Annotated in this window: 44 protein-coding genes and 3 pseudogenes; 19 read left to right on the top strand and 28 right to left on the bottom strand. The window is 33.6% G+C overall.

Translation table 11 applies throughout. The annotated features are described in order from the left end of the window. Window positions 1–333: 333 nt before the first annotated feature. Window positions 334–978: an aureusimine biosynthesis 4'-phosphopantetheinyl transferase AusB gene (gene ausB / locus CD113_RS01630; protein WP_002462492.1), complete on the top strand. Its 645-nt coding sequence runs from the start codon at window positions 334–336 to the stop codon at window positions 976–978. Between the two features lie 93 nt (window positions 979–1071). Here ausB and CD113_RS01635 read toward each other — a convergent pair whose 3' ends face one another. From CD113_RS01635 to rocD, 5 genes are all read right to left on the bottom strand, one after another. Continuing rightward, window positions 1072–1551, bottom strand: coding sequence for a YagU family protein (locus tag CD113_RS01635; RefSeq protein WP_088177455.1), 480 nt, complete (start codon window positions 1549–1551; stop codon window positions 1072–1074). 346 nt (window positions 1552–1897) lie between these two features. Further along, window positions 1898–2659: an acetylglutamate kinase gene (gene argB, locus CD113_RS01640; RefSeq protein ID WP_002462494.1), complete on the bottom strand. Its 762-nt coding sequence runs from the start codon at window positions 2657–2659 to the stop codon at window positions 1898–1900. Between the two features lie 17 nt (window positions 2660–2676). Then, complete coding sequence (gene argJ / locus CD113_RS01645; protein ID WP_002462495.1) at window positions 2677–3909, bottom strand: bifunctional glutamate N-acetyltransferase/amino-acid acetyltransferase ArgJ; 1233 nt, start codon at window positions 3907–3909, stop codon at window positions 2677–2679. 11 nt (window positions 3910–3920) lie between these two features. After that, a complete protein-coding gene (gene argC, locus CD113_RS01650) occupies window positions 3921–5009 on the bottom strand; it encodes an N-acetyl-gamma-glutamyl-phosphate reductase (protein WP_002462496.1) in 1089 nt (362 codons plus the stop codon). 380 nt (window positions 5010–5389) lie between these two features. After that, window positions 5390–6592, bottom strand: coding sequence for an ornithine--oxo-acid transaminase (gene rocD / locus CD113_RS01655; RefSeq protein ID WP_002463761.1), 1203 nt, complete (start codon window positions 6590–6592; stop codon window positions 5390–5392). A 341-nt stretch (window positions 6593–6933) separates the two neighbouring features. Between rocD and CD113_RS01660 the strand changes: the two genes are divergently transcribed. The 4 genes from CD113_RS01660 to CD113_RS01675 are packed head-to-tail and all read left to right on the top strand — an operon-like array spanning window position 6934 to window position 10041. Next, the gene (locus CD113_RS01660) at window positions 6934–7125 is read left to right on the top strand and encodes a lactococcin 972 family bacteriocin (protein ID WP_231910054.1); all 192 of its coding nucleotides are present in this window, start codon (window positions 6934–6936) and stop codon (window positions 7123–7125) included. After that, window positions 7122–9086 carry a DUF1430 domain-containing protein gene (locus tag CD113_RS01665; protein ID WP_002463763.1) on the top strand — a complete coding sequence of 655 codons (1965 nt, stop codon included), beginning with the start codon at window positions 7122–7124 and terminating at the stop codon, window positions 9084–9086. The genes CD113_RS01660 and CD113_RS01665 overlap by 4 nt, the downstream gene beginning before the upstream one ends. A gap of 5 nt (window positions 9087–9091) precedes the next feature. Continuing rightward, window positions 9092–9403 (top strand): YxeA family protein, encoded by a 312-nt coding sequence (locus CD113_RS01670; protein ID WP_002463765.1) that lies wholly within the window; start codon window positions 9092–9094, stop codon window positions 9401–9403. A 5-nt stretch (window positions 9404–9408) separates the two neighbouring features. Next, entirely contained in the window at window positions 9409–10041 is a 633-nt protein-coding gene (locus CD113_RS01675; RefSeq protein ID WP_002463768.1) for an ATP-binding cassette domain-containing protein, read from the top strand. Window positions 10042–10313: 272 nt separating this feature from the next. On the opposite strand, the gene brnQ1 is transcribed toward CD113_RS01675, so the two are convergent. The 4 genes from brnQ1 to ptsG form a co-directional block, all read right to left on the bottom strand. Next, entirely contained in the window at window positions 10314–11669 is a 1356-nt protein-coding gene (gene brnQ1 / locus CD113_RS01680) for a branched-chain amino acid transport system II carrier protein BrnQ1 (protein ID WP_002463770.1), read from the bottom strand. Window positions 11670–12110: 441 nt separating this feature from the next. Beyond that, window positions 12111–12677, bottom strand: coding sequence for an isochorismatase family protein (locus CD113_RS01685; RefSeq protein WP_002463772.1), 567 nt, complete (start codon window positions 12675–12677; stop codon window positions 12111–12113). 293 nt (window positions 12678–12970) lie between these two features. Further along, window positions 12971–14614 (bottom strand): alpha-keto acid decarboxylase family protein, encoded by a 1644-nt coding sequence (locus CD113_RS01690; RefSeq protein ID WP_002463773.1) that lies wholly within the window; start codon window positions 14612–14614, stop codon window positions 12971–12973. Window positions 14615–14889: 275 nt separating this feature from the next. After that, window positions 14890–16935, bottom strand: coding sequence for a glucose-specific PTS transporter subunit IIBC (gene ptsG / locus CD113_RS01695; RefSeq protein WP_002463776.1), 2046 nt, complete (start codon window positions 16933–16935; stop codon window positions 14890–14892). Between the two features lie 1065 nt (window positions 16936–18000). On the opposite strand from ptsG, the gene CD113_RS01700 reads away from it, so the two are divergent. Continuing rightward, window positions 18001–18300 carry a cupin domain-containing protein gene (locus tag CD113_RS01700; RefSeq protein WP_142380893.1) on the top strand — a complete coding sequence of 100 codons (300 nt, stop codon included), beginning with the start codon at window positions 18001–18003 and terminating at the stop codon, window positions 18298–18300. A gap of 333 nt (window positions 18301–18633) precedes the next feature. Here CD113_RS01700 and CD113_RS01705 read toward each other — a convergent pair whose 3' ends face one another. The 4 genes from CD113_RS01705 to CD113_RS01720 all read right to left on the bottom strand — a co-directional run bounded on the left by CD113_RS01705 (window position 18634) and on the right by CD113_RS01720 (window position 22289). Next, window positions 18634–19191: an NAD(P)H-dependent oxidoreductase gene (locus CD113_RS01705; RefSeq protein WP_002463780.1), complete on the bottom strand. Its 558-nt coding sequence runs from the start codon at window positions 19189–19191 to the stop codon at window positions 18634–18636. Beyond that, on the bottom strand, window positions 19184–19597 hold the full coding sequence (locus CD113_RS01710) for a MerR family transcriptional regulator (protein ID WP_002463783.1): 414 nt from the start codon (window positions 19595–19597) through the stop codon (window positions 19184–19186). The genes CD113_RS01705 and CD113_RS01710 overlap by 8 nt, the downstream gene beginning before the upstream one ends. A gap of 160 nt (window positions 19598–19757) precedes the next feature. Next, window positions 19758–20471 carry an SDR family NAD(P)-dependent oxidoreductase gene (locus tag CD113_RS01715; RefSeq protein WP_002463785.1) on the bottom strand — a complete coding sequence of 238 codons (714 nt, stop codon included), beginning with the start codon at window positions 20469–20471 and terminating at the stop codon, window positions 19758–19760. A 225-nt stretch (window positions 20472–20696) separates the two neighbouring features. Beyond that, a complete protein-coding gene (locus CD113_RS01720; RefSeq protein WP_002463787.1) occupies window positions 20697–22289 on the bottom strand; it encodes an ABC transporter ATP-binding protein in 1593 nt (530 codons plus the stop codon). Between CD113_RS01720 and CD113_RS01725 the strand changes: the two are divergent. From CD113_RS01725 to ggt, 4 genes and pseudogenes are all read left to right on the top strand, one after another. Further along, window positions 22288–23723, top strand: a pseudogene (locus CD113_RS01725) (ABC transporter permease). The gene CD113_RS01720 and the pseudogene CD113_RS01725 overlap by 2 nt on opposite strands. Window positions 23724–23728: 5 nt before the next feature. Further along, complete coding sequence (locus tag CD113_RS01730) at window positions 23729–24892, top strand: ABC transporter permease (protein WP_002463791.1); 1164 nt, start codon at window positions 23729–23731, stop codon at window positions 24890–24892. A gap of 15 nt (window positions 24893–24907) precedes the next feature. After that, window positions 24908–26689 (top strand): ABC transporter substrate-binding protein, encoded by a 1782-nt coding sequence (locus CD113_RS01735; RefSeq protein ID WP_002463793.1) that lies wholly within the window; start codon window positions 24908–24910, stop codon window positions 26687–26689. Window positions 26690–26715: 26 nt separating this feature from the next. Further along, window positions 26716–28722, top strand: coding sequence for a gamma-glutamyltransferase (ggt, locus tag CD113_RS01740; protein WP_002463795.1), 2007 nt, complete (start codon window positions 26716–26718; stop codon window positions 28720–28722). 322 nt (window positions 28723–29044) lie between these two features. Here ggt and CD113_RS12630 read toward each other — a convergent pair whose 3' ends face one another. Beyond that, on the bottom strand, window positions 29045–29146 hold the full coding sequence (locus tag CD113_RS12630) for a type I toxin-antitoxin system Fst family toxin (RefSeq protein WP_136527612.1): 102 nt from the start codon (window positions 29144–29146) through the stop codon (window positions 29045–29047). A 285-nt stretch (window positions 29147–29431) separates the two neighbouring features. Between CD113_RS12630 and CD113_RS01745 the strand changes: the two genes are divergently transcribed. Beyond that, window positions 29432–30589: an FAD-dependent oxidoreductase gene (locus CD113_RS01745; protein ID WP_002463797.1), complete on the top strand. Its 1158-nt coding sequence runs from the start codon at window positions 29432–29434 to the stop codon at window positions 30587–30589. 217 nt (window positions 30590–30806) lie between these two features. On the opposite strand, the gene CD113_RS01750 is transcribed toward CD113_RS01745, so the two are convergent. After that, window positions 30807–31361, bottom strand: coding sequence for a helix-turn-helix domain-containing protein (locus CD113_RS01750; protein WP_002463799.1), 555 nt, complete (start codon window positions 31359–31361; stop codon window positions 30807–30809). A gap of 90 nt (window positions 31362–31451) precedes the next feature. Here CD113_RS01750 and CD113_RS01755 point away from each other — a divergent pair, with 90 nt between their 5' ends. Beyond that, window positions 31452–32642 (top strand): CynX/NimT family MFS transporter, encoded by a 1191-nt coding sequence (locus CD113_RS01755; protein ID WP_002463801.1) that lies wholly within the window; start codon window positions 31452–31454, stop codon window positions 32640–32642. 102 nt (window positions 32643–32744) lie between these two features. Then, a complete protein-coding gene (locus CD113_RS01760) occupies window positions 32745–33194 on the top strand; it encodes a hypothetical protein (RefSeq protein WP_002463803.1) in 450 nt (149 codons plus the stop codon). A gap of 82 nt (window positions 33195–33276) precedes the next feature. Here CD113_RS01760 and CD113_RS01765 read toward each other — a convergent pair whose 3' ends face one another. After that, window positions 33277–33903, bottom strand: coding sequence for an FMN-dependent NADH-azoreductase (locus CD113_RS01765; RefSeq protein WP_002463804.1), 627 nt, complete (start codon window positions 33901–33903; stop codon window positions 33277–33279). Window positions 33904–34096: 193 nt separating this feature from the next. Between CD113_RS01765 and CD113_RS01770 the strand changes: the two genes are divergently transcribed. Together CD113_RS01770 and CD113_RS01775 are read left to right on the top strand one after the other, a co-directional pair. Next, window positions 34097–34765 carry a M15 family metallopeptidase gene (locus tag CD113_RS01770; RefSeq protein ID WP_002463807.1) on the top strand — a complete coding sequence of 223 codons (669 nt, stop codon included), beginning with the start codon at window positions 34097–34099 and terminating at the stop codon, window positions 34763–34765. Between the two features lie 273 nt (window positions 34766–35038). Then, window positions 35039–35617 carry a M23 family metallopeptidase gene (locus CD113_RS01775; RefSeq protein WP_002463809.1) on the top strand — a complete coding sequence of 193 codons (579 nt, stop codon included), beginning with the start codon at window positions 35039–35041 and terminating at the stop codon, window positions 35615–35617. A 74-nt stretch (window positions 35618–35691) separates the two neighbouring features. On the opposite strand, the gene pbp4 is transcribed toward CD113_RS01775, so the two are convergent. The 5 genes from pbp4 to CD113_RS01800 all read right to left on the bottom strand — a co-directional run bounded on the left by pbp4 (window position 35692) and on the right by CD113_RS01800 (window position 41575). Beyond that, window positions 35692–36939, bottom strand: coding sequence for a penicillin-binding protein PBP4 (gene pbp4, locus CD113_RS01780; protein ID WP_002463811.1), 1248 nt, complete (start codon window positions 36937–36939; stop codon window positions 35692–35694). 332 nt (window positions 36940–37271) lie between these two features. Beyond that, complete coding sequence (locus CD113_RS01785) at window positions 37272–37769, bottom strand: isoprenylcysteine carboxyl methyltransferase family protein (protein WP_002463813.1); 498 nt, start codon at window positions 37767–37769, stop codon at window positions 37272–37274. A 247-nt stretch (window positions 37770–38016) separates the two neighbouring features. Next, window positions 38017–39336: an APC family permease gene (locus CD113_RS01790; RefSeq protein ID WP_002463814.1), complete on the bottom strand. Its 1320-nt coding sequence runs from the start codon at window positions 39334–39336 to the stop codon at window positions 38017–38019. Window positions 39337–39363: 27 nt separating this feature from the next. Further along, window positions 39364–40404: a bifunctional threonine ammonia-lyase/L-serine ammonia-lyase TdcB gene (gene tdcB / locus CD113_RS01795; protein ID WP_002463815.1), complete on the bottom strand. Its 1041-nt coding sequence runs from the start codon at window positions 40402–40404 to the stop codon at window positions 39364–39366. A 52-nt stretch (window positions 40405–40456) separates the two neighbouring features. Then, a complete protein-coding gene (locus tag CD113_RS01800; RefSeq protein WP_002463816.1) occupies window positions 40457–41575 on the bottom strand; it encodes an alanine dehydrogenase in 1119 nt (372 codons plus the stop codon). 680 nt (window positions 41576–42255) lie between these two features. On the opposite strand from CD113_RS01800, the gene pflB reads away from it, so the two are divergent. Next, the gene (gene pflB, locus CD113_RS01805; RefSeq protein ID WP_002463817.1) at window positions 42256–44505 is read left to right on the top strand and encodes a formate C-acetyltransferase; all 2250 of its coding nucleotides are present in this window, start codon (window positions 42256–42258) and stop codon (window positions 44503–44505) included. Between the two features lie 22 nt (window positions 44506–44527). Beyond that, window positions 44528–45283 carry a pyruvate formate-lyase-activating protein gene (gene pflA / locus CD113_RS01810; protein WP_002463818.1) on the top strand — a complete coding sequence of 252 codons (756 nt, stop codon included), beginning with the start codon at window positions 44528–44530 and terminating at the stop codon, window positions 45281–45283. A gap of 232 nt (window positions 45284–45515) precedes the next feature. Here the strand turns inward: pflA and CD113_RS01815 are convergent, their stop codons facing one another. Continuing rightward, window positions 45516–46118, bottom strand: a complete 603-nt coding sequence (locus CD113_RS01815; protein ID WP_002463819.1) for a TetR/AcrR family transcriptional regulator — start codon at window positions 46116–46118, stop codon at window positions 45516–45518. A gap of 219 nt (window positions 46119–46337) precedes the next feature. Between CD113_RS01815 and CD113_RS01820 the strand changes: the two genes are divergently transcribed. Continuing rightward, on the top strand, window positions 46338–47600 hold the full coding sequence (locus CD113_RS01820) for an ABC transporter permease (RefSeq protein WP_002463820.1): 1263 nt from the start codon (window positions 46338–46340) through the stop codon (window positions 47598–47600). Window positions 47601–47772: 172 nt separating this feature from the next. Here CD113_RS01820 and CD113_RS01825 read toward each other — a convergent pair. Then, window positions 47773–47973, bottom strand: a pseudogene (locus CD113_RS01825) (flavodoxin family protein); the annotation flags it as partial. Between the two features lie 2 nt (window positions 47974–47975). Between CD113_RS01825 and CD113_RS01830 the strand changes: the two are divergent. Further along, a pseudogene (locus tag CD113_RS01830) lies at window positions 47976–48337 on the top strand (glycerophosphodiester phosphodiesterase family protein); the annotation flags it as partial. A 272-nt stretch (window positions 48338–48609) separates the two neighbouring features. Here the strand turns inward: CD113_RS01830 and CD113_RS01835 are convergent. The 5 genes from CD113_RS01835 to CD113_RS01855 form a co-directional block, all read right to left on the bottom strand. Continuing rightward, window positions 48610–49794: a thiolase family protein gene (locus CD113_RS01835; RefSeq protein WP_002463823.1), complete on the bottom strand. Its 1185-nt coding sequence runs from the start codon at window positions 49792–49794 to the stop codon at window positions 48610–48612. Between the two features lie 28 nt (window positions 49795–49822). Continuing rightward, on the bottom strand, window positions 49823–52084 hold the full coding sequence (gene fadB, locus CD113_RS01840) for a 3-hydroxyacyl-CoA dehydrogenase/crotonase FadB (RefSeq protein WP_002463824.1): 2262 nt from the start codon (window positions 52082–52084) through the stop codon (window positions 49823–49825). A 381-nt stretch (window positions 52085–52465) separates the two neighbouring features. Then, complete coding sequence (fadE, locus tag CD113_RS01845) at window positions 52466–53677, bottom strand: acyl-CoA dehydrogenase FadE (protein ID WP_002463825.1); 1212 nt, start codon at window positions 53675–53677, stop codon at window positions 52466–52468. Between the two features lie 103 nt (window positions 53678–53780). After that, a complete protein-coding gene (fadD, locus tag CD113_RS01850; protein WP_002463826.1) occupies window positions 53781–55298 on the bottom strand; it encodes a long-chain-fatty-acid--CoA ligase FadD in 1518 nt (505 codons plus the stop codon). Between the two features lie 26 nt (window positions 55299–55324). Then, window positions 55325–56887, bottom strand: a complete 1563-nt coding sequence (locus tag CD113_RS01855; RefSeq protein WP_002463827.1) for an acyl CoA:acetate/3-ketoacid CoA transferase — start codon at window positions 56885–56887, stop codon at window positions 55325–55327. Between the last annotated feature and the right edge of the window lie 612 nt (window positions 56888–57499).

Here is a 57499-nt window from a genome sequence, read left to right on the forward strand (position 1 = left end):
AATAATGTGCAAGTTGGGCAAGGGACCCAACACAGAGAAATTCTTAGCAAAGAATTTTTACAATAATGTGCAAGTTGGGCAAGGGACCCAACACAGAGGAACTGTACTTACAGTTTCTACAAACAATGCAGGTTGGCGAGCTAGTAAAAATTGTAAATCTAACTTAAAGGATTACAATTGTTTGCTAGCGCAACAATTGCATAAGAGCTAGTAAAGATTATAAATCTAACTAGCTCTAAATATACAAGACGGGTACCTACGAAACAATTTTTTTGTGTTCCATCCTATGACTCTTGTAATAAATATAAATTAATAAAGTAAGTAGGAGACGTCATGACCGTATTTGTAATGAAACTACAACATAAGTTTAAAAATATAGAATCCATGTTAAGTCGAAGTGTTTGGTCATTTAAAAAACCAATAATGAATCATTACCAATGTGCACACGATCAGTGGCTGCATAAATTAGGCGATATCTTATTACAATATGGTATTGAATATGATACTGGATTATTACCACATGAGTGGGAGTATCAAATTTCCAAGCAAGGTAAAATTAGTATTATTCAAAAGCATGTGAATCAACCAATGATTCATGTCAATTTATCATATAGTTTTCCGTATATTGCATGTGTTGTTGATTCACAACCTGTAGGTATTGATATCGAGCGTATATCAAGTAAGCTAGACTGGAAGATCTTAGTAACTTGTTTATCTGATAATGAAGCTGAAATAATTCATAGTAATCAAGACTTTTACAATATTTGGACGATGAAAGAAAGTTTAAATAAATTATTTGGTAAAGCGAAGATGTACAGCTTAGATGAACATGATGTAACAAAACAGTGTTATTATCGTAAGCAAGAAGTAGCATTTCAGCACTTTATCATCAATGATTTTATCATCCAAATTGCATTTATCAACAAGAATACCTTTAATTTAAAAAGCGTATCAACGTTCGATTTGCTAAGTCTGTAATATCATAAAAATTTGTACAACATGACGATGATATAAAAAAGCACCTCTATAATTTGAGAAGATAAATTTTCTCAAGTATAGAGGTGTTTGACTTTATATTAATTTATAACGATAAACAAAATGTTGACGAACTAATTCTATAGTCATCATCCAAACAATGTGACCAAAGAGTTCAGATAGATGTTCTTGGAATGGTTGATCCCATATAGCAGGTACTGTATGGGCGATTGGCATAATAATGAGGTGGAATAGTACCCACATTGCAATACCAAATACCGCACCTTGACCCATCGCCATGTATGAATATTTTCGGATTAAAAAGCAATAAATAATCGCAATGACAATAGAAAAACTGAAATGTATGATAAAACTCACCCATGGTAGTTGCATATTAGAAAAAGTATAAGTTTGATGCGTGAAGTCACTACTGAATCCTAATTGCTGCAGTAACTCTTGAGGTGGGTTTGTAGCATTTCGTTCAGGTGTACGTGGTGGAAACATCACTTCCCATCCTAATTTGACAATGCCAGATAATAAACCACCTATAAGACCAGCATAGATTAATAATCCTATTTGTTTTCTTGACAATATAATGACCTCCCATTTCTTTATGTAGTGTCATTATAGAACAATGTGAATTTATTCACAATATTAAATTGAAAATAAAAAAATAAAAATATCGCTTAATATCATTAAATAAAGAGGTATTTAGTGTATGAGCAAAGACGATTTATTTTATTAAAGCTAAATGATGTTATAGCTACCTAAACCATTAATATAATCGTTAACCACTTTCAGCTTAAATTCCAAATTATATTTAGCCAAAATAAATCACCCCAAAAATTAGATTTTAGGTCTAACTTTTAGGGTGCGGTTCATCATTCTTTGATAGCAGGGGTATATTTTATTACTGTTCAAGTTAACTGATAACTGTACCAATAAAATCGTTATGATAAATGTTATTAATAATATGCTCTGTTGATCCACATGCAATGACAACACTACTACAACCAAGTGATATTGCTTTTTGAGCTTCGCGAACTTTAGGAATCATACCACCATAAATATCACCGCTAGCGATATAGTTGTCGATGTTTGACGTTTTTAACATAGATAAAACTTTATCATTGACGATTACACCGTAAGTATTACTTAACACGTATATGGGTGCTTTTAAAGAAGCTGCGATGTAATAAGCAAGTGTATCTGCATTGATATTATAAAATTGATTGGAATCATAGTTATATCCAATGGAACTAATGATAGGTATAAATGTTGAACATAGGTGTGTTAAGGTGTCAGTATTAAGATGACTAGGTTCAGCAACGTAACCATATTTAAAATTCAAGGGTGTGATATTAAATAATTGGCCATCTAAACCATTTAAACCAATAGCATGACAGTTGTATTGATTAAACCGTGCAACGATTGCTGTATTGACATCAGCTAGCAACGTTTGACGTGTGATGTCGAGGGTTTGTTCATCAGTAACACGTAAACCATCAATAAATTGAGGGGCTATACTTTGACTTTGCAACGCTTTATTAATGAACGGTCCACCACCATGTACAATAATTGGATAAATATTAAGTTCACGCAATGCTTTAATATCGGTAATAATTGTCTCATGCATATCTGTTAAAGTACTTCCACCAATTTTAATAATAATATATTGAGTCATGATTTCACCTCTAGTAGTTACGTACGATATGAAGCATTAATTCGTACATAATCGTAAGATAAATCGCAACCGTAAGCAGTTGCCTTATGATTGCCAACACCTAAATCAACATCAATCGTAATATCATTGTGCTTTAATGTTTGCGACATCTCATCTTCATTAAAAGACACCGCCATACCATGTTTGACTACAGCGATACCATTCAATTTAATCGATGTTTGATTAGGTTGAATGTCACAATTTGTGTAACCAATTGCTGTAATGATACGACCAAAATTAGCATCTTGACCAAAAATCGCAGCTTTCACTAGATTCGAACCGACGATACTTTTGGCAACGACTTTAGCGTCAGATGTTGAACTGGCCCCATTTACATTAGCGGTAACGAGCTTTGTAGCACCTTCACCATCACGAGCAATAGCTTGTGCTAAGTAGTTACAAACATAATTAAACGCTGTTACAAATGTCGTCCATTGTGGATGTTGTGGATTTAGTGGTGTTTGATGTGCACAACCATTAGCCATGACTAAGACCATATCATTCGTGCTAGTATCACCATCTACGGTAATCATATTGAAAGTGTGATCTGTAGAAGATTTTAAAAGTGTTGTTAAATCATCATTTGCAATATTAGCATCAGTAGTAATAAAAGCTAACATGGTTGCCATATTAGGATGAATCATACCAGAACCTTTAGCTGAGCCACCGATAGTAATCGTTTGATCATCAATTGTTAGTGTGACGGCAGTGTGCTTCGTACACGTATCAGTAGTTAAAATAGCTTCATTAAAAGCATTAGGTATTGCGTACTGAGTGTCTAAGATATGTTTCGTACCATATTCAATTTTATCCATTGGTAAGTATTCACCAATGACACCGGTTGATGTAACGGCAACGTGTTTAGCTTCAAGATGTAATTGTTGTGCTGCCCAAGCTTGGGTTTGTTTCGCATCATTAATGCCTTGCTGACCTGTGCAAGAATTAGCATTTGCTGAATTAACGACTAAGGCTTGTAATTTTCCAGATGATTGCTTCAAAGTATCTTCTGTGACAATTAATGGGGCGGCTTTAAATTGATTAAGTGTGTAGACTGCTGCTGCACTGGCTAATTTTGTTGAATATAACCAAGCGAAATCCTTTTTATTAGCGCGTAAGCCAATATGCATGCCACCAGCAATAAAGCCTTGAGGTGTACTAATATCACCTTGATTTATTATTGTAAATTGTTGTGTAGTTTCATGTTGTATCATAGGAACACCTCTTATGGATAGACTGGCGATTGCTCAAGTCCTGTTGTAATATCTAAATCGTATAGTAAGTTAAGGTTCTGTATAGCTTGACCACTAGCACCTTTGACAAGGTTGTCAATCACTGATACTAAAATAGCACTTTGCGATTGTTCATCAACGTAAATACCAATGTCACAATAATTACTACCTAAGACTTCTTTTGTAGTAGGAAATTGCCCTAATGCTCTAATTCTGACAAATGGATGTTGTGCATAATATGAAGTCATTAAGTGATGTAACGATGTTGCTGTGTGTGGTGTAGTTAATTTAACGTATATGGTTGATAAAATACCGCGTGTCATTGGGACGAGGTGCGGTGTGAAGATTACAGAGACTGTTTCGTTGGCTACTGCTGATAAATATTGTTCAATTTCAGGTTTGTGTTTATGTTGACCTATGGCATAAGCACTTAAATTCTCATTCATTTCTGAAAAGTGAACACGTTGTGACAATGAACGACCTGCACCAGATACACCTGTTTTCGCATCAATAATAATTGTTGATACATCGATAATACGTTCATTTATTAGAGGATGCAGTGCTAGTAATGTTGCAGTTGGAAAACATCCAGGATTAGCAATTAGTTGCCCCAGTGACAATGGTGCGTCACTATTAATCTCCGAATGATTATTACTATGACATACTGACGTATTACTTAGTACGTTAGGCCATTCAGCAATACGATATGATGCACGAGCTAAATCTTCAATAGCTGCTGCTTCCTCTTGATAAAACTGTTCATAAACATCTCGATTTGTTAGACGAAAAGCTCCAGATAAATCAATAATATGGACACCAGTATTAAGAAAAGGAGGAATGCAAGCTTTACTCACATGCGCAGGTGTCGCAAAAAAGATAACATCACAGTCGTTATCATCAACAGTTAACGCTTCAAATTGATGTATCAAATGTTGCAAATGTGGAAAAGTGTGATGCAATGGTTCATCTACTTTTGAATGTGAATAAATATGCGTAATCTTAACTAGGGGGTGTGTTTGTAATAAGCGAATTAATTCAATTGCACCGTAACCACTACCACCAACAATACCTACTTTAATCATGAGAAATCCCTCCTATTTATGAATGTATGGGGAGTGGGACAGAAATAATTATTTCAAAACAAATTATTTCTTAGATGCCCGTCTGGCACATTAATGTAAAATCCACACATGGATTTTTGATGACGGGTCCCTTGCCCAACTATGCCCGTCTTGCACATAAAAGAAAAAATTTTATTTTTAAAATTTTTCTATGACGGGTCCCTGCATTGTCTGAAAAAACTGACTAACCAGTTTTTTTGTGTTGGGTCCCTTCCACCCCGGCAAGACTGACTAGGTTTTCAAAATGTTGATAAATCACCATTTTGAAAACCAGACAGTTACTGCCAAATGCTTAATTTTAAGTGTAAAATGCTTTTTGTCTCAGCCCCGCATTATAATTGTTATATGCCTAATTCAATTGTGTTCGTAAAGACATCCTGGCATGCACTAACGATATGCTGAATATCAGCTTCGCTAATAACTAAGGGTGGAGATAAACGAATAATTGTGCCATGTGTATCTTTGCAAAGAATGCCATGTTGAATGAGTTGTTGAACGTAAGGTGCAGCATTACAATGTAATTCAATACCAATAAATAAACCACGGCCACGAATGTCCTTAATCACCTTGCTATCGAGCTGTTGTAATTGTTTGAGTAACTTCTTGCCTAATTGTTCAGAGCGTTGGATGAGTTGTTCTTCTATTAGTACATCAATTGCAGCAGTCGATGTACCAATTGCTAATGGGTTGCCACCAAATGTTGAACCATGCGTACCAGGTGTTAACACTTTCATCACGTCATTATTCGCTAATACAGCCGATACAGGATATAGACCACCACCGAGTGCTTTACCTAGAATATACATGTCAGGTACAACATTTTCCCAATCCATAGCGAATAATTTTCCAGTTCGTCCCAAGCCAACTTGAATTTCATCAGCAATCAATAAAATATTATGCTCATCACATAACTTACGAACGGCTTGTATATAACCATCAGGAGGAATAATAACACCGCCTTCACCTTGAATAGGCTCTAAAATAATGGCTGCAGTATGATCTGTGACTGCTTGTTGTAATTGTTTAATATTACCGAAATCAACAGTAGTCATTCCTTCAAGAAGCGGATGGAATCCTTGTTTATAAGCGCTATGATTAGATAATGATAGCGACCCTAATGTCCGTCCATGAAAATTATTATTCATCGCAATAATTTGAACATTTCCATCAGTAATACCTTTAATGTCAGCTCCCCATTTTCTAGCAATTTTTAAAGCAGCTTCAACAGCTTCAGTACCAGTATTTACGGCTAACACTTTGTCCTTTTGAGCAAGTTGACAAAGCTTTTGTTGCCATTGACCTAGATTATCACTATAAACAACACGAGAAATAATCGATAATTTAGACGCCTGAGCTGTCATTGCTTCGATAATCTTAGGATGACAATGACCTTGGTTGGCTACTGAAAAACCAGCAATACAATCAATATAAACATTGTCGTCATCGTCCCAAACTCTAGCACCTTGTCCTTTGGTAATAACAAGGTGTAATGGTGCATAATTATTAGAACTATGGCGCTCTGTCAATTCAATCATAGATGTCAATATAATCCCCACCCTTATATTTATACATTTTAAAGAAATAATATTAATATATTACAGTTGTTCACTATAAGTGTCAAATAAAAATTTAATATTAAAACGATAAGAATGAGAATTTAATTATGAATGAAATAATAAATGCTTTGAATATTTTCAGAAAATTCAGTATATTATAATTAAAGATAAAGAAAGATGAAAGATAAAAATTGAATGAAATAAGATGAAAAGAAAATTTATGTTATTTTTTAGCACCCAGTTTATTTATTAGATCGTTACCATTTGTTTATGGAGCTACTGATTTTGCAGAAGGTGGTAGTTAGAACCATGGTGTAGGTAGCCAATATATATGGTCTTATTATTATCATGGTTATAAAGAACATGGTTCCACAGCAATAGGGTGTTATAAATCATATAGCGGATATACAAAGCCAGGCAAACGGGCTAGAGCATCTGCTGAAAAAGATAGTGGTTTGCTAATAAGGCATTCTACAATATTTATTAATAAACGCATGAGGAACATTCGAGGTGTTGCATGAAAGTTTTTAAAATAGTATTGGATTTTATTGTGGTGTTATTAGTTGCACTTTTATTATTTATCTTTAGTTACAAAGAAAGTGAAAGTTATATTCCTAATGCTAAATATATAGTGAATATTAACAAATGGAACTATGAACACAGTAAAACAGATATATTTAAATCAATTGAACAATTTGCTAAGCAACAAGATATCTCTATTTATAAAGTGAGTCCGAGCATCAGTAAAGAGAATGTAGATAAGGATATTTATATATTTAATCCACTTAATAACATCAAAATACAGCCCTTCAATTCACAACTCGTCAATCATTATTTAACAGATAAAGCATTACAACAACGTGATGTGCTGGGCGATTATTATATAACGTCGAGCCATTTTAATGAACAAGCGCTCAAAGACATGTTTCAAGATAAAGGACTCAAAGCTCATATTACTAAAGTAAATACAGGGCAAATCGCTTTAGAAGTTCTATTTGATACACAGTTAATTATACCTATTATAGCGATTGCTATGATTTATGTCTTATATTATTTATATGATAAAAATAGAAACTTCAAACAGTATGCGATTCAGTCTTTACATGGTTATCAACTTCACCAGCTCATTGCTCAGGGCTTTATACGTAAAAGTGGCTATTGGTTAATCATGATTATGAGCCAATTATTAGTAACCATCGTGACATTAATACTAACGACATTTAATGGCAACCTTTTAGTGTTTCTTCAAAGATTGATTGTCTTAGATATGATATTGATACTATTTGTCATCGTCGCTTATATTTGGTCAGCAATATTATTACTTAATTTGAATATTGCTAGTATGATCAAAGGGAAACAACATTTTAAGACGATGCGCACGATTAATACTATAGCGAAATGTATATTATTAGTGTTATTGGCATTTGTTATTACTCAAAATATTCATATCATGTCAGATTTACAGAAAGTTAAAGCAACAGAGCAATATTGGCATGTGGTAGATGATTATTATGCTGTTGAGTTGGCGCCTATTTTAGAAGATGAAGCAGCAATGAAATCTTCAATGGCTAACATACATAAGTTGATTCAAGATAATGAACGATATGGAAATGCACTATTAATTAAAACAAAAAGTTTTTTAGCATCATCACCTCATAATTATTCACCCTTTGATGGTAATGTCACCTTTGTTAATCCTCAGTTTTGGAAATTATATAATCAAAAATATCCACTAAATATTCCTTTAAATGATCGACCACAGCGTGTTGAAGCAATGATTCCGGCTAACCACAAAGCTGATTGGCACACAATTAAAGCTGAGTATCAAGAGTGGTATCTAGATTTAAAAGCTAAAAATATTAACAAAGGTTCAATCCAAGTAACGAAAGTTAAACAACCAACCGATCTCTTTTCATTTGAGTATCGTACTGTAGATTATTTTAAAAAGGTCAAATCGTCAGCGATTATCAATGTCACTGCAGATGACTTATGGGATGATTTCTACTATGCCACACTGTCACAAGGTGGCTATCTTTTTAAAGATTATGATGCTGTTAATGACAGTATAAAAAAATATAACTTACAAAATAAGATCAGCGGTGTCACTAAAGTCCAAGATATTATTGAACGTGATTACAGACAAAATCAGCTTCAACTCGTTGTGTTATCGTCATCAATGGTTTTCTTAATAATTGTGATGATTGCTGTCGTACTATTTGATGTCAAAATATATTTTGAACAGCATAATAAAGTAATCGTCATGAAAAAACTTTTTGGTTATAAACTTGCGCATATACATTATCGCTATGTATTACTAAGTAACCTGTTATTAATAATCGTATGGGGCATTACCTACAATATTATTAATAGTCCATATTTAAGTTGGTTATTCCTTACAACATTAGTTATACAGCTATTCTTACAATGTATCTATATGCGTTATTTAGAAAAATATTTCAACAAAGTGATAAGGGAGTTGTAAAGTTAATGAAAAAAGTATTTGCTGGCATATTAGCCATTATCGTAGTTATTCTTATTATCATGTACATTAACGTACCGTATGTTGATCGCTTTAATCCATTTATAAAAATGGAAACACACTATGCAAAAGTACCAACCAAGACGCAAGATTATGAAGATATTACGATCTATGATAAAGATGGTGACAAGTTAGGATATACCTTAACATTTAATGGATTTGATCCAAGTCGTGCATACGTTAAAGTAACACATAAAGGGCGCTATGTTAAATCAATCACTTACGTAGATAAATCACAGTTTCCTGAACAAGCGAGGTGATATATATGATTGAATTACAAGATATTACACTTAATAAGGATGATAAGACCATTTTTAATCATTTAAATATAACGTTCGACAAGGGTAAATCATATGCACTTATTGGTAAGAGTGGTTCAGGTAAATCGACATTGCTTAATCTAATCGCAGGTCTTGAAAAGAATAAGAAGCATCAAATTATGATAGATGGCAAGCTTCAAAAGTTTAATCATCAATTTTATAAAAATGATTTAGGGTATCTGTTTCAAAATTATGGCTTGATTGATAATTTGTCAATTGATGCCAATTTGGATCTTGGTTTGGCTTTTAAAAAGATATCAAGACAACAGAAAAAAGCATTGAAATTAAAGTATCTAAAGGAATTTGGTCTAACTGCAGACAGTAAACGTAAAGTACATACATTAAGTGGTGGGGAACAACAACGCGTAGCGCTCATTCGTTTAATTCTAAAAGATCCTGCTATTATATTGGCAGACGAACCAACTGGCTCATTAGATCAGCAAACGGGTTTGCAAATTATGGATGCTTTATTCAGTATGCTAACTAAAGATAAAGTGTTAATTATGGCGACACATGATATGACTTTAGCTGAACGTTGTGATGAAATAATAGACATTGAAAAATATAAATCAATTTAACGCACATATCAGTTTTTAAATGTACTATCCCCCAATTGAACTGATACATAATTATAGTATTTACTAGTTTTAAAATTAGATAACTTTTTAAAATGAATGAAAATAAACCGAGATATTCGCAATCAAAGCGACTACCTCGGTTTTTACATGTGTCCTTGTATTAAAAGGGTTCTCTTCCATATTGGACTGATACATAATTATCCACTTTTTATTGATCAGCCCTGAAAAATAGATAACCATTAAAAATTTAGTGCATCGTTGTACTAAGTTAATTATGTTGTTGGTGTGTGACGATATTTTACTTTAAAGACAATAAAGCCGATAACAAAACCAATAATACTTGGAACTACCCAGCCCATGCCAATCGTTGATAATGGCAAATAATGTTGACCAAAGCCAATCATTGATTTAGCAAATGTTGTTTGTGAAATAAATGTCGGACTAGCTTTTAAGCCATCAATGAAAGCTGCGAGTAAAGTCATAAAAATCGTCCATTGGTAAACAATTTTAGCATGCTGAAATTTACTACTGAATAATGTTAGGACGATTAAGACGATAGCTAATGGATACAAGAACATTAGTACTGGAATGGAGTACATAATAATCTTAGTTAAACCAACATTAGCAAATAAAAATGACACGAAACTGACAACAGTAGCAATCGCTAAATAATTTAATTTAGGAAATAGATGTTCAAATGTTTCTGAAAATGCCGTAATCAAGCCAATAGCCGTTTTCAAACAAGCGACCATAACAATGAGTGACAGGAGTATGATGCCATAATTTCCTAGGTAATATTGTGTTATTTGAGCTAAGGCGATACCACCATTGTCACTTAATTTAAAGTGCCCCATACTCAATGTTCCCATCATAGCTAATAGTGTATAGATCACACCCATCATAATGATACTGATTGTACCAGATTTAATGGTTTCTTTAGCAATGTCGGTAGGATTTTCAATACCTAACTTTTTAATAGTTGCGACAATAATAATACCAAATGCAAGTGATGCAAGTGCGTCGAGCGTATTATAACCATCTAAGAAGCCATTGAACAAGGCGTTAGATTGATATTGCTTACTTACAGGTGCATCACTAATGTTGCCAAGTGGATGAATAAAGACAAATAATAATATGATGCCTAATAATATTAAGAAAATTGGGTTCAAAAATTTGCCAATATATTCTAAAATGCGTGATGGTTTACTTGCAAAGAACCATGCCACGATGAAAAATATTAAACTAAAAATAAATAGATATAATGTCATTTGTTTAGCATCTAAGAATGGTGAAAATGCAATCTCAAACGATGTTGTTGCTAGTCTAGGTAAGGCAAAAAATGGTCCGATGACAAGGTACAGTGCAATCGTAAAAATATATGCATAAGTCTTATTTACTCGTGAAGCAATTTCAAATAAACCAGATGTTTTTGAAATACCTATAGCAATGATACCTAAAAATGGTAATCCAATTGCAGTGATTAAAAAGCCTAAGTTGGCAATGAGTACGTTAGATCCAGCAGCTTGGCCCATATGTATTGGGAAAATAAGATTACCAGCTCCAAAAAATAGTCCGAATAGCATTGATCCAATAAAAATATTTTCTTGCAGTGTTAATTTCTTCTTCATGAATGTCGTTGTTCTCCTTTGTAGAACTTTTATAAGTATGCTTATAAAGATAATATCAAAGATTAAATAGCAATTGATATAATTTTTTTAAATTAGGCATAAAATATACAAATATATATAGATATATTAGTAACTAAAATAGAATAATATAAACAGTTTTAACATTTCAAGTGTTGTCAGTTAAAAGCGTACGCTAACAAACTGGTGATAACGTTTTAACTATTTGGGTGACTAAATTGTATAGGATTAGGAAAATTATGTTGTCACAATTTTTCAGAGCTGTGCCATAGATAGACAATTCTTGAAAAGAGGGAAATCCAGCGATACTGTTAAACATTAGTATTAAAAAAACTACACTTACCATCGTAATTATGGTAAATGTAGTTATTGAAATGACGAATGACGCTACTTAAATAGCTATTAAGTAAAACAAGCCACTATCTAAGATATCTCCAAACGAGCTATAAAGTCATCAGTTGTTAGCGTTTGACCCATAATAGGGAAAATATAATTAATAGGGAAGTTGTGTGTCGTGTCATTTTGCGCAGACATCATATCAGTGATGAAATATTGATTGTAATTTAATTGAAAAGCGTCACGTGCAGTTGTATCAACACCAGCATGTGTTGCTACGCCACCTAGAACGATTGTATCAATACCACGACGACGTAATTGCAAATCCAAATCAGTACCGAAAAAAGAACTGAAATTACGTTTAGTAACGACATAGTCTCCATCTCTTTTATCTAGTTGAGGGTGAAATTGTGCATAAGCTGTCCCTTGTTTTGGTGGAAGAGAAATCATGGCATTCGGTTTTAATTCATCTTGACCATCATAAAAGTCAACGTGTACAAAGGCAATGAAACCATGCTGTTGTCTAAATATATTAATTAAACGATTGGCATTATTAATAATAGTGTCAACTGAATGTGGTGCATAATCGAGTTTGGTAATACCTTGTTGTAAATCAACAAGCACTAACGCAGTTTTATTAAAATTGATCGTCACAGGCCAACATCCTTTCTTTGTATAACTATTTTTTAGTGTGAGAGTGGAACAGAACGAATGTTGTCATTCCAATATGCAAGGGTAACCGGGGTTGTAAGATGTTGATGTATTATCATTTTACAAGACAGTAGCTACTAAACAATGTATATAACGCTGTTATCCCAAAATCAACACTGTATATCCATGGTCCACACCGTCAATCATTATAAACGCATATCTCTGAGAAATTATTTGATTAGATTGCTATCATAATAGTTATTATCAGTTATTAATGTGAACCATACGTCTTAATATTATTTATTTTGTTCTGAAAATGCTTTGGCGATGTCGATGAGTTTTTGTGGGGCGTCTTCCACAGCCATTGTCACTTCCACAAAATGCATGACATCTGGGTGAGTATTAATACGATTAAATGTCTCTTGTAAGTCTTTGCTAGAAGCTACATCGTGAACTTGAACGTCTTTGCCTCCAAAGACAGCAGGCAAGGCCTTATAATCCCACATGTGAATATCGTTATAAGATGCATACATACCATGAATAAGACGTTCCACTGTGTAACCATCATTGTTAATGACAAAGATGATTGGGTTAATACGTTGCTTGATCATTGTTGAAAGGGATTGTACCGTTAATTGTAGTGAACCGTCACCGATTAACAATATATTACGACGCTGTTGGTCAGCAAGTTGACTACCTAACGTTGCAGGTAACGTATAGCCGATAGATCCCCATAAAGGCTGTCCAATGAACGTATTCTGTTGAGACAATGCTAAATCATACGCACCAAAGAATGACGTACCTTGTTCAGCGATGATAATATCATGTGGTTTCAAGAATGTTTGCATCATATCAAAATAACATTGTTGCGTTAATGGTTCTGAGTTAACAGTATGGTGGTGCTTCTCAGGACGTTGGTAACTAGGGAAAGATGCTTGGTTGTGATATGTCATGGCACTTAGTTGTCGAAGTAATGATGGCAATGGGACATCTTCTATTGTAACATCATTTATTTTAAGGTATTTGTGATTTAACATGATGACATCGTTAATATCAAATTGATATGAGAATCCAGCAGTTGCTGAATCGGTTAATTTGGCTCCAATATTTAAAATGAGGTCACTATTGTCGACATATTGGCGAACGTTATCGTCAGCGATTTTTCCATCGTAAATTCCAAGATAATGTGAATTTTCTTCATTAAATGCACCTTTACCTAATGACAATTGCGCAACTGGTATGTTGGTAGCATCAACAAAAGCTTCTAGTTCTTTATGTAAATGGAAGCTATTAATTTCATGTCCAGCGATAATGACAGGTTGTGAAGCGGATGCTAATTTAGCTGCTAATTGTTGAATGTAATGAGATGCATCCACATCTTTTTGAGGTTGAGGGTTGTATGGTTCAGCAATATCAATTTCAGTTAAAGCAACATCAATAGGTAAATGAATGTGTACAGGACGACGTTCATTGATTGCGGCATCAATTAATCTAGGTATTTCTGTTGTTGCATTATCAGGTGTAATATAGCCTTGTGCTGTTGTAATATGAGCAAACATTTGACGATAAGCATCAAATTTACCTTCACCTAAAGAATGGTGAACATATTTACCAGCTTGTTCTACTTGACGTGTAGTGGCACCAGTAATGGCAATCACCGGGACACGTTCAGCATAGGCACCGGCAATGCCATTGACAGCACTTAATTCTCCGACACCAAATGTAGTAACTAAGGCAGCAAGTCCGTTAATGCGAGCATAGCCATCTGCTGCATAGCTAGCATTTAACTCATTTGTATTACCCACCCAGTCCACGTGTGGGTTAGCGATAATATCATCTAGAAAAGCAAGATTGAAATCTCCAGGAACACCAAAAATTTTGTCGACACCAGCTCGATAAATAGTGTCTATTAAATAAGCTCCAATGCGTTGTTTGGTCATAACAAAACCACCTTTTCTTAATATTTACATTTATAATGATAGTCTCACTTATTATGTAAGGTCAAGTATATTGACTTTGTTGTGTAAACGCTAACAATAGCGTATAATTAATGTTTTATAGGGGAAATAGGTTCTCTATTTTTTATGTATCAGTCCAATTTGTTAGAGAACCGTAAAATATGGCGTACAAATGGTTTAGCATTGTATTGAATTTAAAGTGAAAAAGCGTTAACCTAAATCGCTTAGGTTAACGCCTATATTGTTATATATTAGATTTATTTTGCTTCGAACAATTGATCGCCAAATAAAATAGAACCACTTTCGCCTTGTGTGAAATCAAGGTCTGTAATATTGCCTTGTGTAACAATAATAGGGGTAATATCACTTGTAGCATTGTTACGAATATAGTCTAAATCGAAAGTCATTAATATATCGCCTTGTTTTACTTCTTGTCCTTCTTCAACTTTTAAAGCGAAGCCTTCACCATTTAATTTAACAGTATCTAGTCCCACATGAATTAATAATTCTAAACCGCTATCAGAAATTAAACCAATGGCATGTTTAGTTGGGAAAATCATTTGGATCTTACCATTAAATGGTGCGCGAACTTCACCAATTGTTGGTTTAATGGCAATACCATCCCCCATCATTTTTTCACTAAATACTTGATCAGGAACATCTGCTAAAGGAATGATGTCACCAGATAATGGTGAATCAACGATATGACGTAAGCTGCCAGTTGCATTAGCGTCTTCATCAACGACAATAGCATCATCGTTATCATCTTCTAAAGTAGTTGGATTTTCAACCACTTGACCATTAATAATTTGTTGCATTTCATGTTTAATTTGATCTGATTTTGGACCAAAGATAGCTTGCATATTATTACCGACTTCAAGGACACCAGAAGCACCTAAGTCTTTTAGACCTGGAACATCAACTTTAGCTTTATCATTGACTTCCACACGTAAACGAGTGATACAAGCATCTAAATGTTTAATATTAGCCTTACCACCCATAGCTTCAAGTACAGCATAAGGTAACTCTGTGGCAGAAGTTTGTGAACTTTGTGATTGTTTATCTTCACGACCAGGTGTCTTGTATTTTAATTTGATAATACAGAATTTGAACACGAAGTAATAAATCACTGCATAAACTAAACCTACAGGAAAGACTAGCCACCATGCGGTCTTATTAGGTAAGACGCCTAGTAAGACGTAATCGATGAATCCACCTGAGAAAGTATAGCCTAAATGAACATCTAATAAATATAATGTTAAGAATGATAAACCATCAAGTACAGCATGGATAAAGAATAATAGTGGTGCTACGAATAAGAATGAAAATTCTAATGGTTCAGTAATACCAGTTAAGAATGATGTTAAAGCAGCAGAACCCATTAAACCAGCCACGACTTTTTTATTTTCTGGTTTGGCAGTTTGATAAATTGCTAATGCTGCTGCAGGTAAACCGAACATCATGACAGGGAATTCACCTTGCATAAATTTACCAGCCGTTAAATGCGCACCTTCACGAATTTGTTCGATGAAAATACGTTGGTCACCATGAATAATTTCACCGGCCGCATTTTTCCAAGAACCAAATTCAAACCAGAATGGCGCATGGAAGATATGGTGTAGACCAAATGGAATTAATAAACGTTTAATGAAACCAAATAAGAATACAGCTAAACCAGTGTTAGAATCTAATAAACCAGTACTGAATTCGTTTAGACCTGTTTGGATATATGGCCAAATATATGCCATAGGGAATGCTAAGATAAATGATGTTGTTGCCATCATAATAGGTACAAAACGTTTACCGGCAAAGAAACCTAGATATGACGGTAAGTTAATGTTATAGAATTTGTTATAACACCAGGCGGCTAAAGCCCCGATGATAATACCACCGAAGACACCTGTTTGCAGCGTTGGGATACCTAAAATGCTAGCATATCCACTAGATGGATCTCCGATACTTTTAGGTGTAACGTGTAAAAAATCACCCATCGTTTTATTTAAAACAATATAACCTACAAATGCTGCAATGGCTGCCACCCCATCACCGCCAGCTAAACCAATAGCGACACCGAGAGCAAAGATCATAGGTAAGTTATTAAAGATAATGCCACCAGCCCCGGTCATTAATTTTGCGACCGTTTGAACGCCACCATGTTGAATGAAAGGTAAGTAATGTTGTAATGATTCACCTTGCATGGCAGTACCGATAGCTAATAGTAATCCGGCTGCAGGTAAAATAGCAACAGGTAACATTAATGCTTTACCAATACGTTGCAATTGACCAAACAATTTCTTTCTCACTTGTCTAACCTCCAAATAATATTGTCTTGGCATTCGAATAAATGAGACCGAACATCACATTGACAATACGATATGTATGAAAAATTAAATCAGATGTCTCAGTCAGCGTTATTTGAAGCCTAATTGATAAGATTCAATAAAAAAAGCATGAGTAAATAAGCCGTATCCATAACTAATATACGTACACAGTACTTATTAACTCATGCCTAATCTCACTTAGTAACACGTTAGTATATGAAATTAATATAAAACATTAAACAATGTTAAGTGTAATGACTAGAATCTTACTTCCTTATACTTTTATTTTATCATGGTTAAGTATGCGTTTTCAATATAGTTTGTTAATTTAATTCAAATGTTGTTAATTTGTCATAAATTTATATGTAAAATTAATAAGATGCAGTGGCGTGAAGAATATGTTGTGCCCTTTTGGTAGGTTAGAGAGGTGGCCTATAAAGAAATGAGACAATTGATTAGGCAGAAAAGAGATTAGAGAATGGAGAAAAGTAGTGCAGTAGTACAGAAATTTAAAAATTGAGAAAAGTAGAGATAAAAATAAAAATCATAAAAGTTAAGCTACTTAAATATTTAAAAATAATTTAATTAAACTTTTATATTATTTTTAAACGTGTATAATTATTTTATAAAACTTGGTGGCCGATTTACCAATGTGTATCACTAACCAGCCATATTTTAGTTATGAAGGCGAGGTGGTACTTATGGCTATCAATATTGAAATACATATAACGTTGTTTATACAAGTTATTGTGACAATATATCTAGTCGCATTGTTATGTAGAAAGAAATAACCTCCCATACTAAAGAGTATGAGAGGCATAAAAATGGTCTAGTTATGATACATATTGACATATAAAAAGTGTAATATGCGCCATGTTTTACTCCTAATCGCGCAGCTAAAAGTGGTTAGGAGTTTTTATATTTATATAATAACATTATTTAATAAAAAAATAAAGGGAATGAGGCGTTGAATAATTAGAGACCTCGTTCCTTTATTTACACTTATTGATATTGATGGATATACAACTTTATTTACTTAAGTTATTGTTGCAATATAACCAGAAAAATCCTAATGTCACACCTAAAGAATATAACTACCAAGGACAAAAATTTACTGAGTTTGTATCAAATGAATTTTTTACAGTATACAAGTTGAAAGTAGACGGGAAATTTGGTTATATAAAGCCTAATGTATATTGTTTAGTTTCTGTTATTGATGGTAATGGTTCAGTTACAATTGATAATGAAAAATATAATATAGAGAAGGGTCAGCATTTCATACTTACTAATGATGACAAAACAATTACATTTAAAGGTGATATTGAATTAATTGTCAGTTATGCATAAAGAAGAGCTTTATGGTGGAAAAAGATTAAAAAATAATACTTACTCTCGTTGATGAAAATATTATTAAAGTGATAAAGATAATCAAGATGAGGAAATAGAGAAACTACGTAAACTCCATCTAAATGAATAAATAAAGATTTAACGTCATAAATATCTTAAAGTTATTAGAAATAATTTTGTTGCAACTTCATCAATTCGCATATGAATGAACCTCCTTTTAATAATGCTATCATTAGACCTAACTTTAAGGTCAATGAGTTTTCTATAATAACTAACAAAGCCCCCTCACTTCATAAAAGAGTAAGGGGGCTATTTTTGATTCTAATATAGTATTTATAAATTTTTTATAGTTTTCATGGTTACCTGTTTAATTTTGGTTGCAATATTTTTTTCTGTATTGGAACTTCTATTTAAATTATCAATATGAAGAGTCGTGATTTTGTATATGCCTGATAAATTTAAAGGGTATTTAAGTACGTGATATCCCATACGCCGTTTGAATCTATGGAGAATTTCTGGACCGCCTTGTGTATATAAAATGATGGCTTTTTTATTTTTCCACATCCCTTTTTTAAAATAGAGTTTATGTTTGAAGCTAAATGAATGTTCCGGCCAAAATGCATGGTCGATAAAACTTTTTAATATAGGTGGAACATTAAACCAATAAAGTGGATAAATAAATAGCAATGTATCAGATTGATTTAAAATTGTTAGCATATTTTTATGTTGATTGGTTAATTCGGTGTGATAGCCATTTTGTAATATTAATGGTAAATGTGCTTGTTGCAAATTAAATACATGTATGTCGTCATTATCTATACTTGCTAAAATTGATTGATATAAATCAAAGCATACTCCAGTTTGATTACCACCATAAATAATACTAATCATCATTTAATCTCCTTTGGTTTAATTCATCTAAAATAACTTTTTTATTAAGTGAATATTGATTGTTCTCAGACAGACTATAAATGTTTTTAAGTTTATTAAGGATAAATAATTGATTATTTAATTCATCTTCTTTTTCTTTAATAATTTTAGCCATATAAGTTAATGAATCTGAATTACATTTTTCAGTAGTTGGCATGTGGAATAATTCAATAATGTATTTAATATCTTTTAATTCAATATCCAAAGTTTTTAAGTCTATTATCATTTTCAAATCAATGATAGTAGCATCATCGAAGTAACGATATTGATTATCATCCCTGGGTACTGTTAACAAACCGATTTTTTCATAATATCTAATTTGTGATTTAGCGATATTTAATTTTTGTGCAACGTCATCAATTCGCATGTGAACGAACCTCCTTTTAATAAAGGCTATCATTAAACCTAACTTTAAAGTCAATGAGTTTTCTATAATCACTAAAAACAGCCCCCTCACTACATAAAAGAGTAAGGGGGCTTTGCTAGTATTTTCATTAATAAAATGATTACCGCCATAAAGTGCTACATTATTTCTTGTTAAACAATGAGAATGGTGTGAATCTGAATATGACTTTACCATTATAATTACGTTTGTCTGTTAGGACGTTAACTACTGTTTGTGCACCTTGATCCACTGTACGCATGTAAAAACCTTTCATGTGATTGTTTAAATCAGTAGTGATACCACCAGGCATTAATCCGAAGATGTTAATAGGAATATGTTTTTTCTTATAGTACTGACCAAACATTCTAATCATAGCATTTAAAGATGATTTGCTAGCAGTGTAACTAAATGGATGGAAGAAACGACTAGACTTAGAAGGAATCGTTAAGTTAAGAATCGTTCCTTTATTAACAGCTAAAATAGGTGTGAATGTCTTAATCATCTCAAAATTGCCAATAATATTAACATCAATGACTGACTTTAATTCATCAGCTGTGACTTCTAAAGGTGTGGCATCCATCTTACCGGGAATACCTGCGTTATTAATTAATACATTTATATCTGAATGATGTTCTGTAATATGTTGCGCTGCAGTGTGAATCGTATCTAAATCATTTAAGTCAATGTGAATCCACTCAGCAGTAATATCTTCACGTTCAAGTTTTTCTACAGCTGCTTTACCACGTTGCTCGTTTCTAGCACCTAGTAAAATATGCCAACCTAAGTTGCCTAATTTTCGTGCGCTTTCAAATCCAATACCTTTATTGCCACCTGTAATTAATACTTTCTGTACCATAGGTTAAGCTCCTTTATGTATCTCGCTTTTTAAAATTAAACATACTATAGCATTTATAGTGTAAACTAACAAAGATATCGTGTGGTACGGTAAAACGCTTTTCATAACGTGTATGCATATATAACTAAGGTATGGCATTAAGAGCTGAGTATTGCTCATCATGACGGTCACTAACACAAATACATCAATATAACTCAATATTATTGTCATCATTGATAACAGCAATTACCTTGGAATAACAGGTATCTCTGAAATTAATTGTTGTGCATAAGCAGATTGAGGATGTTTAATGATGGCTTCAGTTGTATTAAGTTCAACAACTCGACCATCTTTCATCACAGCTACACGATCACAAATTTCATTAATAACACCCATATCATGAGTGATAAAAAGATATGTGATACCGAATTCTAGTTGTAGTTGTTTTAATAATTGAATAATATCTTGTTGAATAGAAACATCTAGTGCTGATACAGCTTCGTCACAGACAATGACTTTAGGTTCAATTGCAAGTGCTCTAGCGATGCTCACTCTTTGACGTTGTCCACCAGATAATTCATGAGGATAACGATATAAATAACTACGATCTAATCCTACTTTTTCTAATAAGGTAACAACTTTTTCTGTGATATCTTTTTTATTATTTACCCTATGATGGACGATTAAAGGTCTACTAATGACATCGATTATTTTGAATCGTGGATTGATTGATGAAAATGGGTCCTGGAATATCATTTGTATATCTTGTCTTAATGGTTTCATTTCTTTGTTACTAAATAAATTGAGCGGTACGTTATTGTACCAAACGATACCTTGTGACACGTCCTTTAGACCGACGACCGTCTTAGCAAGTGTTGATTTACCTGACCCTGACTCGCCAACAATGCCTAATGTTTCACCTTTTAATATGGATAAATTAATATCATTAACAGCTCTAAATGGTTTGCCATCATCGTCTATATAATCGGCACTGACGTGTTCAAATTTTATTAGTGGGTCATTTGCCAATGTACGTGGAGGGCGAGTTTGATTGATATCTGGAATGGCATCAATTAAACGTTGTGTATAGGGATTCTGAGGATTTGTGAATATGTCGTTGACAGTACCACGTTCAACGACGCTACCTTCTTTCATAACAATTACATCATCACAAAATTGATAAACCACACCTAAATCATGTGTAATAAAAATAATTGACGTTTCAGTATATTCGTATAATTCTTGCATCAATGTTAATAATTCATTTTGTGTACTGACATCAAGTGCAGTCGTTGGTTCGTCAGCAATTAAAATTTGTGGTTTAAGTATTAGGGCAATAGCGATCATGACACGCTGACGCATACCACCTGAAAATTCATGAGGATAAGCATTGAATTTTTTTGCAGCATCTTTAATACCAACTTTTTCTAAAATATCAATGGCTGCTGCTTTAGCATCATGTTTTGAAATTTGTTTATGTTGGAATAAAACTTCGGTAATTTGCTTGCCAATTGTTGTACGTGGATTAAGTGATGATAACGGATCTTGGAAAATCATCGCAATATCATTGCCACGAATTTGACGTAAAGATGACAGAGACAAATCTGTTAATTTTTGACCATCAAAAATTATATCTCCTGTTAATGTATGCTCGGGAAAATCTGGCAACAATCCTAAAATTGATTTCGCTGTAATACTTTTACCTGACCCTGATTCACCGACAATTGCTAAAATATGCTTTTTACGTAAGTCGAATGATACATCTTTAACGACATGCTTAGATGCGTCATCATAATTAAATGTGACATTTAAATCTTTAACTGATAATAAATTTGTCATGATATTGAACCTCCCTATTCACAAAAGTGAAAAATTATTCTATACTTTGTATAACATAGTAATCCACTCGACATTATTTTACAAGGAGTGATTGTCATAAATATTTATTACGAAGTATTTCAAAAGTTATATTCTAAAGCATTTTATCGCATCATTATGATATTGCTAAGCTTACCAGTTTGGCTTTACACGGTTGTTAAATATTTATTGATTGAGAGCAAGCATCGTGTGCAACGTAATAATTCTGAAATTTCCGACATTGAATATGCGTTGCAACAAAAATATCAATACTTAAATAAACAACAGTCGCCAGCAATAATTCGTAAAGAAGCGCAAAAAATCTTTGACCAACAACATCGCCAACATATGAAAGGTGAAGATAACGCAACAAATTTGGCATCTTATTACCAATACACGTTGTTTCATCATGCTATCATCATTAAATTTATTTTAGCGTTGCCGTTATTTATTATGTTGACATTTTATATCAATCCGATTGTGCGTTACATGTTCGAACGTATCATGATGGCGGTCATCGTCATTATTGGTGTCATTATTAGCGTTTTTACCATTTTGTATTTTTCACCATTAGATGCTGCATACAGTGTCTTAGGTCAAAATGCTACGGCAGAACAGATTAAGCAGTTTAATACATTACATCATTTGAATGAACCTTATATTGTTCAACTGTGGGATGCCATTAAAGGTGTCTTTACATTCGATTTGGGCAAGACATACAAAGGTAACGAAGTGGTGACACAAGCAGTAGGTGACAGAATTCCTATTACGATTATCATGACGCTTATTGCCTTATTTATCGCTTTGATTATTGCTATTCCAATAGGTATTGTTAGTGCGATTAAACGCAATAGTTGGTTGGATATTGTATTAATGACAATCGCTTTAATTGGTTTATCTATTCCTAGTTTCTGGCAAGGACTATTATTTATCTTAGCTTTTTCACTTAAGTTAGATATTTTCCCGCCATCTTATATTCCGGAAAATCCACTATCATTAATTTTACCTGTGCTAGTTATTGGTACGAGTGTTGCAGCATCAATAACACGTATGACAAGATCGTCTGTGTTAGAAGTGATGCGTAGTGATTATATTATGACCGCATATGCTAAAGGTTTATCCACTTCTCAAGTTGTCTTAAAGCATATTTTGAAAAATGCCATTATTCCAATTATCACGTTGATTGGTTTACTTGTAGCAGAGTTACTTGGTGGTTCAGCAGTAACAGAACAAGTGTTTAATATTAATGGTATTGGTCGTTACATTGTTCAAAAACAACTTGTTCCTGACATACCAGCAGTTATGGCTGGGGTCGTTTATATCTCAATCGTTATTTCACTTGCCAATTTAGTGATAGATATTTTTTATACGTTAGTAGATCCAAAACTTCGCAGCGAACTTAGAGAAAGGAAGTGATCAGTATGTCAAATGTAATAAAAAAGCGTACTTCCTTAACATTATTTGCAGGATATGGCATAGTAACATACCTTGTTGTTTTTACGCTAAGTTTGCTTAATTTGTTTAAAGGCTATGTCGTCGATACATTTTATAGTTTTGAAATATTGTTACTTGTCTTAGTTATCGCTATTGTCACTATTGTTATGACACAATCTTCATGGCAGCATCACGCAGTATGGCGTTCACTTGTCATTGTGTTATTACTATTGATGACGGTGACTGGAAACTTATTTGCTTTATTAATGTTAATTAGTGTAGTTCGTTATAAACAAACTTCAACATTACATATTTATAATGGCTGGGAAGCATTTATTAATAAAGTAGTCACACATCGTATTGCGATGCTTGGTTTATTTATCTTAGTTGTTATGTTGACATTATCGATAGTAGCGCCTTTTACCTTTGATACAGAATTAGCTACTAAAAATCAATTCGATGTTTTACTACATGCACCGAGTTTAGAATATCCATTTGGTACTGATGACTTTGGCAGAGATCTATTTACACGCATTGTCATAGGTACAAAACTAACGTTTTCAATTTCTATTATTTCAGTATTTATCGCTGTGATATTTGGTGTTATTTTAGGAATGATTGCAGGTTACTTTGACCGTATTGATAATTTAGTCATGCGTATATTAGATGTTGTTTTTGCAATTCCAGCATTATTGTTAGCAGTTGCCATTATCGCGTCTTTCGGTGCTAGTACGACAAATTTAATTATTGCATTAAGTATCGGTAATATTCCTTCTTTTGCTAGAACGATGCGTGCAAGTGTCTTAGAGATTAAACGTTTAGAATATGTAGATGCAGCACGTATTACTGGGGAAAATACATGGAACATTTTAAGACGTTATATTTTACCTAATGCGATTGCACCTATGATTGTACGTTTTTCGTTAAATATTGGTGTTGTTGTTTTAACAACAAGTAGTTTAAGTTTCCTAGGTTTAGGTGTGGCACCAGATGTTGCAGAATGGGGCAACATTTTACGTACAGGTAGTAACTACTTGGAAACACATAGTAATTTAGCTATTGTGCCCGGTATTTGTATTATGCTTGTAGTTTTAGCATTTAACTTTATTGGTGATGCAGTGCGCGATGCACTAGATCCAAAAATACATTAGAAAGTAGGGAATCATGTGAAGAAAATCATTAGTATCGCATTTATCGTTTTAGCATTGGTATTAAGTGGTTGTGGTGTTCCTACTAAATCTCAAGTGGAGCAAAAAGCTGATAAAGTTGATGTTAAAGGTGAACGTCCAACAATTCGTTTCTTAGGACAAGCAAGTTATGAAAATGATATGAACATTGTTAAAGAACAATTAGAAAATGCTGGTTTTAACGTTAAGATGAATATTCAACCAGACTATGGTAGTTATCGAACGCAACGTGAAGCGGGGAACTATGATATTCAAATTGATGACTGGACAACAGTTTTTGGAGATCCAAATTATTCAATGTCGGCACTGTTTAGTTCAAATGGTTCAAACAGCCTATTGAAAGATAAAAAAGTAGATCGCATGATTGATCAGGCATCAACTGAAAATGATAAAGGTGCTAAACAAACTTATAAACAATTGGAACATGAAGTGATTTTTGATCAAGCGTATATGGCGCCATTATATGGAGCGAAAAAGAATCTAATTTATGATAATCATGTTATAGCCAAAAGTAGTGTAGGTTTACCAAACTCTCGTGCTTTAATCTGGCAACAATTTGACTATAAAGATAAAAAATTACGAGACACGAGACCGTTGATGATGACACAACAAGATAGTGAAATACCTACACTAGATCCTATTCGTTCTATTGCACCATCTGTTTATCCAATTAATATGAATATGTATACAAGATTATTGCTCTTAGATGACAATGATAAAATCACGACTAAGGGATCATTGAGTCGTGACTATGCTGTTAATAAAGACGATAACGAATTTTACTTTTTATTAAGGGATGATAGTTATTTTGCTAAAGTATCGCAAGGTGAAGCACAAAATACTGGAGAACGTGTATCTGCAGAAGATGTGAAGTTTTCACTAGATCGTGTACGTGATAAATCATCGGTCCCTAACAATATTACGTATAATATGCATAAAAATATTAAAGATGTCAGTGTCTTAAACAATCAAGATATTGATAAATTGCGTGATACTAAAACTAAAGGGAATAGTACAATTTATGATCGACTGATTAAAGGACACGGAGTTAAATCGTTAACAACTGAAGGTAACAAAGTAGATAATCAAAAAGGGACATATCAAATTGTTAAAATTACCACAAAGCAAGCTATGCCTAAAGAAGTAAACTATTTAACACACTCATCAGCAGGGATTTTATCCAAAAAATATGTGTCACAAGTAGATAAAGAAAATAGTAAAGGCTACGGTGATAGCAGTACAGTACCATCTTCTAAAGAGGGGAAAAATGAACTTTATGCGAGTGGTCCTTATATTATGACGACTAAAAATACTTATCAAGCAACATTCCAACGTAATCCAGGATTTAATGAAGATGAAAAAGATAGTTATGGACCAGCTAAAATTAAAAATATTACCTTAAAATTTAATGGTGATCCTAATAATGCGTTGTCAGAATTACGTAACCACTCCATAGATATGCTCGCAGACGTAGATCAAAAAAACTTTGATTTAATAAAATCTGACAATGATTTATCTATTGTACGTAAAAATGGACGTAAGTCGGTATTTTTAATGATGAATGTTAAAAAAGGTATTTTCAAAGAGCATCCAAACTTAAGACAAGCAGTAGTTAATGCGATTGATCAAGATCAATTTATTAAATTTTATCGCGGTGATAAATTTAATATTGCCTCACCAGTGACACCACTGGTCGATACAGGAAATAAACAACGTCAAAATTTAAAAAAGGTAGAACAGGCAATTAATGACAAACGTTAAATAACACAAAGTAGGAGGATATGACTATGGTCATGAGCTTGAGTGGAAATAAAGAAAATACGTCACAGGAAGGTATGATTTCAGTATCCCATCCTTTAGCCGCAAAGGTAGGAAAAGAGGTACTTGATAAAGGTGGCAATGCCATGGATGCCGTCATTGCTATTCAGTTGTCATTGAATGTCGTCGAACCTTTTACATCGGGACTTGGTGGTGGCGGTTATTTATTATATTATGATCAAGCCACTCAACAAATGACAGCCTTTGACGCCAGAGAGACAGCACCATCTAACATAGATCCAACATTTTATTTAGATGACCAAGGTAATTACAAATCGTTTTTTGATTTAACGACACATGGTAAGACTGTAGCAGTACCTGCTATACCTAAGTTGTTTGATTATTTGTATCATCATTATTGTCGTTTGTCGTTAGATGATTTAATTAATCCTGCTATTCAACAAGCCAGTGAAGGACACCGTGCTAATTGGGCAACTGAAAAATACTCGCGACAACAATTGGCTAGGTTACTAAAATATCCTGAAACTGCTGAAGCATTTACGATTGATGATGATTATTGGCATGAAGGTGATTGGATTGTGCAACCACAGTTGGCTAAGGCTTTAACACTGTTAAGAGATCAAGGGTTTGATGCGTTTTATCGAGGAGATATCGCACAACAACTAGTTGATGTTGTGCAGCGTTACGGTGGTTCAATCACATTGGAAGATTTGCAGCAGTATCAAATACAATTGAAAGAGCCAATTAGTGCAACATACAAAGATGTCGAAATTCATTCAATTGGGCCATCAAGTTCAGGTGGTATAACGATGATTCAAATTCTAAAACTATTAGAACATATTGATATTAAAAAAATGGGACCGAGATCAGTTGACTATTTACATCATTTAATTCAAGCAATGCACATTGCTTATAGTGACCGAGCTCAGTTTATTGCTGATGAGGACTTTAGCAATATTCCTATTAAAGCATTGATTGATGACGATTATTTGAAAGAGCGCAGTACTTTAATAAATAAGGACTATGCTAATATTGCTATTACTCATGGTCATTTACAAAGTAACGTTAGTCATACAGCGATTGATGAACAACATACAGAGACAACGCATTTTAGTGTGATAGATAAAGATGGCAATATTGCATCATTTACAACATCTGTAGGTATGATTTATGGTTCAGGTATCACGATACCGGGTTACGGTTTACTATTAAACACAACGATTGATGGTTTCGATATCGTTCCAGGTGGAATTAATGAAATTGAACCATGTAAACGACCACTTAGTAATATGGCACCTACAATAATTACTAAAGATAGTAAACCAATTTTGACAGTAGGCTCACCCGGTGCAATTAGTATTATTACAAGTATAGTTCAAACTTTGATTAATGTTTTAGAATTTGATATGACGATTGATCAAGCCATTGATGAACCTAGAATTTATAGTAGTCATCCAAATAGAATTGAGTGGGAGCCCCAATTTTCACAGCGAACAATATTAGCGTTGATTGCTAAAGGACATGCAATGGAAAAACAACCAGACACTTATATTGGAGATGTCCATGGCTTACAAATTGATCCAGAAACGTCAGCAGTGATGGGTGGTGCGGATGATACAAGAGAAGGGACAATTATAGGAGAAGATGTCTATATTGTTAGAGATAAACCGCAAGAGTATAAGCACTATAATGACAATAAAGACTATCACGTTTATTTAAATGATATCCAATTGCCGTTGTATCAACAGCAAATCATTTTTGATGATGATAAGTTCTGGTTAGACTCAAAAGTGGTTAATGATATTTTTCAAGTTGAGGACTACCAATTAGATGAAGTTAGGTCGGATGTTATCAATCAGCGTGAGTATATTGATATTGTAGATTTAGCGACTCAAAAAGGCTATGACGTTATTGTGGAAGATAATACATTATATTTGAGAGATACATACTATCCAACGAGACAACGTGAAGAAAATATGTATTATCGATATGATAGAGAGAGCATTACAAGATAATCTTCAATTTGGTTGATATAATATAGTAGAATCGGAGGGGGGAGACATAAATTTTCTATAACATTTATGTCGTAATCCTGCCCCTGCTAGACTGACTAGGTTTTGAAAATCAGACAGTTACTGCCGAATACTTAATTTTAAGTGTATAATACTTTTTGTCCCAGACTCTGTATCATAAGAAAAAAATTAAATATAAAAAAATAATAAATGGCTTGAAATATACTCACTTTATGCTATAATGATTGTAATGAGATTCATCATATAACTACACAAACCCCCTCACTATTCTCGGTAGTGAGGGGGTTTAACGTGTTGGCTAATATTATCGCCTTTTATCACTGCGGCTGCTTAGCCAATATTTAAAGGCCGCAATGACACAGCCACTAATTATAGAGGCTAATGTTGTTATGATGAGATTCATCATATTATCTACACCTCCTTCTTAGCCATACTCATTTTGAAAGTCAAGGCGACGACATTCATAAAATGATTGTTTTTTGAGAGGTGTTAAGATATTACTGAGATATTATCAGAATGTCGTAAAAAGGAATTAGACATCAATTTGTCCGATTCCTTTTTATTTTTTGTAGCAAAATATTTGAATATAAATCTAACTTACTCTAATATTCCTGGGATATAACGTACATGTTAAATTAATCGGAACATAAGTTTAAATTTAATGACGCTAAAACTTAAAGGAGTAATGTTCATGAGTAAAAAGACTATCGATCATCAACAAACAGAAATAACTATTATTGGTGGAGGTATCGGGGGCTTAACTTTAGCACGTGTGTTACATGTTAATGGTGTACCAGTTAAAGTATATGAAAATGATGCGTCACCGAATGCCAGAACACAAGGTGGACAATTAGATATTCATGAATATAATGGACAAGTTGCACTTAAAGCAGCTGGTTTAATGGATGACTTTCACAATATCATTCATGAAGGTGGAGATGCTGCACGCATTTTAGATACAAATGGTAATGTATTGTTAGAAGAGCCTAGTGATGATAGTAATGGTAGACCTGAAGTATTACGCGGAGATTTAAGACGTATACTAATGGAGTCATTACCAGATGGTGTCATTCAATGGGATAAAAAAGTGACAACTGTTGAAGAAATAGATGAACGTCAATATCAAGTAACGTTTAAAGATGGGACAACGATAGCCACAGACACTATTATTGGTGCAGACGGTGCATGGTCTAAAGTACGTAAAGTATTAACAGATGCTATGCCAGATTATACAGGTTTAACTTTCTTTGAAACATATTTATACAATGTTGATGAAGACCATCCTGAAGCGGCAGCAATTGTTGGTCAAGGTGCAATGTACGCCTTAACGCCAGGAAAAGGTCTAACAGCACATCGTGAAGCAAATGATATTATTCATACGTATGTTCAATTACGTTGCACTGCTGAATGGGTTGATCAAATAGACTTTAATGATAAAGAAGCAGCAATTAACACGATTTCACAAGCATTTGAAGGTTGGTCACCACAACTCATGACGTTACTTACGGAAAGTGATTCCAGTGTCATACCTCGTAAAATCAATGCATTACCTGATGGTTTGCGTTGGAATCATAAACCAGGCATAACTTTAATTGGAGATGCTGCGCACGTAATGGCACCATCAGGTGAAGGTGCTAATATTGCGATGTTAGATTCAACTGAACTTGCTCAAAATATTGCTAAATATCCAAATGATTTAGATAAAGCGATTCAACTATATGAAGAAAAAATGTTTGAACGTAGTGCTGAAGCAGCTCAAGAATCACATGAAGCCATTGACATGGTATTAGGAGATAATAGTCCTCAAAGCTTAATTAATGTCTTTAGTGGTTTAGATCCTAATGCATAAGTAATAATTGCAAAAGCTAGTATATTAGAAAGAGTGAACGATATGACACTCAATCGATATACTAGCTTTATTTTTATTTATAGAGATGTAACTATAACGCTCTTAATTGCACAAGACCGTAATAAAAAGTATTTTACCATCGCACTCGAGTTAAGATATGAGACGAAAGAAATGATTATTTCAACGAGTTAAAGCATCTTGATGATTAAGCTGCATACTACGAGTGATACTGAATTGTGGCAATCAACGATAATTTGTTATTCGTTTGATTAATATATTGATGTGCAACATCACTTTTAAAATGAATAGCCTGTTCTTTAGTTACAGTGTACTGCTTATTTTCTATTTCAAGTGTTAACGTACCATCTGTAACTATAATATACTCATCTGAACCTTGATGGTGTCCTTCTGAAGTCATAGCCCCAAAAGCTTCAATTTCCATTTTGAACATTTCAAAGTCCTTTTCAGGTGAATAGGGAAAATAAGGAAAAATAGTCACACTATGATCTTCGTTATAAATAGGAATTAAATCCTCATAGGCAACTGGGTTAACTTCAGATGATATTTGAGTGATTAATTCGGATAAGGAAAGACGTAGACCATTAGCAATTTTTGATAATGTCATAATACTAGGATTAGCTTGACCTTTTTCAATTTGATTTAGCATATTTTTACTTACACCTGTGATATCGGCCATTTTATCTAAACTTAAATTAAAATCTTGTCTGTAACGATAAAGGTTATGACCAATAATTTCATTAACATCTGACAAAAATAACGACTCCTTTATTTACAATATATCGCACATATTGTACCATATATTATTGTTGTGTACGAAATAATATAAAATAGGGAGGACAATATGGAAAAAGATTTACAAGCAAATAATAAAATTAATTGGCTTCTTTTTATAGGAATTTTATTGATAGGAGCTAATTTACGTGCGCCAATCACATCGGTGGGTGTCGCCTTACCAAGTATTAAAGATGCTTTACATCTTAATAATATAGCTGTCAGTATTATAACGATTATTCCATTAATCGCTTTTGCGATTATCTCACTTTTTGCAGCAAAAACAAGTAATACATTTGGTATCGAAAGAACGTTATTTGGAGCATTGATCATCATCTTGGTAGGTGTGATCATCCGTTCATTACCAAATGTAAGTGGCTTATATATTGGTACCATTTTCATTGGTATTGGTATTGCTTTTGGTAATGTCTTAACACCAGCAATAATTAAAGCTAAGTTTCCTTTACGTATAGGTATTATGACTGGGTATTATACAGTTGTCATGAATATCTTTGGTAGTTTATCATCATATTCTACTGGTCCGTTAGTCAAAGCATTTAATTATCAAATTGCACTTGGAATCATTGGTATCATCACGTTGATTGCAACTTTGATTTGGGTTTTTCAATTGAATCACAAAAATGAATCTACCACATCAAAACAGGTGGCTAAAGTTAATATTTGGAAGTCATCTATTGCATGGCGTATTACATTGTTAATGGGTGGACAGTCATTAATTTTCTATTCAATTATCAATTGGATGCCAGCCTATTTAGCAGATTATGGTGTATCGATTAATGAAGCAGGCTTGTACTTATCAATTTTACAATTAGCGATTATTCCTTTAACATTTATTACACCAATTTGGGCAACTAAAATGACGTCACAAGTACCTCTTGTGTTATTAACAGGAATCATGTTTATTGCTGGAACTTTAGCGATGCTTTTCTTACCACAAATAGCATTGATTTCGATTTTACTTTTAGGTATTGCTAATGGTTTATCATTTGGGCTTGTCAATACATTCTTTAGTTTGAAAACAGAAGAAAGTAGTACAGCTGCTAAATTATCAGGTATGTCACAATCCATTGGTTATTTATTTGCAGCAATAGGACCATTTTTATTTGGTAGTTTACATGATGCAACGCATAGTTGGATAGCATCAATTATGATCTTAGTCATAACATCATTAGCAATTCTTATCTTCAGTACATCAGTAGGACGTAATATCACTATAGAACAACATCAATTAAATAAATGATTGGATTTTAAATAATTAAAAAAGTATAGCTTTACAACTATTATTTTTATATAATAAAATTTGTGATTTAATTATACAAAAATAATAAAAGAGGTAAAGTGAATGGGAACTAAATTTATAGTATTTTCAATTTTAGTTTTATCTATTGTTTTGGGTGGTTGTAATTTTGATAATGATAAAAAAGAGTCAGACAATAAACCTAAAAAAGAGCAACATACTAAGAAAAAAAGTAATAATGAAGATAATGCGAAAAATGAAACGAATAATATAGAACAGAATCAACAGAATGACGAAGAAGTTGCTATAAATAATGATAATAACTATAATAATCAACAAGTTCAGACCAATCAAAATGAACAAATAAATCAAAATGTTAATAATACAAAAGATGCGCAAATGCAGAAAATAGAAGAATATGAGGCATATTTAAGAAGTAAACCAAACATGACGCAATCTGAAGCGGAACACTATAATGAATTAGTTGGCGATAGACAGTTACCAGGCGATGTTGCTACTAGAACTGGTCATAATGGTGTTGTAGCAGATCAGTGATCGTATCCAATTAAACCATATCCACTAAAAAACCACTGTGTGAATGAAATATTTCACACAGTGGTTTCTCTCTAAATATAAACTAGAATGTTTTTCCGAGTTCTTTAGCTTCTTGAATACCAGCAATTTTAATTTCTTCAGCTTTATGTGGCTCAGCATTATGTCCTTCAATTGCTAACGTTGTATATGAAGGTACACCTAAGAACGTTAATATTGTACGTAAGTAACGGTCGCCCATTTCGATGTCTGCGCCAGGACCTTCTGCATAATAGCCCCCACGTGATTGAATATGTAGTGCTTTTTTATCAGTTAGTAAACCTACGGCACCTTCAGAAGTGTATTTGAATGTTTTACCAGCGACACATACAGCATCAATATATGCTTTAACTACTGGTGGGAATGATAAGTTCCACATTGGTGTAACAAAAACATATTTATCCGCACTTAAAAATTCTTCCAAAATATCACTTAAACGATCAATTTTAGTTTGTTCTTCTTTTGTTAATGATTCACCATTTGCAGCTTTACCCCAACCAGTTAGGACATCTTTATCAATTAATGGAATATATTCCTCGAATAAATCGATGTGTTTTACTTCGTCTTTAGGATGGTTCTCTTGGTAAGATTCGATGAATGCTTTACCACCAGCCATTGAATTTGAAACAAGTTCATCAAATGGATGAGCTGTGATATATAATAATTTAGTCATATGTTTATCTCCTTTATGTTTATCTACAAGATATAATTATTATACCTACTATAGTTAAATATGACAACATTAAATGTTGCAAATTTTATTACTAAGCCACTATTTTTAAATAGTACTATATACTATTAATTAAAAATGCCTTAAAATGAAAATTAATATAATATTGTTCAAATCATAAAGGGGTAATACGTAAATGAAAAAGGTAATTGGATTAGTATTAACAAGTTGTTTATTATTTGCAGCATGTTCAACATCAAATAGCGATGCTAATGATAAGAACAAAGATCAAAGTAATCAAAGTGAACATAAGAAACATCATAAAGTTGTCAAAGATGGTCGTACCTATGTAGATGGAATTTTAATTGTTAATAAGAAAATTAGTTTACCAAAAGATTATAATCCTGGTGTAGACCCAAAAGCACAACAAGCACTTAACCGTATGATTGCAGATGCTAGTAAAGAAGGTTTGCATATAACTAACATTAGTAACTTTAGAAGTTATCAAACGCAAGTATCTTTATACAATAATTATGTTGCTAGAGATGGTAAAGAAGCTGCTGATAAGTATAGTGCACGTCCAGGTTATTCTGAGCACCAAACAGGTTTAACATTTGACGTTGGTGCAGCTAATTCACCTGAAAATTTAAAAACAACATTCGGTAACACTAAAGAAGGTAAATGGATTAAGAAAAATGCGCACAAATATGGGTTTATCGTTAGATATCCTAAAGATGGTACACATATCACAGGTTACCAATATGAACCATGGCATTTACGTTATTTAGGTAAAAAGACCGCAACAAAAGTATACGATTCAGGTAAAACGCTTGAAGAATATTTAGGATTATATCCTGAGAAATAATATTATAAAAAGTATTCAATAATGAATATGCTGAGATTGGTAGCAACTGTCTAGATTGAAAATAATGAACTAACGTTTTACCAGCTTTCGCTCCCAATCATTATTAGAAATAGAATTAATGACAATGAAGGTCAAAGTCGTTCCGGCTTTGGCCCTTATTTGATTTAGCATATTTAACAACATTACTACTAAAGTATGATAGTGTCTGACTAGCAAAAACATGTATTTGCGACTATACTTAAACACCATTAAATAAAAAGGATGTTAATTCAATTGAAGAGAGCACTTAAATATATATTAAGTATTGTTATGATTGTCGTTATCTTCGGTAGTATTTATCATTATAAAGATGACATACAACAATGGTGGAAACAATTAGAACACCATAACGAAGCTACGATATCGAAGGAAGATAAAGGCTGGCAGCGTATGTTTAATGGTAGTCGTCAAACGGAATCGTTTGGTGAATATAAGTATAATGATTTTGATAGTAAACACTATGGTATAGATTATGCTATTCCGAAAGATACGCCGATTAAAGCTGTGACCAATGGTACTGTAACAAGAACGTTTGATAATCAGTTAGGAGGAAAAGTATTACAAATTGCCGAAGATAATGGGCAATATCATCAATGGTATATGCATTTGAATCGTTATAATGTTAAAGAAGGTGACCATGTTAAAGCAGGAGATGTTATTGCCTACTCTGGGAATACAGGAGAGCAAACGACTGGACCACATATACATTTTCAACGTATGAAAGGTGGCGTGGGTAATGCTTATGCTGAAGATCCAGAGTCATTCATTAAACAATTACCTAATGGGGAACGTAGTTTATATGATTTAAAATAACGTACTAAAAAAGCCAATGACAGTGAGTGAAGTTCAACGACATTACTCAATGTTATTGGCTTATATATTTTAAATTATCTTGTGAAGTTATTATATATTTTAATACCGATAATAATTAGCATACCTGTTACTACAAGTCCGCCAATTGCTAATAGTATATGTAAAGGAATGGTGTACCAATGATGATTGGATAATGGTTCAGCTTTTACAGAAGGTGCATGTTGTCCTGGTATAAATTGTCGTTTATATGCGACTGAAACGTGATTATCTTCAGATAGATGCAATTTATATTTTGACTTATCTTTTGGAACAACATCATATAAATCAGACGAAACAGTATAGCGCTTGCCATCAAATTTATGTTCACCTTTAGATAATACTTTACGATATTCATAATCATCAAAGCCGCGTTTAATCGCAGCATTAGCTATTTTTTGACGTGCATGTTTAGCAGCTTCACTTGGATATGGGCGAACGTTTAATACAACCGCATTAATACGTAAGTGATCCTTTTTAGCAGTTAACACTAAATTATAACCATTTTCACTAGTACCAGTTTTTAGACCATCGACGCCAGACATTGCATCTTGTAGTGACGGTAACGACGTATTCGTATTATGTAATTGATTACCTTGCTGTTGGTCATTAGTTAATTTAGTAATTTGTAAGATATTTGGGTGTTTATCAATCAAATGTTGGGATAACACGGTCATATCTTGTGCTGTTGAATATGATGTTGTTTCATTTTTATATTTTTTAGGTGCATAAGTATCTAAGAGATTATTATTGGCACCACTTGGATTTGTAAAATGAGTATGTGTCATATGTAATTGCTTAGCAGTATCATTCATCTTATCTGTAAAAGCTGAACTATCTTTACTAACATGATCTGCAAGTATGATTGTGGCTGCATTACTAGACTCTAATGCAGCTTGTTTAATTAATTCTTCTACTGTATAAGACTTACCTTGATCAAGTGGTACAGTAGTCAGATTGGGTAAACGCGTTAATTTAGCTTGGTCAGCAGAAATTTTAACTTTGTCATTTAAGTGAATGTCTCCTGATTTAATACTATTAAAGACGAGGTACAGCGTCATTAACTTTGCAGTGGAAGCTGGATCAAGTTCTTTATTAGCATGGTATTGATATAATATTTGTCCCTGTTCGGTTGTAACAAACATTCCTTGTGGATTAAAAGTTGAGTCTAAAGTTTGATGCTGGGATTTAGCAATATCTACAGGTGTTTCAGCAGCCTGACTGTATGGAGACTGAGTTAAAGATAGTATTAATAATGACGTTAAGAGCGCAATCAATTTTTTCATGTTTAGTCTGTTAACCTGACCTTTCAAAATAGCTAATATAATATTGTTAATATTATCAAATTAAAGTGTAATGCACAATATATTTAGAAATAATGATAATCATATTATTAGAAAATTTAAAATTTAAGAGTAATAGACAAATTAGTAATTATATGTATTATATGTGTGAGTTTCTATATTTTGAAAATAGATAAAAATATAAAAGAAAAAGGGGTTCCTAGTTAGGACGTAGCTGGGGTAGTCTGACGGTTGTCTGAACATAGACTGCGAGATATCAAACTATATCAATAAAGCGAGTACTTTATCATGTAAGCACTCGCCGTTAGATGGTGTTATTTGAATGTCATTAATTGATCTTCTAATTTAATACGTCGATATAAGAAATAACTATATGGAATAAGTAATAGAGATGTGTATGAGGCGTGCGTTAATAATAAGACGCCAATTAATTCAGGAATGATATTTAAGAAATAGTTAGGGTGCTTTGTTATACGATATAAACCGGATTTAATAATCGGATGCTTAGGTAAAATGAATAGCTTTAAAGTCCAAATGTGACCTAACGTATGAATGACGACAAATAGCATGGTATAAGCAAATATTAATAGTAATAATCCAATGACATTCAGTACGCTAAATGAATCTTTGTTGATCATAATTTCTAAGCCTGCACCAGCGTAAATTAAAATGTGTGTTACGGCTAGCCATTTTGAATTAGCAATCCCATATTCTTTAGCACCTTGTAATTTTAATTGTTTGGCATGTTTAATAGAAATATATAAACTCATTAATCGAGTGGTAAAAAAGCATAATAATATGATGAAAATCATGATGTCCTCCGTCTATTTATCTAGTTGTTATTGCTACATTATGTAACACATTCATTGTATATATGAGCATAGCTAAATTCCATTAACTAATTATTAACTTTTGGCGTTTGATAATGTTATTTTAAAATAATTTTGTGGTAAATGACGTAAAGCATAGAAATAAATGAGCAGATCGGCATATTAGGAGATTATTATGTAAAAACATCGAGTTATTATAATAATAACCCGATGTCATAGAGTACGTGATTTATGATGTTTGTCGTTTTTTATAGTAATATATTGGTACACCTAGTAGTGTAATGACAATACCAGTGCATGCCAAAAGAGGTTGCGTAAATAATGTGTTAACAAGTACGAAGACACCTGCTATTAAAGCAATGCCAGGGACGATAGGATACAAAGGTACTTTATATGGACGTTGCAATTCAGGCTCTCTTTTGCGGAGAATGATAACAGCAACAAAGGCCATACTATAAAATGTCCAAATGACAAATATTAACATGTTCGTAATCGTATCGAATGCACCTAATAACATCATGATACTTGCAATAACTAATTGAACGATACCACCAGTCCAAGGAACACGAGAAGGTGTTAAACTCAAGAAGAATTTTTCGAAAGGTAGACGATGATTTTTAGCCATAGCGTAAGGAATACGCATACTTGTCATAATATAGCCATTCATCGTACCATAAACTGAAATCAAGATACCTATAGTTACTAATTTACCACCAGATGCACCAAATAATATTGCAGATGCATCACTTGCAGCGTTTAAATTACCAGCGACTTGAGAAATAGGTAACGTCATTAGGAATGTTGCATTGATTAATAAGTAAATAACCATGATTAATCCTATACCAATAGTAATTGCAGCTGGTAAATCTTTTTTCGGATTTTTTAATTCACCAGCAATATTACCAACATGTATCCAACCATCATAGGCAAACATTGTTGCCAATAATCCACTGCCAATTGCTGTAAAGAAACCAGATTGTGTACCATTAACTATTGGAAATAATGAAAATTGAACATCTTGCTTACTAAAAATACCGATAATGACAATTAAAGCTATCGGAATAAATTTTATTACCAGGGTAATAGATTGTAAAATACCGCCTGCTTTAGAACCTAAGAAATTAATTAAAACAATTGTTAATGCACTGATAAAAGCAATAGGTATGAGTAACGATATTTGAAGATGAAATAAATTGACTATTTGTGTTGCGAAAATAATAGCAAGTGCAGCGATATTAGCTGGAAAGTAAATAAATGCTTGAGCCCAACCGGATAAAAATCCCCAGAAATCGCCGTAAGTATATTCAATATATTTTGTTAGTCCACCAGTTTCTGGGATTGCAGCTGCAAGTTCAGCACCTGTTAAACCTGCACAAATTGTCACAATACCACCTAAAAACCATACAAACATAGCCATACTTGTTGAACCGGTTACTTCAGTTACATTAGATACTTTAAAGAATACACCCGAGCCAATGACTGTTCCCATAACGAGAGATAATGCAGCAAAAAAGCCAATACTTTTCTTTAGTTCTGTGTCATTTCCCAATATCCTTACCTCCTATCTCATTAGACGTTATCCTACGATACCTTTGCTAGTATCTGGTGTTTTTAATAGGTATTCAATAATATGTGATATACGAGAAAGGTCAACATTACCTCCAGAGACAAGTGCAACAACATTTTTATGCTCTAACCATTTTGGCTCGATTTTACCACTTAAAATGGCAGCTGTTGGTAAAGCACCTGCACCTTCAGTAATAATTTTGGTTCTTTGCATCAAATCTTTCATAGCCATTGAAATTTCATCTTCTGACACTAAAATAAATTCATCTACGAGATTATCAACAACTGGGTATGTTAAGTTACCTGGAGTAGCAACATCCGTACCATCAGCTAATGTAAAGACATCATGGTGGCTTGTGATTACACCTTTATAGATAGAAGCGGCCATACCATGAACATTTTCAGATTGTACACCAATAATATGAATATTTGGGTTAAATGATTTTAAGGCTGTGGCTATACCAGAAATTAAGCCACCACCGCCAACTGGTACGATGACTGTATCAACATTCCAAATATCATTAAGTATTTCTAAGCCAATCGTACCTTGCCCAGCCATCACTTCTTTATCATCATATGGGTGAACAATAGTCATACCACGTTCTTTAGCTACTTTTTCCATATATAATCTTGCATCATTAAATGTTTCGCCTTCTAAAATAACGTTTGCACCATAACCTTCAGTAGCACGTTGTTTAGCAATAGGTGCTTCTAGTGGCATAACGACAGTCGTTTCTATGCCAAGTAATTTACCCGTTAATGCTACACCTTGTGCATGGTTACCCGCAGAAGCTGTGATGATACCTTTTTGTTTTTGTTCATCACTTAAATGCATAATTTTATTGTAAGCACCTCTAAATTTAAATGAACCAGTAAATTGCATGTTCTCTAATTTAAGGTAAACATTACCCCCGGTGACAATATTACTTAAATACATAGATTGAATAAGAGGGGTTTGGCGAATAACATGTTTTAATGTGTCTTTAGCTTCTTTAATGTCTTGAATACTGCAGTTGTCATATGTTTTTAATACTTCACTACTTGTTGTCATCATTGACATCCTCTCTCTATTTTAGATTTTAATTCTAATCATCATATATATTTTATTTAACAAGATTTTCTAGATTTTCATATGGTAAATCATGAGATTGTGCTAAACCTTCATTTGTTATGTGTCCGCGATAGATATTAACACCACTGGCTAAGACTGGATCGTTGCTAATTGCTTGGTCTATACCACTTTTGCTGATAGCTAATAAGTATTCGATATTACCAGCAGCTAACACCATTGTTGAAGTACGTGGTACAGCACCAGGTTGGTTTGGAACAGCATAATGGATAACATCATCTTCGATATAAATTGGCTCAGCAATTGTTGTTGGATGGATACCTTCCACAGTTCCGCCTTGGTCGATTGAGATATCCACAATAACTGAACCAGGTTTCATTGAACGTACCATATCACGTGTGATTAATTTTGGAGGTTTGGAACCGGGGATTAATATCGTTGAAATGAAGGCATCAGCATGTTTTATTTCTTCTTTAAGCGTGTCTTCATTAGATTCAACTACGCGGAAGTTAGGGTGGTTGAAATGTTGTGTTAACCATTCACGTCTTTGTGCATTGAGTTCAATAATGGTTACATGCGCTTGCATACCTAAAGCTATGGTTGCAGCGTTGACAGCAGCTGAACCACCACCAAAAATAACGACATTGCCAGAAGGAATACCATCAATGGCATCTATACCAGAAATTAAGATACCTTCACCTTTATGTTGAGCTTCTAAGTAATAAGCAGCCATAATCATAGAACGTCTACCAGCTACGGCACTCATAGGTGCTAATAATACTGCTTTGCCATCTTTGACAATGGTTTCACCGCCAATAGCAGTAACACCAGCTTTTTGCATCGCTTCAACAGTTTCTTTAGATGATGCTAAATGTTGAAAACCCCAAATAATTTGGCCATCTCTAAAGAATTTGAATTCTTTTTCATCAGGCTCCTTCACTTTAATAATAAGGTCAGATTTCCAACTATCTTCATGTGATACAATGTGAGCACCAGCTTGTTGATATTCTTCATTGGAGAATCCTGATCCAATGCCAGCATCTGTTTCAACATAAACTTCATTTCCTGCAGCTACCAATTTTGCAACGTTTTCAGGTGTACATGCTACACGTCCTTCACCTGGTTTAAGTTCCTTAATAACACCAATTTTCATAACTAATCTCTCCTTTGTGATTTAATTCACAAACAGTGTAAGATTTTTAAATTAATAAGTCAATGAATTTTACAAGTATTTTATAGAATTCACAAATTATTAACATATGTACAAAATGTTACATTTCATATATTTTTTAAATTTGCATTTTCTGAAAATTGAATAAAATAGTATATTGTAGTATTGAAAGCGAAGCATCATTAATTATAGTATGAGTTGTTTCATTGATGATTTTAAAACTTAAGAAGTGGCTTCAAATGATTGAAATATAAATTAAGAAAATTAACTAATGAGAGAAAATTACGTAAAAGTTTAGTGGAAGGTTATGTCGGAGTTAATTATCTAGATAGTATAAGTAATTATTCTTTATTGTAATGCTTATTGAAAGTAGCAAGGTGAATCAAATATATTATAGGGAATTCAGCACTAATTCCCCAAAAACTCAACTACTAAATATTATGACAATGCATATTGTAGACTTTACATCTGTTATGTAACAGCTTACATTATTCTGTATCTCTGTATTATAAAATAGTACAGTTCCTTGAAATATACATATTTTTGATGAAAAATATACACATATCATGTGAAAATTATCACAAAATACATGGTACAATGCATGTGAAAACGTTAACATATAATTTAAAATTTTTAACAATATAACAATGGAGGCGTTTAATATGCTAGAAACAAACAAAGATCACACAAAGGCTTGGCAAGGATTTAAAAATGGTAGATGGAATAGACATGTAGATGTTAGAGAATTTATTCAATTAAACTATACGCTGTATGAAGGAAATGATTCATTTTTAGTTGGACCTACTGAAGCAACATCTAAGTTATGGGACCAAGTGATGCAATTATCTAAAGAGGAACGTGAACGTGGTGGCATGTGGGATATGGATACAAAAGTGCCATCAACAATTACTTCACATGATGCAGGATACTTAGATCAAGCGTTAGAAACCATTGTCGGCGTACAAACTGACAAACCATTTAAACGTTCGATGCAACCATTTGGTGGTATTCGTATGGCAAAAGCAGCTTGCGAATCATATGGTTATGAATTAGATGAAGAAACTGAAAAAATCTTTACAGACTATCGTAAGACACATAACCAAGGTGTATTTGATGCCTATTCTAAAGAAATGCTTAATTGTCGAAAAGCTGGTGTTATAACAGGATTACCTGATGCATATGGACGTGGTCGTATTATTGGAGACTATCGTCGTGTGGCACTATATGGTGTAGATTTCTTAATGGCTGAAAAAATGCATGATTTTAATACGATGTCTACTGAAATGTCAGAAGATATTATTCGCCTTCGTGAAGAACTATCTGAACAATATCGTGCGTTAAAAGAATTAAAAGAATTAGGTCAAACTTATGGATTTGATTTAAGTCGTCCAGCTGAAAACTTTAAAGAAGCTGTTCAATGGTTATATTTAGCATATCTTGCAGCAATTAAAGAACAAAATGGTGCAGCAATGAGTTTAGGACGTACATCAACATTCTTAGATATTTATGCAGAACGTGATTTGAAAAATGGTGACATTACTGAAAATGAAGTTCAAGAAATTATCGACCACTTTATCATGAAATTACGTATTGTTAAATTTGCGCGTACGCCAGATTACAATGAGTTGTTCTCAGGAGATCCAACGTGGGTAACAGAGTCTATTGGTGGTGTAGGTATTGATGGTAGACCACTTGTAACGAAAAATTCATTCCGTTTCTTACATTCTTTAGATAATTTGGGACCAGCACCTGAACCAAACTTAACAGTATTATGGTCAGTACGTTTACCGGATAATTTTAAAACGTATTGTGCAAAAATGAGTATTAAAACAAGTTCAATACAATATGAAAATGATGATATTATGCGTGAAAGCTATGGTGATGACTATGGTATTGCATGTTGTGTATCTGCAATGACGATTGGTAAACAAATGCAATTCTTCGGTGCACGTGCGAACCTAGCTAAGACGTTATTGTATGCGATTAATGGTGGTAAAGATGAAAAATCCGGTGCTCAAGTAGGTCCTAATTATGAAAGTATCCATAGTGAAGTATTAGATTATGACGAAGTATTCAATAAATTTGATCAAATGATGGATTGGCTAGCAGGCGTATATATCAATTCATTAAATGTTATTCACTATATGCATGATAAATACAGTTACGAACGCATCGAAATGGCATTACATGATACAGAAATTATTCGTACAATGGCCACAGGTATTGCAGGCTTATCAGTTGCAGCTGATTCGTTATCTGCGATTAAATATGCACAAGTTAAACCAATTCGTAACGACGAAGGACTTGTTGTCGATTTTGAAATCGAAGGTGATTTCCCTAAATATGGTAATAACGATAGTCGTGTGGATGATATTGCTATCGATTTAGTGGAACGCTTTATGACAAAATTACGTAGCCACAAAACATATCGTGATTCTGAACATACAATGAGTGTCTTAACAATCACTTCTAATGTGGTTTACGGTAAGAAAACTGGTAACACGCCAGATGGACGTAAGGCAGGAGAACCATTTGCGCCAGGAGCGAATCCAATGCATGGTCGCGACCAAAAAGGCGCATTATCTTCATTAAGTTCAGTTGCTAAAATACCTTACGATTGTTGTAAAGATGGTATTTCAAATACATTCAGTATCGTGCCTAAATCTTTAGGTAAAGAAGCGGATGATCAAAATCGTAATTTAACAAGTATGCTTGACGGTTATGCAATGCAACATGGACATCACTTAAACATCAATGTCTTTAATCGTGAAACATTACTTGATGCGATGGAACATCCAGAAGAATACCCACAATTAACCATTCGTGTATCAGGTTACGCCGTTAACTTTATTAAATTAACACGTGAACAACAACTGGATGTTATTTCTCGTACATTCCATGAAAGTATGTAATAACGAATAAGGTGGGAGCACAATGCTAAAGGGACACTTACATTCTGTTGAGAGTTTAGGAACTGTCGATGGACCAGGTTTAAGATATATATTATTTACACAAGGATGTTTGCTCAGATGTTTATACTGTCATAACCCAGATACTTGGAAAATTAATGAGCCATCAAGAGAGGTAACTGTTGAAGAAATGGTCGACGAAATCTTGCCATATAAACCGTATTTTGACGCCTCAGGTGGTGGCGTGACGGTAAGTGGAGGAGAGCCGTTGCTACAAATGCCTTTTTTAGAAAAATTATTTGCAGAATTACAGCACAATGGTGTGCATACGTGTCTTGACACATCTGCTGGTTGTGCCAATGATACTAAAGCATTTGAGAGACATTTTGATGAATTACAGAAGCATACAGATTTAATATTGTTAGATATTAAACATATTAATAACGATAAACATATTAAATTGACAGGTAAACCAAATACACATATTTTAAATTTTGCGCGCAAACTGTCTGCAATGAAGCAACCTGTATGGATTCGTCATGTACTTGTACCTGGCTATTCAGATGATAAAGAAGATTTGATTGAATTAGGTAAATTTATTAATTCGCTCGATAACGTCGAGAAGTTTGAAATCCTACCTTATCATCAATTAGGTGTCCATAAATGGAAAACATTAGGCATCCCATATCAATTAGAAGATGTTGAAGCGCCAGATGATGAAGCTGTAAAAGCAGCTTATCGCTATGTTGATTTCAAAGGGAAAATTCCCGTTGAATTATAAATACAATTAAAACCCAACAATGAAGCACGTTCTGTAGAGTTATCACTCTAACAGGACGTGCTTCTCTGCGTATGATTCGAAAGTGACTTTGATAGCGTCACGTTGTTTATATTGTATTATCACTTTATTAAAAAACATAAGCTCCTAGTATGAGACTCAAGGATAGTGTCAACAATGTTTTAATAAATTAGCATTTAATAATTAATACACTTTAATATTATTAAGGTTCCAATTAACGTTTTATTTCATTGATTATTTGTTTGTATGGCCCTTGGAATGCCATATTATAAATATTTTTGGCTAGTTGATCTCCAGGAATCCTATTATCGTCTAATACCCAAAACTTGATTGTAGAGATAACAGCACCAGCAATATATGAATGAAAATATTTGAACGGCATACCATTAATTGCTTTATGGCCAACTAATACGCGTTGTAAGTTTAACTCAATGGTTTCAGATAACTTATCTTCAAGACTACTTTTACGATTCATCGCAAATAATACTTCATAAAGTTCAATATTATTAAGAATAATTTTGATGATATTTTTAGGACCATATTCAAACACTGCAACGATATTTTCAGTATCTAACGTTTCGAAAGTAGAGAAGTCAAATTCTTTAATATATTGTCTAATATTGTTAATTTCTTGATTTTCTAAGGCATTTAACAAAGCGTATTTATCTTCGTAGTGTTTATAAAATGTTGCTCTATTAATATCTGCTTCATCAGCAATTTGTTGAATTGTCACTTCTTCTAAGTCATAGGATTTTAACAAATTAATAAATGCTTGATGTATTGCATATCTCGTTCTTTTAACTCTTCGATCAACCATGCTAGTCACCTCAATATTTTATTCAACATAAAGGTAGTTTAACGCTCTGATATATAATAAACAACAATTTGTTGCTTATATTTTGGCGACAATTAATAAATCTTTGTTGCTTAAGATTCAGATTGCCATGTATTGGTTATTGTGTCAGGCATAATTAAGATTATAATTGACATCAAGAATGATAAACAACATATAGTTGTATAAAAGGAGATAGAGAAAATGAAAAATAAATTAGTATGGTTAGCACCGATTGTTGCGATTTTTATTTTGGTAGTATTAGCAACAGCATTTTATCCAGCGTATAATCCTAAACCAAAAGATGTTCCAATGGCTGTTGTTAATGAGGATCAAGGATTAAAAGCTAATGGTAAAGAAATAAATATCGGGAATAAATTCGAACAAAAATTACTTAAAAACTCCAATGAAGCTATGGATTGGTCTAAAGTGACATCTAAAAAGCAATTAGAAAAAGATATTAAAAATGGCAAATATATCGGAGCTATTATTATTGACAAAGATTTTTCAAAAGATGCGATGAGTCAATCTCAAAGTATTGTAATGACAGAAAAACAACAAGAAATGAAAGATAAAATAAAATCTGGTGACATTAGTCCTGAGCAAGTAGTAAAGATGAAACAACAACAGCAAAATGTTGATACGCCAGAGCCTAAGCAAGCTGAAATTTCGACGATTGTCAATCAGGGAAGTAATAGCCAAATAGCTAATATCGTTAGTCAAGGTTTAACTACAATGACTGATAATATGAATAATCAAATAAGTAAACAAAATGTTAAATTATTAGCACAACAACATATGGATATACCTAGTGATAAATACAGTGATATTGCCAATCCTGTTAAAGTAGATCAATCTACATTACACAAAGTTAAAGATCACCAAGCTAATGGCAATGCTGCCATGTCAATGTTTGCACCAACATGGTTAACTTCTATGTTAGTAGCAGTCATTACATTTTTTGCTTTTAGAAATAGAAAGGCGTTAGCTACACATAGTGATAAAATTAAATTCATTAGTAAATTAGTTATCGCAGTTATTGTAGCTGCATTTGCAGGGGCGTTCTCTTATGTTTATTACATGAACGGCGTATTTGATTTCAATTTTACACGTCCTAATGATGTAGCACTACTTATGGGAATAACGATACTTGGTATAGTGTCACTGCTCATTGCTTTTTTAGTATGGTTTGGTCTTCCTGTTGTACCGTTGTTAATGTTGGTTATCATCTTCACTATGCAAGCAATTATGTTACCCACAGCTATGGTACCTAAATTTTACCAAGATTATATTTTGCCATGGAATCCGTTCTACCATTTTATAAATGCGTTGAAATCAATTATTTATGAAGGACAGCATTTACAATTTGACGGCACAATTTGGATATTTATCAGTTTTATGATTGTAGGCTTAGTTTCACTCACTGCGGCAATATATGTAAAAAACAATAAGCAATCACAGAATTAACTTAATAACTTAAGTTTCAATTAATATTAAAAAGACCACCTTGGACGCTATCTACAGTAGTGTATAAGTCAATGGGGGTCTTTGAATATTTAACATGTTATAAGCGGATTTTATTAGAACACCGACTTTAGACAAATACTGTTTTGTTAGTGATATTCTACAAATTCTCTATTTAATCGTTCAATAAATTACCAATATTGGCTATAAGATTAGCTTTTAAAATATTAGCCATATGCATGGTATTGTATGCTAACCATTTAACATGTTTTTCAGTAAAGGCATTTTTATGATCAATATCCATATAAGAAGGAGCTGGACCTGCTTCGCCAACCCAATAGGTATCAACATTTGGTGGAATCGTGAAACCAATATGACGTCGAACGTGATTATAGAGTGATGTCATTAGACTATAATGTCATGACAAAACTGAAACGACAGGCACCTGAAATTGATAGTGGTTATATTATTCCATTGCAGTTTGGCCATTTTGAAGATACGAATTTAGACTTCTTTGTTATCGAAGATTTTTCATATACGCCAAGACTAGTTAATCAAGCTCATCGTGAACATAAACAAGTATACACTTGGACGATTGATGGGGAAGAGGATATTACGAAGTATTTACAATCTCCAGTAGACGGTATTATTACTGATAATGCTGATTTAGCACAGCAGATTAAGCAAGACAAGAAAGATGAAAGTCACATGGATGTTGCTACAGAATTTTATTTGAATAATTAAGCAAAGAGTCTAAAGTGTTTGATAGTGCACTGACAAATTGTTCTATGTATGTTGGTAGTCTCTTAACCGTAACTAACTTATGAAATAGTTAAGAGGTTATACCAATAATCATTAACAAGATTTATATCGTAGTCCCACTCATCAGTAACATATTATCAAGAACAACAGCAGTAAGAAGGATATTAAAGTAAACATCCTCTTACTGCTGTTGTTAATTTGTTTCTATGACATACTTAAGTTTTATATTCGAATGTATAGCTATTAATGTTTAGCGAATATATTCAAATATAGCTGCAGCGCCCATACCAACACCGATACACATCGTGACCATACCGTATTGCGTATGTGGTTGTTTGCGCATTTCTGCAAGCAATCTAGCAGTTAACATGGCACCTGTCGCACCAAGAGGGTGTCCTAATGCTATTGCACCACCATTGACGTTAACTTTCTCTTCGTCAAGACCAACTTCTCTAATGGATGCTAACGTTTGTGATGCAAAAGCTTCATTTAATTCGATTAAATCTATGTCGTTTAAAGATAGGTCGCACAAATCTAATACTTCAGGAATAGCGTATGCAGGGCCAATACCCATAATTTTAGGATCAACACCTACAGCTTTAAATCCAACAAAGCGTGCAATAGGTGTTACGCCTAGTTCTTTTACTTTTCGGTCGGACATGATGACTACGAAACCAGCACCATCGGATAAAGGGGCAGAAGTTCCAGCAGTGACAGTACCGTCAGCCTTAAAGACCGTACGTAATTCAGCTAGAGCTTCTATAGTCGTTTGTGGTCGGATAAATTCGTCGGTATCAAATACAGATTGTTCAATTATTGGGCCATTCTGATTATAGCTAACAGTATTGACATTAATGGGTATAATTTCATCTTTGAAACGACCAGATTGTTGTGCTTGCGCAGCACGTTGATGACTACGAACTGCATATTGATCTTGATCTAATCTAGAAATATTGAATTGCTCAGCAACATTTTCAGCAGTTAAGCCCATGGGATAAGATGCACCAGAGTCTTCATCTTGAAGTGTTGGGTTGTTAGTTGGTTCATTACCTCCCATTGGTACAGCACTCATTAATTCAACACCACCCGCAACAAGAATGTCACCTTGTTCTGACATAATTTCATTAGCTGCAATGGCAATGGTTTGTAGACCGGACGAACAATAACGATTCACTGTTTGCCCAGGCACAGTATTAGGTAATCCAGCACGTAAAGCTATTGTGCGAGCGATATTTTGGCCTTGTAAACCTTCAGGGAAGGCATTACCAACAATGACATCTTCAATCATATCAGTAGTAAAAGAACCACCAACACGTTGTAACACACCTTGCAATACTTTAGCGGCCACATCATCAGGTCTTTCATGAAATAGTGCACCGTTCTTTGCTTTAGCAGCTGCTGAACGACCATATGCTACAATATATGCTTCTTGCATGCTTATCATCCTCTCTTGAACCTCGTCTTTAATTACGTAACGGTTTACCAGTTTTTAACATATGACTAATTCTGTCATATGTCTTATCAGATTTAAGTAAGTCAATAAAGCCAATTTTTTCTAATTGTTGAATATAACGTTGGTTGATATGAGTATTACGTGGTAAGTCGCCACCTGCTAAAATTGTGGCGATATTTAACGCAATATGATAGTCGTGATCACTAATAAAATGACCTAATCGTTGCGCATCTAATTGACCTTGTGTTAATGCTTTAAAGTCTGAACCTAAGGCGATATATTGTCGTTTTGGTGCAGGGATATAGTTAGTAGATGCTTCGTATTGTGCACGTTGTAATGCCACTTCGACACGTTGTTCCTTGTTGAAAATAATCGTATCAGTATCACGTAAATAACCATAACGTCGAGCTTCGAATGCATGAGTAGAGACTTTAGCAAAGCCAATCGTTGTTAACATTTTAGTCATTACAGTTTGCTTATCATTAAATTGATGAGATGTACTTAAAATACGATCAGCCATCTCTGCTAGACCACCACCACTTGGCAGTAAACCAACACCAGCTTCGACCAAGCCTATATATGTTTCACTAGCTGCTACAACGAATGGTGAATATAAGACCAGTTCACATCCGCCTCCAAGAGCTCGACCTTGTATAGCAGTTACAATGGGTTTTAAACTATACTTTAAACGGTTAAAACTATAATGTAATTTATCTATAGACTGAGCAACGATATCATCAACTAAACCATCTTCATGCGCTTTTTTCATTAAGAATAAATTAGCACCTACACTAAAGTTATTGCCATCTGCATAAATAACCATACTAGAGTAGTCTTGCTGCTCAAGGGTGTCGATAGCTGTCACTAAGTCATCGTTAAAGTCATCGGTAATAACATTATTTTTACTTTGAAGCTTTAATAGTAATTGATTACTATGAGTGACACTTAATTTCGCATCTTGATGGTCCCACAGTGTTTCGGCAATAAAGTGATTTACAGACGTTACATATTCGATAGTGTCATCTTCCTGATAGAAACTACCATTCATATCATTTATCCACTCAGGTAAGTCTCCGAGTTCATTTTCTATACGTGTTTTTACACGCTCAAATCCCATTAAATCCCATAATTGAAAAGGTCCTAGCTTCCAATTGAACCCCCACACAAGTGCACGATCAATATCTTTGAAATCATTTGTTGCTTTTGGAACATTAATAGCTGAATAATAGAAATTATTACGTAAGGTTTGCCATAAAAATTGTCCAGCATCATCAGAAGCATTAAAAATAATATCAAGATTATGACCTAAATCTTTAGTAAAGTTACGTAATATTGATAATTGAGGCTGTCCTATAGATACATAATCATTACTTTCTTTATCAAAGACTAAACGCTTTTTGCTTGCTGAGTCCTTTTTATAAAATCCTTGTTTTGTCTTACGACCTAAGGCACCTTGATTAAATAAAGTATCGACAACATCTACATCGTGGAAATAGTTCTGCTCTTCAGGAACTTGTTGCATACCCTTTATAACTGAAACGGCAATATCTAAACCAACTAAGTCAGATAGTGCATATGTCCCCGTTTTTGGACGACCAATGACTTGTCCTGTTAGAGCATCAACATCTATAATAGACATTTGTTGTTGCTCTGCTCGATACATAATGTCATTCATTGTTTGCGTGCCAATTCGATTAGCTACAAAGCCTGGCACGTCATTAACTACAATGACACCTTTTCCTAAAATATTGTGAGCAAAGTCTTGAACAGTTGTCACGGTATTTGAATTTGTGTATTCAGTTGGAATTAATTCAACTAATTTCATAATTCTTGGTGGATTGAAAAAATGTAAACCGAAAAAACGTTGTTGGTCATCTTTATTGAATACTTGAGCAATAGCATGAATAGGAATACCTGATGTATTTGTTGCAAATAGTGCTTCTTTTTTAGCATGTTGTGCAACTTTGCTCCAAATATCATGTTTAATGGTTAAATCTTCTTTAACTGCTTCTAAGTATAAATCAGCATCATCACCCACCAAATCATCATTAAAATTACCGTATGTGAGACGGCTTGCAAAATCGAGATCAAAGAGTAGTGGGCGTTTTGGATTAGTTATTGTGTCATATGCTTTTTTAGCAATTTTATTTGGCTCATTGTCATCAACAACTATATCTAATAGCTTAACTTTGAGTCCGGCATTAACGAATAACGCAGCAAGTTGTGCCCCCATTGTTCCAGCACCGAGTATCGTTACTTTATTAATTGTCATAGTAATTCCTCCTATTTCATTAGGTGACATTGTTTTTGAAAAGCATGATTTGTCATCATTCTTTAGGGAGGGGGTCAGACAAAAATTTTCTGCAAAAATTATGTCGTAATCCCACCCCTGGTAAAGCTGACTAGGTTTTTAAAACGTTGATTTATCAACATTTTGAAAACCAAACAGTTACTGTCAAATGCTCGTTGTCCCAGGCTCATAATGAGTCTAAGGCAGTCATTGTCGCACAGTTTAGTCAATGACTAGCTTAAATAATAAGCTTTAAGATGCTTGCTTGGATGTATAAACATTAAATGTCCCTGAGGTATAATAGTGATATTTTTATGAAATATTCATTACTGTCATACTCAAGTAAATATAAAGATGATTTGTTTAGACAAAAGCTGAATCACCAGTTAAAGCACGACCAATGACGAGGGCATTAATTTCATGTGTTCCTTCATAAGTGTAGATAGCTTCAGCATCAGAGAAGAAGCGGGCAATATCATAATCATCAGCTAAAATACCATTACCACCTGTAACACCACGCCCCATAGCTACAGTTTCACGTAGTCGTAAGGCATTCATCATTTTAGCTGTAGATGTTGCAACTTCATCATATTCACCATGTGCCTGCATGTTAGCAAGTTGTGCACACGTAGCCATTGCTTGAGCTAAATTACCTTCCATCAATGCTAGCTTTTCTTGTACAAGTTGATATTGGCTAATTGGTTTACCAAATTGTTTACGTTGCTTAACATAATCTAGCGTAGCTCGTAATGCACCAGCCATACCTCCAGTTGCCATATATGCAACACCGGCACGCGTAGAATATAAAATCTTAGCAATATCTTTAAAACTAGTAATATTTTGCAGCCGTTCTGATTCATCAACTTTGACATTAGTTAATTTAATTAAAGCATTTGGAACAATACGAAGCGCAATTTTATTATCTATCACTTCAATATCGACACCTTCTTGTTCTGGTCTGATGATAAAACAATGTGGTTTGCCAGTATCTTTATTTACTGCAAATACTGGTATCACATCAGAAACATGTGCACCACCAATCCATTTTTTCTCTCCATTGATAACCCATGTGTCACCATCACGTTGTGCGACTGTTTCAAGACCACCTGCAACATCTGAACCATGTTCTGGCTCAGTTAATGCAAAACAAGTACGCAAGTCATGAGATTGTAATTTAGGTACATATTTGGCAACTTGTTCTTTACTACCACCAAATAGGAATGTATTATGTCCTAAGCCTTGATGAACACCAAGAAGGGTAGCTAAAGAAATATCGAATCTTGCTAAGACATAAGACATAAAGAATTGGAATAACTGACTAGGTGTTTTGGCACCTTCTCGATCTTTATATAGCAGGGGATTATTAAAGTAATTTAGTTTGCCTAAATCTTTAAAATAATCTTCTGGAACTGTTGCATCTATCCAATGTTGGTTAAGGTCTTTACGATACTTACTCTCTAATAGTTCATCAACTTGACGCAAGAATTCTATTTCACCATCTGTTAAACCTTTAGCAATGCTTAAGACGTCTTCAGGAAATAATTGCTGTAGCACAGTTTCTTTTTCAGTAGTCATAATAAATTCCTCCTAACAACTTGTAATTATAATTAATATAAAGTTTGCATAAGAACAATTAATTGTATCTTATGTAAGCGTTTACATAAAGTGACAAAAATTTTTAGCTCGGGTGTAAATCTTGTTGCTGTGCGCGTTCATTCATCATTTTACTAATTGCAATTTTGTCTGGTTTTTGTGTTGTGTTTAAAGGCATATGGGTAACAGGGAGATACATTTTTGGCACTTTATAACCTGCTAATTTATCCCGCATATGCTGATTCAATTTTGTGATAAAATCTGAATCTTCTTGTCGTAAAATGATAGCAGCAGCTATAGATTCACCATATTTTGGGTCCTCATAACCAACCACAACACAACGGTCGATAAGTGGATGTTCAGCTAAGACATTTTCAACTTCAGAAGGTAAGACGTTTTCACCACCAGTAATAATTAATTCTTTCTTACGATCGATAATAAAGATATCGCCATCTTCATCTTTTTTAGCTAAATCACCAGTCAGAAAATAATTATTTTTAAACGCTTTCGCTGTTTCTTCTGGCTTATGCCAATATCCAGGTGTAACATTTTTGGCTTTAATTGCTAACTCCCCAATTTCTCCGTTTGGAACTTCTTCGCCGCTGTCATCGAGTATGCGAGCATCTACAAACATAACGGCTTTACCAATACTCATAGGTTTCCGACGTGCATTGTCAGGGGTATTAACTAAGACGAGTGGCGCTTCGGTTAAGCCGTATCCATTGATAATATTAATACCATATTGTTTAAATGCTTGTTGTATACTTGGCAAAGGTTGAGAACCACCTTGAATGATATAATCCATCTGTTTAAAATTGTCAGGATTAAAATTACTTGCGCGCAAGGTACTATAATACATTGTCGGAATCATAATTATAAAGGTAGGTTTATATTGTGCAATCATATCATTAAGCTCTTCGCCATTAAAATAGCGTTGTAGTATCAATGTTCCACCAGTCATAAGAACGGGCAATACTGTATCATTGAAGCCTAAGACATGAAACATAGGTGTTGAAATAATAGTGACATAATTGGAATTGAATTTGTACGTTAATTCTAAATTTGCACCATTATGGACAAAAGATTCATAAGAGAACATGACACCTTTAGGGGAACCAGTAGTTCCACTCGTATAGATAAGTGCAGCTAAGTCACTTGGATCCACAGGTGTTGCTTGAAATACTTCATGGTGGTTAGGATCTACAATGTCGTTATATTGTTGCGAATCAATGTCCATATGAAGTAAATGCTGGTCAACATTGTTTAATGAACTTAAATGTTTTGCGGCGTAAAAAAGTATTTTAAGTTCTGAATCATCAACGATGGCAGCAACTTCCTTAGGGTTTAAACGCCAATTAATAGGTAAGAATACAGCGCCCATTTTAAAACAAGCAAATAATAAATCTAAAATTGCAACATCATTTGGAGCAAAGATACCAACGACATCACCTTTGCCAATACCTTGAGAGGTTAAATAATGAGCCATGTTATCTGCTCGAGCATTCAATTGTTGGTAAGTCCATTCTGTGTGTTTAGTATGGTCAATGACTGCAGGTTTAGCATCATCGAAATCTGAACGTGTTTTAATCCAATCAAAATTCATAAGTATAACCCCCTTTAATGTTATTTTCATACTTGTTGAATTGATTGTTGTAATTGTCCCCAATGTTCTTGATAAATAGTTGGATCAATCAGTGTTACATTATCGGCAATGAGTGGTTTAAATGCCATTTGTTGTAAAATATCTTGTTCGATATCTAGACCAGGTGCTATTTCGATAAGCATTAAACCGTCATCAGTGAGTTGAAAGACAGCTCTATCAGTAACAAAGTATACTTCTTGATGTAACTGTTTTGCATAGTTTGCATTGAAATCAATATGAGTTACTTGTTCAATGAATTTCTTATGATGACCTTCTTTAGATACAACAAGTTGGTGGTTTTGACAGTCAACTTGACTACCGGCAACCAATGTTCCTGAAAAGATAATTTTATCGACAGACTGACTGATATCGATAAATCCACCGCAACCATTGATACGATTATTAAAATATGAAACATTCACATTTCCGTGTTGATCAACTTCAGCAAAACTAAGATAGGCAACAGAAACGCCGTGATTGTATATGAAATCCCAAGCCTGATCTTGGCTCATACGTACATCGGCATTGTAATTCATACCAAATCGTTGACCGCTACCAATAAATCCACCGAAAATACCGATATCCAAAATAGGTTGGATTTGATGTGCAACGTGCTCTTCATAAAGTAAATTAGTCAATTCATTATTAATACCATAGCCAATACTTACTGTGTCACCAGTTGATAAAAATTGTGCTGCTCTTCGTAATATTGTTTTACGGCTATTGAAAGGTAGTGGAGATTCAGGAATTCGATCTACACGTTCTTGACCAGACAATGCTGGTAAATAGTGAGTTTGAACAACTTGTCTATGATATTGATCTTGTGTCGTAATATAGATATAGTCTACTAATGAACCGGGTATGGCAACATCTTTAGCATTTTGTTGATGCTCATCAACTCTAGCTTTGACTTGGACGATAACGGTACCGTTATTAGCTTTAGTGTTTAGTGCCACATCGTAACTTTCACTTATATAGGCTTCTTGTGTTAAATAAATATTTCCACGGTTATCTGCATATGTTCCCCTTAATATAGCAACATCTATATTAGGAAATTGATAATGTAAATATGCTTCATCATTGATGGTTATGAGTGATACTAAATCATCAACAGTGCGATTGTTTACTTTACCACCACTATACCTAGGATCAACATGAGTGTTGAGTCCTATTTTAGATATGACACCTGGAAAAAGGTTATTATTTTGACGGTAATGTGTCGCAATAATACCTTGTGGTAAAAAATATGCTTTTATATCATTGCTTTTAATAGCTTGAGCTGTCTTAGGTGAACCAGTTAAAATACTCATAATAACGGTATTTACCATACCCCTGGAAACAAAATCATCTAAATCAGGTGCTAAACCACGGCTATTAATATCATTAGCCATAACAAATGTTAAATCATTAGGTGTTTGCTGTTCATCATGTTGAGATAAAATGGCAAGTAATATTTCTGCTGGCAAATTTGCAACTTCTAAAGCTGCTAAACCAATGACATCACCATCTTTGATGACTGTTTTCAAATCTTGCCATGAAATTTGTTTCACTTCATCACCTCCCAAAATATGTTAACATCGATAGTGTTTTTACACTTTGTGTAAACCATTACAAAAAATATAACATAACAGTACAAAAAAGCAATTAAAAATATCTTTTTATTCTGACAAATGACACAAATTTAACATAATCAATTTTTAAAAATACTTCGGATATAAAGTTTTTATGTAAGTATATATAAATCGGATGAGGCGGCATAGTGTTGATGGAGTGAGATTAGTTTTGAAATAAGTTGTGATAATGTGTTAACTGTAAACATAAAAATAGCATGAGTAGAAAGCAACTTTAACATCATGACTATATAGGTTCTCACCATTATGTTTGATTAAGAAAGGAACTGCTACTATATTAATTGTTATAATTCAGTGAGTTATTACTTAAGATATAGTATGAAATTGATGAAGATTCTTATCGTAGTTCCAATCATAATATATTTTGACAAAGAACAGCAGTAAGAAGGATATTAAAGTAAACATCCTCTTACTGCTGTTTTTAATTTATTTTGGTTCTCTATTTCCTACGATTAGTCAAGTGCTTATAAATAAAATAAGCATTACTAAATTAAACCGTTCAATTTAATTTTTTTGAATAAGGTGTTAAAC

Source organism: Staphylococcus simiae, assembly GCF_002902085.1.
Taxonomy (GTDB): Bacteria; Bacillota; Bacilli; order Staphylococcales; family Staphylococcaceae; genus Staphylococcus; species Staphylococcus simiae.

Excerpts from the sequence above, each read along its gene's own strand:
- CD113_RS01755 (WP_002463801.1), top strand. The coding sequence starts at position 31,452 with ATGGAAAAAGATTTACAAGCAAATAATAAAATTAATTGGCTTCTTTTT.
- CD113_RS01815 (WP_002463819.1), bottom strand. The coding sequence starts at position 46,118 with ATGGTTGATCGAAGAGTTAAAAGAACGAGATATGCAATACATCAAGCA.
- pbp4 (WP_002463811.1), bottom strand. The coding sequence starts at position 36,939 with ATGAAAAAATTGATTGCGCTCTTAACGTCATTATTAATACTATCTTTA.
- argB (WP_002462494.1), bottom strand. The coding sequence starts at position 2,659 with ATGACTCAATATATTATTATTAAAATTGGTGGAAGTACTTTAACAGAT.
- CD113_RS01785 (WP_002463813.1), bottom strand. The coding sequence starts at position 37,769 with ATGATTTTCATCATATTATTATGCTTTTTTACCACTCGATTAATGAGT.
- ggt (WP_002463795.1), top strand. The coding sequence starts at position 26,716 with ATGGTCATGAGCTTGAGTGGAAATAAAGAAAATACGTCACAGGAAGGT.
- CD113_RS01745 (WP_002463797.1), top strand. The coding sequence starts at position 29,432 with ATGAGTAAAAAGACTATCGATCATCAACAAACAGAAATAACTATTATT.
- CD113_RS01715 (WP_002463785.1), bottom strand. The coding sequence starts at position 20,471 with ATGGTACAGAAAGTATTAATTACAGGTGGCAATAAAGGTATTGGATTT.
- CD113_RS01710 (WP_002463783.1), bottom strand. The coding sequence starts at position 19,597 with ATGCGAATTGATGACGTTGCACAAAAATTAAATATCGCTAAATCACAA.
- CD113_RS01670 (WP_002463765.1), top strand. The coding sequence starts at position 9,092 with ATGAAAAAAGTATTTGCTGGCATATTAGCCATTATCGTAGTTATTCTT.
- pflB (WP_002463817.1), top strand. The coding sequence starts at position 42,256 with ATGCTAGAAACAAACAAAGATCACACAAAGGCTTGGCAAGGATTTAAA.
- CD113_RS01690 (WP_002463773.1), bottom strand. The coding sequence starts at position 14,614 with ATGACCAAACAACGCATTGGAGCTTATTTAATAGACACTATTTATCGA.
- CD113_RS01705 (WP_002463780.1), bottom strand. The coding sequence starts at position 19,191 with ATGATTAGTATTATTTATGGTGGTAATCAAACTGGAGTATGCTTTGAT.
- CD113_RS12630 (WP_136527612.1), bottom strand. The coding sequence starts at position 29,146 with ATGATGAATCTCATCATAACAACATTAGCCTCTATAATTAGTGGCTGT.
- CD113_RS01675 (WP_002463768.1), top strand. The coding sequence starts at position 9,409 with ATGATTGAATTACAAGATATTACACTTAATAAGGATGATAAGACCATT.
- brnQ1 (WP_002463770.1), bottom strand. The coding sequence starts at position 11,669 with ATGAAGAAGAAATTAACACTGCAAGAAAATATTTTTATTGGATCAATG.
- CD113_RS01730 (WP_002463791.1), top strand. The coding sequence starts at position 23,729 with ATGTCAAATGTAATAAAAAAGCGTACTTCCTTAACATTATTTGCAGGA.
- argJ (WP_002462495.1), bottom strand. The coding sequence starts at position 3,909 with ATGATACAACATGAAACTACACAACAATTTACAATAATAAATCAAGGT.
- CD113_RS01760 (WP_002463803.1), top strand. The coding sequence starts at position 32,745 with ATGGGAACTAAATTTATAGTATTTTCAATTTTAGTTTTATCTATTGTT.
- pflA (WP_002463818.1), top strand. The coding sequence starts at position 44,528 with ATGCTAAAGGGACACTTACATTCTGTTGAGAGTTTAGGAACTGTCGAT.
- fadB (WP_002463824.1), bottom strand. The coding sequence starts at position 52,084 with ATGACAATTAATAAAGTAACGATACTCGGTGCTGGAACAATGGGGGCA.
- ausB (WP_002462492.1), top strand. The coding sequence starts at position 334 with ATGACCGTATTTGTAATGAAACTACAACATAAGTTTAAAAATATAGAA.
- CD113_RS01720 (WP_002463787.1), bottom strand. The coding sequence starts at position 22,289 with ATGACAAATTTATTATCAGTTAAAGATTTAAATGTCACATTTAATTAT.
- CD113_RS01770 (WP_002463807.1), top strand. The coding sequence starts at position 34,097 with ATGAAAAAGGTAATTGGATTAGTATTAACAAGTTGTTTATTATTTGCA.
- CD113_RS01800 (WP_002463816.1), bottom strand. The coding sequence starts at position 41,575 with ATGAAAATTGGTGTTATTAAGGAACTTAAACCAGGTGAAGGACGTGTA.
- fadE (WP_002463825.1), bottom strand. The coding sequence starts at position 53,677 with ATGACTACTGAAAAAGAAACTGTGCTACAGCAATTATTTCCTGAAGAC.
- CD113_RS01765 (WP_002463804.1), bottom strand. The coding sequence starts at position 33,903 with ATGACTAAATTATTATATATCACAGCTCATCCATTTGATGAACTTGTT.
- CD113_RS01820 (WP_002463820.1), top strand. The coding sequence starts at position 46,338 with ATGAAAAATAAATTAGTATGGTTAGCACCGATTGTTGCGATTTTTATT.
- CD113_RS01665 (WP_002463763.1), top strand. The coding sequence starts at position 7,122 with ATGAAAGTTTTTAAAATAGTATTGGATTTTATTGTGGTGTTATTAGTT.
- fadD (WP_002463826.1), bottom strand. The coding sequence starts at position 55,298 with ATGAATTTTGATTGGATTAAAACACGTTCAGATTTCGATGATGCTAAA.
- argC (WP_002462496.1), bottom strand. The coding sequence starts at position 5,009 with ATGATTAAAGTAGGTATTGTTGGTGGTAGTGGTTACGGTGCAATTGAA.
- tdcB (WP_002463815.1), bottom strand. The coding sequence starts at position 40,404 with ATGACAACAAGTAGTGAAGTATTAAAAACATATGACAACTGCAGTATT.
- CD113_RS01835 (WP_002463823.1), bottom strand. The coding sequence starts at position 49,794 with ATGCAAGAAGCATATATTGTAGCATATGGTCGTTCAGCAGCTGCTAAA.